This window comes from Streptomyces sp. NPDC107522 (genome assembly GCF_055657525.1).
The window spans coordinates 113,902-171,572 of record NZ_JBVKAU010000016.1 but is presented as its reverse complement, the minus strand read 5'-3'; the positions used below and the strand labels follow the sequence as shown (position 1 = coordinate 171,572).

The following is a 57,671-nucleotide window of genomic DNA, read 5'->3' as shown; positions in this document are numbered from 1 at the left end:
CGCCGAGCGTCGTCACTCCGCCGCGCAGCTGGATCCACATCGAGTACTCGGCGATGGCCTGCGCCTCGTCCGGCGTCAGGGCCTCGATCAGGTCGTCGAAGCGGTCGAAGGTGGCGGAGATCTGGTGCATGTCACCGCCGCCGCCCATGAACGCGACCTGGTCCTCGCGGTCGGAGACCGGCCTGAGCGCCCCGCGCATGGTGAAGCCCATCGCGAACATCTCGTGCCAGTGGGCGTTCACGAAGCCGGGCAGGATCATCATCCCGCTCGCGTCGAGCGTGCGCAGCCGGGACCTGACAGCCGCGTCGAGCCCGTCGACGGCCTGCCCGACCTCGGCGGCCGGGCCGACCGCGACGACCTTGTCGTCCACGATCAGGACGGCGCCGCGGGCGTGCACGGACTCCTCGGCGTCGGCGGTGTAGACCGTGCCGCCGGTGATCAGCCGGGCCGTCATCACGCCGCCCCCGGGTCCGTCGACGCCGACGCGGCCAGCGTCTCGAAGTGCGCGAGCCAGCCGTTCAGCGTGGGCGCGGCGACCAGGGCGTCGAACTCCACCGGGATGCGTGCCTTGCGCCAGCGGCTGACCAGCCGCATGATCTCCAGCGAACTCAGGCCGAGCAGCACCAGGTTGGCGTCCGGCTCGATCCGGCCGGGCTCCAGGCCCAGCACGGGCGCGACGATCGCGCGCAGCTCGCGTTCGGTCGGGAACACAGAGATGTCCACGTCAGCCTTCCTGCTCGGACGCGGCGTGTGCGGCCAGCGCCTTCTTGTCGACTTTGCCGAGAGGGGTCAGGGGGAGCTCGGGCACGTAGCGCACGAGGTCGGGCAGCTTGTAGTCGGCGACGCCCTGCGCGTGCACGGACTGCTTGAGGTCGGCGAGCGAGATCTCGGGGCCGTCGGCGACGAGGTAGGCGCAGATCCGCTCGCCCAGGAACGCGTCGGGCACGCCGATCACGGCCGCCGCGGCGACGGCGGGGTGGGCGAGCAGCAGGTCCTCGACCTCACCCGCGGCGATCTTGTCCCCGCCGCGGATGATCGTCTCCTTGATACGGCCCTCGATGACCAGGTCGCCGTCCTCGGTGAGCCGGGCCAGGTCACCGGTGCGGTAGAAGCCGTCCGCGGTGAACGCACGCCGGTTGTAGTCGGGCACCCGGTAGTAGCCGCGCAGCGTGTACGGGCCCCGGGTGATCAGCTCGCCGACCCCGCCCGGGGGCAGCGGTGTGCCGTCCTCGTCGACGACGAGCAGTTCGTCGGCGTCGGAGATCGGCTTGCCCTGCGTGGTGAGCACCGACTCGGCCGGGTCGTCCGGCCGGCTGAAGGTGAGCAGGCCCTCCGCCATGCCGAACACCTGCTGCAGCCGGGCGCCCAGCGTGGGTTCGATGCGCTCCGTGAACTCGCGCAGCATCCGCGCCCCGCCGACCTGCACCAGCCGCAGCGTGGACAGATCCTCGTCGGCCCACTCGGCCGCCTCCAGCCACAGCGTCATGATCGACGGGACCATCGCCGTGACGGTGACCCCGTGCCGCTCGATCAGCGGGAAGCAGTCCATCGGGTTGGGCGTGTCGGCGAGGACCACGGTGCCGCCGGTGTGGAAGGTGCCGACCACGCCGGGGCAGCCGAAGGCGAAGTTGAACTCGATGGGCAGGACGGCGAGATAGACGTCGTCCTCGGTGAGCTCGCACACCTGGGCCGCGCGGTCCGACATGTAGACGTAGTCGTCGTGGGTCCGCGGGATCAGCTTCGGCAGCGCCGTGGTCCCGCCGGACAGCAGGAAGAACGCCACGTCCGCCGGGTCGGGCTCGGGCAGCGGGCGCGGGTCGGCGACGGCCGACTCCAGCTCGGCGACCGAGACGAAGCCCTCGGTCTTGGCGCCCAGCACGAACAGGGACTCGAGCGTGCCGGTCCCGGACCGGACCTGCCGGGCCAGTTCGCGATGGTCGTAGCCGCGGTGCGTCTCGGGCACCAGGTAGCCGACCGCCCCGCTCAACTCGACGAGGTGGGCGATCTCGGTGGCGCGGTGCGCGGGCAGCGAGAAGACCAGCTTCGCGCCGAGCCGCATCAGGCCGAACGCGATCGCCACGAACTCCGGCACGTTCGGCAGCTGGACGACGATCCGGTCGCCGGAGCGCACGCCGTGCGCGGCGAACCCGGCCGCCAACCGGTCGGCCCAGCGGTCGAGTTCGGCGTAACCGATCCGCCGGTCGCCGTGGATCAGCGCGGTCCTGTCGCCGTACCGCTGCGCGGCCTTGCGCAGCACCGTGCCCATGGTCTCGCCGCGCCAGATGCCCTGCTCGCGGTAGCGGCGGGCGACCTCGTCCGGCCAGGGGGTGAATCCTTCGAGCATCTGCGCGCTCCTACTCCGACTCGGGGGTGGCCGGGGCCGCCTCGGTGATCCGTACGACGGCCGCGCCCGCCTCCATGCCGGTGCTCGCGCCGATCAGCAGGACGTGATCGCCGGGTCCGACCTGGCCGGTGCGCCAGATGTGCTCCAGGCCCAGGAAGAGGTCGGCGGCGCCGGTGTGCCCGATGGTGTTGACGTACTCCCAGACCGCCTTCTCCTCGGGGACGTCGAGCGGCAGCAGGAACATCGCCTCCAGGGCGGGCCGGCCGAAGCCGACGTGGCACACCTTCGCGATCTGATTCCAGGTCAGATCCGCCTGCTTCAGGGTGCGTTCGGCGACCTCCGCGACCCGGTCGCCGAAGTTCTTGATGGGCGGGGCCTGCCCGGCCGCCCACTGCTCACGGACCTTCTCGGCGCGTTCGGCGAAGTTCAGCCCGCGCCCCCGGGTGACACCCGGCGGGAACAGCTCCTCGCCCGCGCGGTGCAGGATCTCCATCGAGGAGTCGGACAGCGAGTCCAGGGCGAGCAGCTCGGCGAAGCCGGACCGGCGCGAGAGCACCACGGCCGAGCCGGCGTCGGCGAGCACGAACAGGCCCGAGGCGCGCCAGCGTTCGACGCCGGGGGTGGAGTAGTTGTCGCCGGTGGTGATCAGCGCGGCGTCGTGCGTCGGGTTGGCGACGAGGCGGTTGGCGGCCACGTCCAGCGAGGCCAGCATGCCGAGGCAGCCCTGCTTGACCTCGACGGCGGGCACCGGACGGTCGATGGTGTTGTTCAGGATGTAGTGCACCGCCGACCAGCCGTCGGGGCCCTGGTGGTGGGTGTAGCTGTGCAGCAGGATGCCGATGTCGTCCGGGCCGTGCCCCGAGCCGGCGAGCGCGGCCTTCGCCGCGTCGATCGCCATCCGCGGGGCGGGCGTGGAGTCGCTGACGGCGGCCGACCGCATGCCCGAGGCCTGGCGGGCCTCCTCGTCGTACAGCCCCTCCGCGACCGCACGCTCGGCCGGGAACAGGGGCGGCAGGTGGCTGCCGATCCCGGCGAGATACAGGTTCGCAGTCCTCATCGAGCCGACTCCTTCGTGTCCTGGTGCATGTCGTGGTGCACGTCCTCGGGAACGCGTGGGGGGAGGTGTGGGGGACGTGTCGTGCAGCTGTGCGGCGGACGGGCGGATGCCCTGGGCGCAAGCACAGCAGCGGGGCCGCACGGCCTCATGAGTGGGCGGTACTCAACCGGCACGGCGCCCGCGTCCCAGGGCGCGGCGGCCGTCGTGCGGTGGTGCACCCGGGCCGGACCGGATGCCGGGCCGACCAGGGCCCTGCCGTCGGTTTCCCGCCTGCCCGGCGAGGCCCGGCACGCGGGCTCGCCCGCACCGGACGCCGCCGGGCCCGCTCTCCGGGCTGACGACGGGACCGTGACGGCAGGGCCCAATTGAGTGGCGACTACTCGCGTCCCCGCCATGGCCCGAATGGTCTGCTGCTGCCTGCGCAACCGCCGCGTGCCATCCGCGCACGCGGCCAGGGCACACACGAGGGAGATCCCATATGTCGTGGGCGCGTCCGGAACCCGGCGACTGGTCCAGCCCCGCCGAACTGGCCGAACTGCAGCGGTCCCAGCTGCCGAGGGTCCTCGTGCAGGCACTGCGGTCGCCGTTCTACGCGGCCCGCTACAAGGAGCGCACCGCGCCGCGCACCGCGGACGACTTCGCCGGCGTCGAGCTGACGACCAAGCAGGACCTGCGCGACCAGTACCCGTTCGGGATGCTCGCGGTGGAGCGCGAGCAACTCGCCACCTACCACGAGTCCAGCGGTACGGCCGGCGATCCCACCGCCTCGTACTACACGGACGAGGACTGGACCGACCTCGCCGAGCGGTACGCCCGCAAGTGGGTCGGCATCCACCCGTCGGACACCTTCCTGGTGCGCACCCCTTACGGCCTGGTCATCACCGGGCACCTGGCGCAGGCCGCCGGCCGGCTGCGCGGCGCCACGGTCGTCCCCGGTGACGCCCGCTCGCTCGCCACGCCGCTGTCCCGCATGGTGCGCGTCCTGAAGTCCCTCGACGTGACGCTCACCTGGTGCAATCCGACCGAGATCACCATGCTGGCGGCCGCCGCGAAGGCGGCGGGCCTGCGCCCGGAGAAGGACTTCCCCGCCCTGCGCGCCATGTTCACCGCGGCGGAACCGCTGACCGAGGTGCGCCGGCGCCGGCTGAGCGAGATCTGGGGCGGCATTCCGATCGTCGAGGAGTACGGCTCCACGGAGACCGGCACCATCGCCGGGCAGTGCCCCGAGGGCCGGCTGCACCTGTGGGCCGACCGCGCGATCTTCGAGGTGTACGACCCGACGACGGGCGAGCTGTCGGAGGCGGGCCGCGGCCAGATGGTCGTGACCCCGCTGTACCGGGACGCGATGCCGCTGCTGCGCTACAACCTCGCCGACGAGGTCGAGGTGTCCACCGAGCCGTGCGCCTGCGGGTGGCTGCTGCCGACGGTCACGGTGCTCGGCCGGGCCGGCACCGAGTACGCCGTCGGCTCCGCCACCGTCACCCAACAGCGGCTGGAGGAGCTGGTGTTCTCCCTGCCCGCCGCCTACGAGGTGATGTTCTGGCGGGCCATGGCGCACCCCGACGTGCTGCGCCTGGAGTTCGAGGCCCCGGAGGCGACGCGGGAGCAGGCCGTCAAGGATCTCGGCGCCGCCATCGACCGCGAACTGGGCGTCCCGCACCGCATCACCGGGCTGCCCCTGGGGACCCTCGTCCCGACGACGGCCCTCACCGCCCAGCGCGACATCCTCAAGGCGCGCTATCTGTTCGCGGAGGGCGAGGACTGGGACAAGGCGGTCATGTACTTCTGACGCCCCGGTGGCCCCGGTCCTCCCTCGTTCTTCTCTCCCTTCTCTTCTCTTCCGTCCCCACGTCGTCCGAGGACGGCATCGAATCGTGAGCGGTGACTGTCATGAGTGAGCTGTCCCCCCTGCCCCCGAGCCCTTCGGAGCCGGTCGCGGTCATCGGCATCGGCTGCCGCTTCCCCGGCGGCGCCGACTCCCCGCAGGCACTGTGGGATCTGCTGATGGACGCGGTGAACGCGTCCGGACCGGTACCCGAGGACCGGTGGGCGCCGCAGCGCGCGCAGTCGCGGGAGAACGCGGCCGTGCTGACCCGCGTGACGCCGAACGGCTCGTTCCTCGACGACATCTCCGGCTTCGACGCCTCGTTCTTCGGCATCTCGGCGACCGAGGCGCGCCAGCTCGACCCGCAGCAGCGGATCGCGCTGGAGGTCGCCTGGGAGGCCCTCGAACACGCCGGCATCCCGGCCACCTCCCTCGCCGGCACCGACACCGGCGTGTTCATCGGCGTCGGCACCGACGACTACGGCCGGCGCCTCCTGGAGGACCTGCCCGGGGTCGAGGCGTGGACCGGCATCGGCTCCTCGCTGTGCGGCGTGCCCAACCGCATCTCCTACACCCTCGACCTGCGCGGCCCGTCCCTCGCCGTCGACACCGCCTGCTCGTCCTCGCTGGTCGCCGTGCACCAGGCGTGCGCGAGCCTGCGCAGCGGCGAGGTGCCGGTGGCGCTCGCGGGCGGCGTCATGCTGATGGCGGGTCCCGGTCTGACCACCGTCCTCGACCTGGCGGGCGCGATCTCGCCGGACGGCCGCTCCAAGGCGTTCGACGACGCGGCCGACGGCTACGGCCGAGGCGAGGGCTGCGGCATCGTCGTACTCAAGCGCCTCTCCGACGCCCGGCGGGACGGCGACCGCGTCCTCGCGCTGATCCGCGGCAGCGCCGTCCACCAGGACGGCCGCACCGACGGCATCATGGCGCCCAGCCCCACGGCGCAGGCGCATCTGCTGCGCAAGGCCTACGAAGCGGCGGGTGTCGCACCGCACGAGGTCGACTACGTGGAGGCGCACGGCACCGGCACCAGGGTCGGCGACCCCATCGAGGCGACCGCCCTCGCCGAGGTCGTCGGCGACCGCCCCGAGGGACGGCGGCCGTGCCTGATCGGGTCCGTGAAGACCAACATCGGGCACTGCGAGGCCGCCGCGGGCATCGCGGGGCTCATCAAGACCGCCCTCGCCATGGAGCACGGGGTCATCCCGCCGACCCTGTCCGTCGACGGTCCACGCACGGACATCCCCTGGGAGACCTCGGGGCTCAGCGTGGTCACCGAGGCCACGCCGTGGCCCGAGTCCGGCCGCCCGCGCCTTGCCGGCGTGGCGAGTTACGGATACGGCGGCACGATCGCGCATGTCGTGCTCGAGCAGGCCCCGCACACCGCCCGGCCGGAGGCTGCCGAGCCCGCCGCACCCCGGGCGACCCTCTATCCGCTGTCGTCGGCCACCGACCTCGGCATCGCCGGGCAGGCCGAGCGCCTCGCCGGGGCGCTGGACGGGCATGCCCTCGCCGACATCGGTCACACGCTCGCGCACCGCCGGGCCCACCTGGGTGCCCGCGCGGCCGTGGTCGCCGCCGGCCGGGACGAACTCGCCGAAGGGCTGGCCGCACTGGCCGAGGGGCAGTCCCACCCGAACGTCGTCACCGGCGAGACCTCGGGCCCGGAGCGGCACCCCGTGTGGGTGTTCTCCGGCCACGGTGCGCAGTGGGCGGGCATGGGGCAGGAACTCCTCGCCGAGGAGCCGGTGTTCGCCGCCGCCATCGACCGGCTCGGCCCGGTCTACGCCGAGGAGCTGGGCGTCACCCCGCGCGAGGTCCTCACCAGCGGCGACCTCGAATCGGTGGACATCATCCAGTCGATGCTGTTCGCCATGCAGATCGGTCTCGCGGAGGTGTGGCGCCACCACGGGGTCACCCCGGGCGCCGTCATCGGGCACTCCGTCGGCGAGATCGCCGCCGCGGTCACCGCGGGGGTGCTGAGCGAGGAGGACGGCGCGCGGCTGATCTGCCGCCGTTCCGTCCTGCTGCGCAAGGTGGCCGGCAAGGGCGCCATGATCATGGTGGACCGGCCGTTCGACGAGGTGCGCGAGCGCATAGGCGGCACCGAGGCCCTCTGCGCGGCCATCGCGGCCGCCCCGTCCTCCACGGTCGTCGCCGGTGACATCCCGGCCGTCGACGAGGCCGCCGAGCAGTGGGCCGAACTGGGCTGGACCGTCCGCCGGATCGACTCCGACGTGGCGTTCCACAGCCCGCACATGGACGAGGCCGCCGTCGACCTCGCCGCCGCCGTCGCCCACCTTCGGCCGCGCGCACCGCGGGTGCCGCTGTACCTCACCGCGGTCGACGACCCGCGCTCCGGCCGGCGCCAGGACGCCGGCTACTGGGCCGCCAACCTGCGCAATCCGGTGCGCTTCCACCAGGCGGTGCAGGCCGCCGTCGAGGACGGCCACCGGCTGTTCCTCGAGGTCTCCGCGCACCCGGTGGTCAGCCACTCGATCACCGAGGTCGTCGCGAACCTGCCGGGCGCCCTCGTCACGCCCAGCCTGCGCCGCCGCCGGCCCGAGAAGACCACGCTGCTGACCTCGCTGGCCGCACTGCACTGCAACGGCGTCCCGGTCGACTGGTCGGTGCTGCAGCCCGCCGGACGCCGTACCGACCTGCCGACGACGGCCTGGCAGCACGACCGCCACTGGGTCGAGGCCCGCGCGGGCGCCGAGTCGCCGGTGGACACGCTGCTCGGCACCGAGACCGCGGTGCACGGCTCGCGCACCCGCATCTGGCAGACCACGCTCGACCTGCGCACCCGCCCCTACCCGCGCCGGCACCCGGTCCTCGGCACGGAGATCGTGCCGGCCGCGGTCCTGATCAACACCTTCCTCACCGCGGGACGCACCGACGAACTGACCGATCTGCGGCTGCGCCAGCCGGTCGTGGTCCCCCTGACGGAGACGCGCGAGCTGCAGATCGTCCGCGACGACAACGGGCTGCGGCTCGTCTCGCGCCGGCTCGGCGCACCGGACACGGCGTGGGCCACGCACACCCTCGCGGCCGTCGGCGGCGGGGAGAGCGTCCGGCCCCTCGCCGCCACGGACGCGTCCGAGGTGCTCGATCCCGCCCACGTCGTCGACCGGCTCGCCGAACTCGGCGTCGCCGACATGGGATACCCCTGGACCATCGAGGAACTGCGCCGCGGCGAGGGCACCCTGACGGCCACGGCGAGCGCCCCACTGGACCGCAGCTGGGCGGCGATCCTGGACGCCGCGCTGTCCATGGCCTCGGTGATCTTCTCCGGCCCCGCCGTGCTGCGCATGCCCGCGCACATCGACCAGGTCACCCGCGTCGGCACGCCGCCGCGCCGGGCGGTCATCGCCGTACGGCTCGACGAGGACCGTCCCACGACCGTGCACGTCGACATCCGGGGCGAGGCGGACGGCGCCGAGTCCGTGCTGTCCCTGCGCGGTCTGCACTACGGCGAACTCGACGGTGACCTGACCGGCGAGGACCAGGCCGCAGGTGGCCGCTTCGAAGTGGCCTGGCAGCCCTTCCCGGTGGACACCGCCGCCCAGACCACGCTGACCGGCCGCACCGTGCTGGTGCTCGGACCGGACGACCTGGCCCGGTCCCTGGTGCCCGAGGCCGCGGCGCACGGCGCGACCGTGAGCGTCGACCGGGCGGCGCTCGCCGAAGCCGACCACGTCCTGTTCGCACCCGGGGTGCCGGACGGGGCCGGTGCGGCCCAACCGGCCGAGGTGGCCGTCGAGTTCGCCCGGCTCGTCGCCGACATCGCCGCACTGGCCGGCCGCAAGCCGCTGCTGTGGTGCCTGACCGGCGGAGTGCGCGAGGCGGCCGCCGCCGGGGCGCTCGTCCAGGCCCCGCTGTGGGGCATGGGCCGGGTCGCGGCGAGCGAACACCCCGAGTTCTGGGGCGGTGTCGTGGACTTCCCGGCGGGGCCGCTCGCCGAGTTGCCCGCCCGGCTGCTGTTCAACCTGCTGCACCTGCGGCCCGCCGAGCCCGTGGTCGCCGTGTCCGACGAGGGCGCCTCGGTGCCGCGGCTCGTCCCGGCCGAACTGGCCCCGGGCGGCGAGCCGTTCACCTGCCGCCCCGACGGCACGTACCTGATCACCGGCGGCCTCGGAGTGCTCGGTCTGGAACTCGCCGGGCATCTGGCGGAGCGCGGCGCACGCCGTATCGTCCTGCTGGGCCGCACCCCGGTGCCGCCGCGTTCCCGGTGGTCCGACGAGGACCCGCGGGTCGAGGCGCTGCGGCGACTGGAGGCGATGGGGGTCACCGTCCGCACGGTCGCGGCCGACATCACCGACCCGGCCGCGACGAAGGCGGCGCTCGACGCGCTCGAACTCCCGCCGGTCCGGGGCGTCGTCCACGCCGCGGGCACCGTGCACAGCGCGCTCATGCACCGGCTGGCGGCCGACGACCTGCGCGCGGTGATGCGCCCGAAGGTCGACGGCGCGCTGGTCCTGCACGAGCTGTTCCCGCCGGGGTCGACGGACTTCTTCGTCCTGTTCTCGTCCGCCGGCCCGCTGCTCGGACTGCCGGGACAGGGGGCGTACGCCGCCGCCAACACGTTCCTGGACGTGCTCGCCGCGCACCGGCGCGGCACAGGGCACCCCGAGTCGGTGTCCCTCGCCTGGACCAGCTGGCGCGGCCTGGGCATGGCGACCTCCGCCGAGGCGACCGATGTCGAACTCGCCGCCCGCGGCACCGCCGACATCGCCCCGGACCAGGCGCTGCGGGCCTTCGACCAGACGGTCGCGCACCCGACGGCCGCCGTGGTCGCCGTGCTCAGCCTGCTGCGCGGGCACACCGGTCCACGTCCCGCGCTGCTCGCCGAACTCGCCCGGGGCGACGCCGGGCAGCCGGCCGAGGTGCCCGACTGGGTGGGCCTCACCGGCGACGAGCTGGCCGCGTATCTGCTGGACGACGTGCGGGCCCGCGTCGCCTCCGTGCTCGGTGTCCAGCCGGCCGCCGTCGGCGTCCACCGCCCCCTCAGCGAGGCCGGCGTCGACTCCCTGCTCGCCGCCGCCGTCCGCGTCGCCCTCGAACGCGACCTCGGTGTCGCCCTGCCGGCGACCCTCCTGTGGAACTACCCCACGGTCAGTGAGATCGCGGGCTATCTGACCGCGGTCCTCACCGACGAGCACGCCGATCAGGAACAGCCCACGGCGTAGCCGCAGGGAGCCCTGACAGAGCACGGCGCCGAGCTGCCGCCGTCCTCGCCACCGAAGACCGGGTGCGGCCGGTCCGGGCGAGGACGGCGGCCGACGTGCGTCCGGGAGTGCCCCGTCGCGAGCTCGTCCGGGCGTGCGGGGGTCGGCGAATGATGACGGCGCGGCAGTGCGTGTCGGCGCAGGGGCCCGTCCGTGGCGTCGCGATCCGCTGGTCGGCGAGGGCATGCCACGGCGAGTTCGAGCACTCCCCCATGGAGTCGCCCCGGTGGCGCGGCGGGTGTCGTGGCGGCGTGCGGTTCCCCACCGGTGGCCTCGCGTGATGACCCTCGCGCGGGGGTGCACCGGGCATGCGGCCGGGCCGGTCCGCCGGTCGACGCGACGACACGAGGGCCGTCCGGTGTCCCGGCCGGACGGCCCTCGTGTCGTTGTCAGGCTCTTTCAGAGCGACGTCAGCATGGCCTCCGCGCCGTCCAGGGAGCGTTCGACCGTGAAGAGGAAGAACTCCGTCTCCTGCGCGGCGATGGCCTCGGGATCGGTGCTGCGGGTGCGGGCGGTGGTGCCCGCCGCGGCCAGGCCGGGCCGGGACTCGTCCTCGGCGAACACGGCCAGCGCACGGCCCATGTCGGCACGTGCCGTGGGGAAGTTGCCCCGGTCGTCCTCGACGGCGACCAGCGTGAAGGCGCTGTTGAACAGATATCGGTAGACCTCGGGCGCCTGCTCGCCGAACCCGGCCTTCATCAGCACCCGGATGCCCGTGTCGATGGTCGGCAGCGCGGACGGCACGTTCGGCCCCACGACACACAGGCGCCGGGCCACGCCGGGGTACTCGCGCAGCACGGTGCGCCCGTCGAACATCACGGAGCGGAACCAGTCGCGCCACGGCACGTCGTCACCGGGTACCGGTATCCGGGAGATCACCCGGTCGGTGACGCCCATGACCACGGCCTCGCGGTCCCCGACGTGATGGGCGACCACACCCGGCCAGACGTCCAGCTTGGTGGCGATCTGCCGGATGGACCAGCCGTCGAGGCCGCGCTCTGCGGTCAGCTCGACCGCGGCATCGATGATCTTGTCCGCCGTGATCGGCGGCAGGCCCGCCGACGCCCGTGACCGGCGGCGGGGTGCTGAGTCAGACATGACGAAACACCTAACACTGAAGGGCTGGTTGGTGCAGCGCGATGGCGCCCGGCGGCTCACTGGGCAGGATCAACCCTAACCTATTAGCCACTGTCTAAGAGTCTGGTGTACGCTCTTAGCCAGTGTCTAAGAGGGGCCTTCTGCCTCCTCGGGGCCGGACCGCCCGCGCACGCCCACGGCCGTCCTTCGCCCCTGTCCCGTTCCCGGTGCGGCCCCTTCCCCTCCTCGCCGATCCCGACCCGAGAGGCTCCACGCCATGCGCAAATGGATGCCGTTGCTGGCCGTGTGCCTAGGCACCTTCATGCTGCTCATCGACGTGACCATCGTGAGCGTCGCGCTGCCCCAGATGACCGACTCGCTGGACGCGTCCTTCTCCGCCCTGCAATGGGTCGTCGACGTCTACGTGCTGGTGCTCGCCGCCCTGCTGATGGCGCTCGGCTCGCTGTCGGACTTGACCGGAGCCCGGCGCGTCTACCTCGCCGGGCTCGCCGTCTTCGCGCTCGCCTCGCTCGCCTGCGGCCTGTCCACCAGCAGCGCGATGCTGATCGCCGCGCGCGGGGTCCAGGGCCTCGGCGCGGCCGCCATGTTCGCCACCAACACCGCACTCCTGGCGAGCAACTACCAGGGCCGCGACCGCGGCGTCGCGTTCGGCATGTGGGGCGCGGTCAACGGCGCGGCCGCGGCCGCCGGCCCGATCCTCGGCGGCCTGCTCACCGAACACCTCGACTGGCGCTGGATCTTCCTGGTCAACCTGCCCGTCGCCGCCGTCGCCCTGTTCATCGGCGCCAAGCACCTGGCCGGCTCGGCCACCCGCGTCGACCGCCGCATCGACCTGCCCGGCACGCTCGGCTTCACCCTGGCCGCCACCCTGCTCATCTTCGCCCTGATCCGCGCGGGCGAGGAGGGCTGGGGCGCGGGCAGCACCCTCGCCCTGTTCGGCGGTTCGGCGCTCGCGTTGGTCGCGTTCCTCCTCGTCGAGCGCGGACGGCGGGACCCGATGCTGGACCTCGGTCTGCTGCGTACGCCGTCCTTCGCCACCCTGATGACCGGTGCCGTCGTCTTCAGTGCCGCCGCCTTCGCCAACCTGGTCTTCGTGTCCGTGTGGGCGCAGTCGGTGCTCGACTTCAGTCCCGTCAAGGCCGGACTGATCCTCATGCCGTTCAGCGGCATGTCCTTCGTCGCCGCGGGGCTCGCGGGCCGCTTCCTGGCGAGCGTTCCCCCGCAGTACCCGATCGGCGGCGGTCTGCTCCTGATCGGTGCGGGCTCGTTCCTCGAGATGTTCCTCACCGGCACCTCCGGATGGACCGCACTGCTGGCCGGCTTCCTGGTGGCCGGCATCGGCGTCGGAATCGCCTCGCCGATCCTTGCCTCGGCCGCTCTGGCGGCGGCGCCCGCCGATCGCGCGGGCATGGCGGGCGGCGCCGCCAACACCTTCCGCCAGCTCGGCTTCGCGCTCGGCATCCCCGCCGTCGGCACGGTCGTGTCCGGGGTCATCGCCACCAAGCTGGCCGACAGCGGGTTGTTCACCGACTCCGACACCGCGGCCGAACTCGTCACCGGCGGGCAGTCCGCGGCCGCGCTCGCCCCGGTCGCCGAGGAGTCCCGCGGCGCCGCACAGCGGGTGATCGAGGACGCCTACGCCGCCGGCCTCGACCAGGTGTTCCTGATCGGCGGTCTGGTCGCCGTCGTCGCCGGTGTCCTGGTGCTGCTCGTGGTGCGCGGCTCCACCGTGCCGGAGGAATCCGGGCGCCCGCAGCGCACCGCGGATCTCACCACGGCACCGTGATTTTCGCTGACCGTCCGGAAATCAACTGAATAAGAGCGGGTGTGACGGGAGGGATTCGCGCCGGAAATCCGCTCCTCCGGATTCGCCTGTTGTTCGGAAGTCGACTTCTGAGTGACGAATCCTTCCCGCCTTCCGCGTTCCCCGTATGCGGGCCCCACAGTTGGTGTAAGTCTTCTGTGAACCGCTTGTGAAGTCGCCGAAAACGCGTATGAAGGGTGGGGGATGACTGGCGGGCGCGAGGGAGACGGTCTGAGAGCCGCTCGCATCAAGGCGGGAATGACTCAGGAAGAGGTGGCGCGCAGAGCCGGAATCAGTGTCAGAACCGTACGTCACATCGAGCGCGGCCAGGTACGCAATCCGCGTCACGATTCGCTCGACCGCGTGGCCCGGGTCGTCGGGTACGACCTCGCGGCCGCCCTCGGCTCCGGGGCCGCCGGCCCGGGAGCCGACCGGGCCGCGGCCCCGTGCGAGGTGCGCCTGCTGGGGCCGCTGACCGTCGTGCGCGCGGGGGCGCCGGTGGCGATGCCGCAGAAGCTGCGCACCCTGCTCGGCCTGCTGGCCGTCCAGGCCGACCAGGTCGTCCGGCACGAGGAGATCGCCGACGTGCTCTGGCCCGGCGACGCCCCGCGCGGATACGCCAGGCTCGTCCACACCTACGCGGCCCGACTGCGCCGGATCTTCGACACGGGGGCCGCCGGCCGGGGCGGCGGCGGGCGCCGGATCGGCACGGTCCGGGGCGGATACGTCTTCAACAGCGGCGGGGCAAGGCTGGATCTGCGGCAGTTCGAGGACCGCGTCTCGCGGGCCACGCAGGCGGCGGCGTCCGACCCGTCCGGCGCGCTCGACCTGTACGGCCAGGCGCTGCGCAGCAGGCAGGGCAGGGTCCTGCAGGACGTGCCGCAGTTGTGGCAGCATCCCGCGGCCGTCCGGATCGCGCAGCGCCACATCGACGTGACCATCGACGTCGCCGACCTGGCCCTGCGGCTGGACCGGCCCGGGTTCGCCGTCGAGCACCTCATGACGGCCGCGCACGAGGAGCCGCTGAACGAGTCGCTGCAGGCGCGGATGATGCTCGCGCTCGCCGGCTCCGGTCGCCGGGCCGCCGCCCTGCAGCTCTTCGAGGACCTGCGCGTACGGCTGCGCAGGGAACTCGGTGTCGAGCCCAGCGACGAGGTCTGGCAGGCGCGCCGGACCATCCTCGCCTCCGTCGCCCCCGAGCCGCCGATGTCACCACCACCGACCGGCGCCACCTCCCTCGTGACCGCACCCCGGCAGCCCGGGCCCGCCCCGCGCAGCAGGCCGGAGACACCCCAGCAGCCGGACGGCCGAGCCGGGTCGCGTCCGCATGCGCCGCGCCGGCCCGACGACGCCCGGGACCTACGGGACGCCCGGGACGAGCCACCGCACCAGCGCCCGGAGCCACCGGTCGAGGCGGCGCCGCCGCCGTACGGTGAACCGGAGACCCCACGGGAGCGGTCCCCCCGGCCCGACGCGGGTGCGCGGGCGTGGGGCGGGACGCCTGCGGGACCGGTGGCCCACAACGCCGTCCCGGCCATCGCGCCACCGGCCCAACTCCCGCCCGTCGCCCCGCCCTTCATCGGCCGGGCCGAGCAACTGGACGCGCTGGACGCCCTGCTGGCGTGCCGGTGCGCGCAGCACCCGTCGGTCGGGATCGGCGTCGTGCACGGTCCCCAGGACATCGGGAAGACCGCGCTGGCCGTCCGCTGGGCGCACCGGCGGCACGCGGAGTTCCCCGACGGCCAGCTCTACGCCGACCTGCGGGGCAGCACCGGCCGTCCGGTCCCGGTCGGCACGGTGCTCACCCGCTTTCTGCGCTCGCTCGGCGTGAGCGACGCCTGGCTGCCGGACACCTGCGAGGAGGCCTCCGCGCTGCTGCGCAGCCTCGTCGCCGGCCGCCGCTTCCTGTTGCTCCTGGACGACGCGGCGGACGCCGCACAGGTGCGCGCCCTGCTGCCGGGCTCTCCCGGCAACCTGGTCCTCGTCACCTCCAGGGCACCGCTCATGGACCTGGTGACCCGCGAGGGCGCCACGCCGATCCCCGTCGACGTGCTCTCCGCGGCAGAGTCGTACGCCCTGATCGAGGCCTGTCTGGGGGACGGGCGCACCGCCGCCGAACCGGGCGCCACGGCCGAACTGGCCGCGGTCTGCGGCCAGTTCCCGATGGCCCTGCGCACCGCCGCAGCCCGCCTCGCGGCCAACCCGCACCTGTCCATCCGCGTCGTCGTCGCGGAACTCACGCGGGCGGCATCCGAATCCCTTCGCCCCGTTCACCCGCCGCACGGAATTCACACATCCGTCACGCCGGAAAACACGAGCCAACCGCGGCGGGCCGTCCGCCGCAATGGCTGACACGGACGCTGACAGCCACACCCCAGGCTGACACCGCTGTCGGCCTTCCGCGGAACCTGCCAAATCGCCCCAGCTCAGCGCCGGGAATACCGGTGGAAGAACGCCGCACTGCCCTTTCGGACCCCCCGGAAAGGCCTTTCCCGGCGCTGAGTTCGGTTGCCGGGTCAGAACCGCGGTCCTAGGTTCACGCTTGCGGATCAGGGGTCCGCCGCCCGGCCCGTTGTGGCCCTCTTTGCTCATGCATCCTTACGCCTCCGCAGAGGGGCGATCTCCGGGGAATCCCACATATCTCCCCGGCAAACGAGCAGCAAGCCGTTCGGAGAGGATCGGAAATGGTGAAAATCACGGCCGAGGAGGCCCAGAAGTGGCTGATCGAGGAGATCGCACAGCGCCTGGGCGTTGACCCGTCCGAGGTCCCGCCGGACCAGTACTTCGACGAGCTCGACCTCGACAGCACCGCCGCCCTGATCATCGCGGGCGAGATGGAGAACTGGCTGGGCTTCGAGCTCGGTACCACAGCGCTCTGGTACCACCCGACCATCGAGGCCCTCGCGGCGCACATCGCCGAGGAGTCCGAACGGCGTACCGCCGCGGCGTGACACGGGTGGGCGCCGGGCCGGCCACCCCAGACCGTCCGCCCGGCGCCCATCCGGCCGTCGGCCGCTCCCGACCTCCCTGTTCGCCCCAGATCCAGAGAGACTCGCCGTGAACTCATCGCAGGAATCCGACCTCGACCGTCGGCTCGCCCGGGAACCCATCGCCATCGTCGGCCTCTCCGCGCTCTTCCCCAAGTCCAGCAATCTGCGGGAGTTCTGGTCGAACGTCGTATCGGCCGCCGACTGCATCGAGGACGTGCCCGCCGGCCACTGGGACGTCGACGAGCACTACGACCCGGACCCCACCGTGCCGGACAAGACGTACGCCAAGCGTGGCGGCTTCATCCCCGACACGCCCTTCAACCCGCTGGAGTTCGGGCTGCCGCCGAACACCCTGGAGGTCACGGACGTCCTCCAGCTGCTCAGCCTGGTCGTCACCCGCGATCTGCTGAAGGACGCCGGCGCCGACCAGGCCTGGTACGACAAGGCGCGCACCGGTGTCGTGCTCGGCATCACCGGCGCCAACCAGCTCACCCAGCCGCTCACCGCCCGGCTGCAGAGCGGCGTGCTCAAGGAGGTCGTCCGCAGCTGCGGACTGTCCCAGCGGGACGCGGAGGAGATCGTCGCCAAGTTCCGGCTGGCGTACGCCCCGTGGGAGGAGAACTCCTTCCCCGGCATGCTCGGCAACGTCGTCGCGGGCCGTATCGCCAACCGGTTCGACCTCGGCGGCATCAACATGACGATCGACGCGGCCTGCGCCAGCTCCCTGGGCGCGGTCCGCACGGCCGTGAGCGAGCTGACCGAGCGCCGCGCCGACACCATGCTGGTCGGCGGCTGCGACGCCGAGAACACGATCTTCATGTACCTGTGCTTCAGCAAGACACCGGCGCTGTCGAAGTCCGGCCACATCCGCCCGTTCGACAAGAACGCCGACGGCACGCTGATCGGTGAGGGCATCGGCATGCTCGCCCTGCGCCGCCTCGCCGACGCCGAGCGCGACGGCAACAAGATCTACGCCGTGCTGCGCGGCGTCGGCACCTCCAGCGACGGCCGCTTCAAGTCCATCTACGCCCCCCGCAAGGAGGGGCAGATGGTGGCGCTGCGCCGCGCCTACGAGGACGCCGACTGCTCGCCCGCGAGCATCGAGCTCTTCGAGGCGCACGGCACCGGCACGGCCGTCGGCGACGCCACCGAGCTCAGCGCCCTGTCCGCCGTGGTCTCCGAGGCCACCGACAGCCGGCAGTACGCCGCCCTGGGCAGCATCAAGTCGCAGATCGGACACACCAAGGCGGCGGCCGGAGCGGCCGGAATGATCAAGCTGTCGCTCGCCCTGCACCACAAGGTGCTGCCGCCCACCATCAATGTGGACGAGCCCAACCCCGCCATCGACTTCACCTCCGGCCCCGTCTACGTCAACACCGAGGCCCGGCCCTGGATCCGTACCCCGGAGCGGCCCAAGCGCCGTGCCGCGCTGTCCTCGTTCGGCTTCGGCGGCACCAACTTCCACGTGGTCCTGGAGGAGTACGACGACGGCGACGACCTCCGCGTCTCCCACCCGGTGGCGGGAGTGCACCTGTGGCACGCGCCCGACACCGAGCGGCTGACCGAGGCCCTCGCCTCGGGTGCGCCCGCGACCGGCGGCCCGGCCCCGTCCGGCCACGCCCGCGTGGCGCTCGTGGCACGCACCGGACGCGAGCTCGCCGACCTGCGCGAACTCGCGCTCGGCGAACTGCGCGCCCGGCCCGACGCCGAGGCCTGGTCCCACCCCAAGGGCGTGCACTTCCGCCGCAGCGCCGCGGCGGCCGGCAAGGTCGCCGCGCTGTTCGCCGGGCAGGGCAGCCAGTACGTCAATCCCGGCCGGGCCGCCGTCATGGCGCTGCCGCCGCTGCGGGCCGCCTTCGACGCCGCCAACCGCCACTTCGACGGTGCCGAGCCGCTGTCCCGTGTCGCCTTCCCGCCGCCCGTGTTCAGCGACGCCGAACGCACCGAGCAGGAGGCCGCCCTGCGGGCGACCGCGTACGCCCAGCCCGCCATCGGCGCGCTGTCGGCCGGTCAGTTCCGCTACCTCACCGAACTCGGCTTCCGGGCGGAGGGGTTCCTCGGCCACAGCTTCGGCGAACTGACCGCCCTGTGGGCTGCCGGCGCCCTCACCGACGAGGCCTTCTTCGCCCTGGCCCGGGCCCGCGGCAAGGCGATGGCGCCGCCGCAGGAGACCGGCTTCGACGCGGGCGCCATGGCCGCCGTCTCCGCCTCCGAGGAGCGGGTGACCGAGCTGCTCGCCGACCGCAGCGACGTGGTGATCTGCAACCGCAACGCGCCGGACCAGATCGTCGTCGGCGGCCCCACCGCGGAGATCGACCGCCTCGTCGCCGACGCCGCGGCGGCCGGCCTGCGCGCGAGCCGGCTGCCCGTCTCGGCCGCCTTCCACACGCCCTTCGTCGGCCACGCGGTGGACGCGTTCCGCGCCGACGTGGAGCGGTTCGAGGTCGGCGCCCCCGACGGGACGGTCTTCGCCAACACCCGGGGCGCGGCGTACGGCGACGACGCCGCCGCCAACCGCACCGTCCTCGCCGAACAGCTCATCAACCCCGTCGACTTCTCCACCCGGGTGGAGGAGATGTACGCGGCCGGGTACCGCGTGTTCGTCGAGTTCGGCCCCAAGAGCGTGCTCACCCAGCTCGTACGGCGCATCCTGGGCGACCGCGAGCACACCGTGATCGCCCTGGACGCCGGCCCCGGCCGGGACGCGGACGTCGCCCTGAAGCAGGCCGTCGCCCAGCTCGCGGTCCACGGACTGCCGCTCGCCACCGCCGACCGCTACGTCGAGCCCGTCGTGGAGGTGCCGCCCGCCAAGGGCATGTCGATCCTCCTCAACGGCATCAACTACGTCTCGCCGGAGCGCAGGGCGAAGTACCGGGACGCCATCGAGAACGGGTACCGGATCGCCGTACCGGCACTGCCCGGCGCCACCGGGGGAGCGGCGCAGGACCCGCCCGCCGGACCCGGCGCGGGATCTCCCGGAGCTCCCACGGCCCCGGCCCGCGTCCCGGCCACGGCCCCCGCGCCGCATCCATCGGCGGCTCCGCCACGGGCCACCGCGCCGGCCGCGGGCCCGAACGGCCCGGCGTCCGGCACGCGTTCCACCCCCGCTCCGGTCGCGGCCGGTGCCTCGTCCACGGCGGTGGCCGTGAGCAGGGCGAACCCCGCGGCCCCCGCAGCGGCCCCGGCCGCCGCGTCCGTCGCCACCGCGCCCGCTCCAAAGGCACCCGCCCCGACCCCCGCTCCTGCTCCCACCGTCATGGAGACAGCTCACGTGGACAGTGACCGCCTGGCCGATCTCGTGGCCGACCATCTCGCCCTGCACGACGACTATCTGAACAGCCAGCTGCAGAGCGCCGAGCGCCTCACCGGTCTGCTGGAGCGCGCCGCCGAGCAGGGCCGGCTCGGCCAGGTCCTCCCCGGGATCAACGCCGTCAAGGAGCACGGCCTGGACATCGGACGCAGCCACCTGCGGGCCAACGAGATCCTGCGCGACCTCGCCGGCCTGGAGCTGGGCACGGCCGCGCCCACCACGGCAGCCCGTCCGGCGCCCGCCCAGCCGGCACCGCAGATCGCCCCGCAGCCGGCGCTGCCGGCCCCGTCGGCCCCGGCCCCCGTGCCCGCCCCGGCCCCCGTCCTGGCGCCCGCTCCCCAGGCCCTGGCCACCGCCCCGGCTGTCGCACCCAGCCCACAGCCCCTGACCGTCACGGAAGCGGCCCCCACCCCGGAGCCGGCCGCGCCCTCCGCCGCCGCGGCGGGTGTCGACGCGGCGGGTGTCGAGGCGGCGCTGCTGGAGGTCGTCGGTCAGAAGACCGGTTACCCGGCGGACATGCTCGAGCTCGACATGGATGTCGAGGCGGACTTGGGGATCGACTCGATCAAGCGGGTCGAGATCATGGGTGTGATGCAGGAGCGGTTCGGTGGCGGGGTTGCCGCCGGTCCGGAGCAGCTTGCCGAGCTGCGTACGCTGCGGCACATCGTGGAGTTCATGGCGTCGTCCGCTCCGGCGGTCGCGTCCGCTCCTGTTGCCGCCCCTGCTGCTCCCGCTGTGGATGCGGCGGGTGTCGAGGCGGCTCTGCTGGAGGTCGTCGGTCAGAAGACCGGTTACCCGGCGGACATGCTCGAGCTCGACATGGATGTCGAGGCGGATCTGGGGATCGACTCGATCAAGCGGGTCGAGATCATGGGTGTGATGCAGGAGCGGTTCGGTGGCGGGGTTGCTGCCGGTCCGGAGCAGCTTGCCGAGCTGCGTACGCTGCGGCACATCGTGGAGTTCATGGCGTCGTCGGCTCCGGCGGCCGGTTCTGCCGCGCCGGCTGTCGCTGCTGCCGCCGCTTCTGCTGTGGATGCGGCGGGTGTCGAGGCGGCGCTGCTGGAGGTCGTCGGTCAGAAGACCGGTTACCCGGCGGACATGCTCGAGCTCGACATGGATGTCGAGGCGGACTTGGGGATCGACTCGATCAAGCGGGTCGAGATCATGGGTGTGATGCAGGAGCGGTTCGGTTCCGGCGTCGCCGCCGGTCCGGAGCAGCTCGCCGAACTGCGCACCCTGCGCCACATCGTCGAGTTCATGTCCGGCGCCTCCGGCTCCGGTGACACCGGCGCGCAGAGCCCGGCCCCGCAGGTCGCCGCCGAGCCCGCGCAGGACGACCGGCCGCGTGGCGGCATCGGCCGTGCGCAGGCCGCGCTCGTGGCGCTGCCCACTCCCGACCTGCTGGTCGACGCCTACCCCAAGGGTTCCGGCGCCCTGGTCGTGGACGACGGTTCCGAGGTGGCGCCCGCGCTGGTGGCGGGGCTCATCGAGGCGGGTCGGCATGTGCACGTGCTGCGGCTGCCCGGCGTGGCCCAGCGCATCACCGGCGTCAAGGACCACTCCCTGTCCGGGTGGGGCGTGACCGAGCTCGCGGAGCGGATGGAGCTCATCCTCGCCGACCGGATCAGCCTGGTGGTCGACCTCTCCGCCGCCCACCACGACGACTTCACCGACGGCACGCGCCGCCTCGCCCACACGCTGCTGGTGGCCAAGCACGCGGTCGAGGCGTTGACCGCCGCTGCCGGCGCCGGCCGCGCCGGATTCGTCACCGTCACCCGCCTCGACGGCGCCTTCGGCCTCGGCGGCGTCAGTGAGAACCTCGCCCCGGCCGCGGGCGCGGCGGGTCTGGTGAAGACCCTGGCCGTGGAAGCGCCGCGGCTGTTCTGCCGGGCCGTCGACCTGGCCCCGGCACTGACCCCGGAGACCGGCGCCGCCCTCGTCCTGAACGAGACGCAGGACGCCGTCACCGACCTCACCCAGGTCGGCCACGACGGCACCCGCCGCGTCGGGCTGGGCCTCGCCGAGCAGCCGCTGCATCCGGAGGCCGCGGACGCCCCGGCCCTCACCTCCGACGACCTTCTCGTCGTCACCGGCGGCGGACGCGGCATCACCGCCGCCTGCGTCACCGAACTGGCCGGGCGTCACCGGCCCGGGCTGCTCCTGCTCGGCCGTACCCCGCTGGAGGACGAGCCGGACTGGGCGGACGGCGTCGAGGACGGCGCGCTGAAGGCCGCGGCCGCCGCGCAGTTGAAGGCGGCGGGCGAGAAGCCCACCCCGAAGCGTGTCGACCAGCTCTTCCGCGCCGTGGTCGGCGCCCGGGAGATCCGCCGGACCATCGCCGGCATACGCGCCGCCGGCAGCACCGTCGAGTACCTGGCCGTCGACATCACCGACGCCGCCGCCACGGCCGCCGCGCTCGCCCCGTACAAGGAGCGCGTCACCGGCCTGGTGCACGGCGCCGGAGTCCTGGCCGACCAGCTCGTCGTCAACAAGAAGGCCTCCGAGATCGAGCGGGTCTTCGCACCCAAGCTGGCGGGTCTGCGCACGGTCGCCGGCGCTCTCGACGCCGACCGTCTGCGCCACGTGGTCCTGTTCTCGTCGGTCGCCGGGTTCTTCGGCAACCGCGGCCAGTCCGACTACGCGATGGCCAACGAGGTCCTCAACGCCTGGGCGTCCTCGTTCAAGCAGCGCCACCCCGCCGCCCGCGTCACCTCCCTCAACTGGGGCGCCTGGGACAGCGGCATGGTCTCCCCGGAGATCAAGGCCGTCTTCCAGGAGCGCGGCATCACCCTGATCCCGGTGGAGACCGGAGCCCGGCTGTTCACCGAGCAGTTCGCCGCCGAACGCGCCGCCGACGTGGTGACCGTCCTCGGCCCGACGACCCCCTTGTCGGAGCCGGAGCGGCCCGCCGCGACCGGCGCGGTCACCGTCGAGCGGGCGCTGGACACCCTGCCCGGCGACCCGGTCGTCGCCGACCATGTGATCGGCGATGCGCCGGTGCTGCCCGCGGTGGTCGCACTCGGCTGGGCGATCGGCGCGGTCGAGCGCAGCGGCGGCGCCGCCGTCCGGCAGGTCCGCGACTTCGCCGTCCACAAGGGCATCGTCTTCGACGGCACCCAGCCCGCCCGGCTCGCCCTGACCATGACCCCGGCCGGGGACACGGTCCAGGTCGCCATCCGCTCCACGGACGCCAAGGGCGCCGTACGCCCGCACTACGCGGCCGTGGTCGCCCCCGGCGCCGCACCGGCCGCCGGCACCGTCACCGGCCTGCCCGCCCTCGGCGGCGGACGGGACGCCGACGGCCTCTACGGCGACGGAACCCTCTTCCACGGCCCGGCCCTGCGCGGTGTGCGCCGGATCCTCGCCGAGGACGAGTCGCGGCTCGTCCTGCAGTGCGAGCTGGCCGAACTGCGGCCCGAGGGCGGCGCGTTCGGCGGCGCGGTGTTCGCACCCGGCACCGCGGACCTGCTGCTCCAGGCGGGCCTGGTCTGGGTGCGGCTGTTCCGCGGCAGCGCCTCGCTGCCCCTGTCGGTGGCCCGCGCCGACCTGCACCACCCGCTGCCCGACGGCGCGCCGTTCCTGATCGTCGTCGAACCCGGCGAGGGCAGCGGCTCCACCACCGTGTCGCTCACCATCACCGCCTGCGCTCCCGACGGAACGGTGCTGGCCCGGTTCGACGGTGTCCGCGTGGTCTCGGCCCCGCAGCTGGCGGCCAAGTTCGTCAGCGGCTGACTCCGCAGCGGCTGACTCCGCTTCGCCGCGGCACAGCCGCACACCGACACAGCCAGCGCAAGCGATCGGGTCGGCCCGGACGGTTCCTCACCATGCCGCCGTCCGGGCCGGCCGCCCGTCAGAAGGGACCCGAGAGCTCTCATGAGCAAGTACGCCATCATCGGCCTCTCCTGCCTGTTCCCAGGCGCGGAGACGCCCGCCGAGTTCTGGCAGAACCTCCGTTCCGGCGCGGACAGCCGCCGGGAAGGGGGCGAGGAGGTCTTCGGCCAGACGCCCGAGCCCCGCGACATGGACCCGGAGCACGAGATCTACTGCCGCCGGGGCGGCTTCATCACCGACTTCGACTTCGATCCCGACGGCTATCTGCTCGACCCCGCGCACCTCGCCGGACTCGACCGGATCTTCCACTGGTCCCTGCACGTGACCAGGGAGGCGCTGCGCGACAGCGGACACGCCGACCGCCCGGAGATCCTGGCCCGCACCGGCCTGATCCTGGGCAACTACTCGTTCCCGACGCCCACTTCGGCCGAGGTCAGCGTGCCGCTCGTCCAGGAGGCCGTCCTGGAGGGGCTGCGCCGGGCCGGGCATCCGCCGCTCGGCGCCCTCGCGCACGCCGGCGACCGCATCGACCGCGACCGGCTGAACGCCGAGGACCTGCGGGTCAGCGGCTCCCCGGCCGGCGTCGCCGCCGCGGCGCTCGGCCTCGGCGGTCCCCGCTACGCCCTCGACGCGGCCTGCTCGTCCGCCCTGTACGCGCTGAAGCTGGCCTGCGACCACCTCGCCGCCGGACAGGCCGACCTCGTCCTCGCCGGTGGCGTCTGCGCACCCGACCCCACGCTCATCCACCTGTCCTTCGGCGACCTGGGCGCCTACCCCCGTGACGGGTTCAGCCAGCCCTTCGACGCCCGCTCCGGCGGCATCGTCACCGGGCAGGGTGCCGGCATGGTCGCCGTGAAACGGCTCGCGGACGCCCTGCGCGACGGCGACCGCATCCACGCCGTCGTCGACGGCATCGGGCTCACCAACGACGGCAGCGGCCGTCACCTCCTCGTCCCCCAGGGCTCGGGCCAGCTCGGCTCGTACCGGCTCGCCTACGAGCAGGCCGGCGTCGAGCCCTCGGCCATCGACTACCTCGAGTGCCACGCCACCGGCACGCCCATCGGCGACGCCACCGAAGCCCAGTCCGTGGCCGACTTCTTCGGCGCGGCCGGCGGCGTTCCGCTGATCGGCTCCGTGAAGGGCAACGTCGGCCACCTGCTCACCGTGGCCGGCCTCAGCAGCATGCTCAAGGTCGTCCTGGCCATGGGCCACGGCCACATCCCTCCGACGACCGGCGTCGAACGCCCCATCAGCTCCAAGGACGGGCGGGTCGGCGAGGAGGCCCTCGTCCGCACCGGCCGCGCCTGGCCCAAGGGCGACGGGCCGCGCCGGGCCGCGGTCTCCGCGTTCGGCTTCGGCGGGACCAACGCGCATGTGGTGCTGTCCGAGCCGGACCCCGCGACCGCCGGTGCCCCGGACCCCGAGAAGCCCGTGCCCGCGCTCGACATCGTCGGCCTCGGCGCGCACTTCGGCTCCTTCGACTCCCTCGACGCCTACGAGCGTGCCGTGCACGCCGGCCAGGACGCCCTGGCCCCGCTGCCCGAGCGGCGCTGGCGGGGCCTCGACCAGACGCGCGGCGGATCCCTCGAACACGGCGCCGGGGTCTCGCCCGAGGCGCTGCCGCACGGCGCGTTCGTCGACGGGCTCGGCATCGACCCCATGGACCTGAAGATCCCGCCCGCCGATCTGCGCACCTACAACCTCCAGCACGCGCTGGCCATCAAGGTCGCCGACGAGGCGCTGCACGACGCCGGGTACAGCCGTGCCGTGGCCAAGGGCGAGACCGCGCCGCCGCCGCGCCGTATCGCCGTCGTCGTCGGCATGGAGACCGAGCCCACCACCCACCTGCGGATCACCCGGTACGGCCTCGGGGCCTTCGTGCGCCAGGAGTTCGCCCGCGCCGGAGTCCAGGTCGACGAGGCGGAGCTGGCCCGGCTGACGGCCGTCGGCCGGGACGCGGTGGTCGATCCCATCGTCGCCAACGAGGTGCTCAGCTACATCGGCAACGTGATGGCCAGCCGCATCTCGTCCCTGTGGAACCTGACCGGCCCCTCCTTCACGGTCTCCTCCGACGGTTCCGGCACCGCCGAGGCACTTGAGATCGCACGGCTGCTGCTGCTCGACCCGGGCATCGAGGCGGTCCTGGTCGGCGCCGTCGACCTGGCCGGTTCCGCCGAGAACCTGCTGCTGCGGCCCGACGTGGTCGCCGACGCCGGGCTCACCTTCGCGGAGGGTGGCCGGGGCCGCCGGATCGGCGAGGGCGCCGGAGCGGTCGTCGTCACCCGGCCCGGCGAGTCCTCCGTGCCGGTGTACGCACGACTGGACTCGGTCGCGATCCGGCACGCGGCGCCCGTGAACGGCCGGGTGCCCGAGGCGGACGCCGACACGTACGCGGCCTCGGCCGAGGCCGCGCTCACCGCGGCCGGCGTCACCGCCGGGGACATCGGCTACGTGGAGGCCCACGCGGGCGGCACACCGGCCCAGGACCAGGCGGAGATCGCGGGTCTCGCGAAGGTGTTCCCGGCGGAGAGCGGCCCTCAGGGGCCGGCCGGCCGCACCGGGCGGGTCGCGCTGGGCAGCGCCAAGGCGCAGATCGGCGACGCCGGCTGCGCGGCGACCATGGCCGGGCTGATCCGGACCGTGCTCTGCCTGCACCACGGCTATCTGCCCGGCACCAGCGGCTGGAGCCGTCCGGCCGCCGAACTCGCCGACGACTTCGCGGACTCGGCGCTGTACGTACCCGACGCGTCCCGCCCCTGGCTGCGCAGGGCGGCGGGATCCCGCCGGTACGCGGCCGTCGGCTTCATCGGCGGGTCGGGCGCGCACGGACATCTCGTGCTCTCCGCCGAGGCGACCCGCGGCACGGTCGTGCCCAGCGACTGGCAGCGGGCGGGCGGTCCCGTCGTACTCCCGCTGTCCGCGGACTCGTTCGACGGGCTGCTCGCCGGGATCGAACGGCACCGGGAGCTGCTCGCCCAGGACGCCGATCCGTACGCCCTGGCCCGGGAGGCGGCCGGGCAGCTGCGCGGCCGCCCGGCGCGCGCCGTGTTCGTCGGCCGCGACCGCGCCGAGCTGCGGACCCAACTCGACCTCGCCGCCCGGGACCTGCCCGGTGTGCACGCCTCCGGCGGGGAGTGGACCACACCCGCCGGCAGCTGCTTCACGGCGCGCCCGATCGGCCCCGGTGGCAAGGTCGCGCTGGTCTACCCGGGCGCGTTCAACTCGTATCCCGGACTGGGGCAGGACCTGTTCCGGGCCTTCCCGGGGCTGCTGGAGCGGTTCGAGGGCCAGGCCGAGGCGCCGGAGCGGCACCTGCGGGCCGCTGAGCTGTACCCGCGTACCCAAGCCGGGCTCGGGCGGCGGGAGTTGATGGCCTGGGAGGCCTCCCTCGGGGAGGACATCCCCTTCATGCTCGCCACCGGCACCAGCTTCGCGATCCTCTACACGGACCTGGTCCGTGACGTCCTCGGCATCGGCGCGCACGGCGGGTTCGGCTACAGCCTGGGCGAGTCGAGCATGCTGTTCGCCACGGGCGGCTGGCTGCCGGAGGGCCGGGACGACGCGCTGATCAGCACCACGCAGATCTTCAAGGACCGCCTGTGCGGCCCGCGCCGCACGGTCCGCGAGGCATGGAACCTGCCGGACGGGACGCCGGACGCCGACGTCTGGGCGAGCCATGTGCTGCTCACGGACGCGGAGTCGGTACGGGCCGTGCTGCCCCGCTACGACCGGGTCCACCTCACGCACGTCAACACCCCCGCCGAGCTGGTGATCGCCGGAGACCCGGCACAGTGCCGCGCCCTGATCAAGGAACTCGGCTGCCCCGCCGCGCGCTCGCCCGTCAACGCGGTCATGCACTGCCCGGTGGTGGACGCCGAGCTGGACGGCCTCGCGGGTCTGAACGACTACCCGACGGGCTCCTTCGGCGACCTCGAACTCCTCAGCGCCTACGACTACCAGGTGCTGCCCGCCCTGGACCGCAAGGAGATCGCCCGCCGCATCGCGCACACCCTGCGCTCCCCGATCGACTTCCCGCGGCTGGTACGCGGCGCCTACGAGCGGGGGTTCCGCTACTTCCTGGAGGTCGGCCCGAGCGCCACCTGCTCCCGCTGGATCCGCGAGACCCTCGGCGACACGCCGCACGTCGCGGTCCCGGTCGACCGGCGGGGCGTCACCGCCACCAAGTCCATCGCCGGGCTCGTCGCCCGACTGACGGCGCACGGCCTCGACCTCGAACTGAGCCCGCTCCTGGGCCCGGCCGCCGAACGCGTCCGGCCCCGCCCCACCCGCCCCGCCCGCTTCCGCGTGGGCGGCGCGGACCCGGCCCCGGCCCGGATCGCCCGCGAACTGGCCGGAACGTCCACAACGCCGGCCACGCCGACCGCGGGCACGGCCGGCACCTCGCCCCTCGGGACGGCGACGACTCCCGCCGCCGGGACGGTGCACGCGCGACCCGCGGCGACAGTGCCAGCAGCCGCGAGCGCCGGTGCCCTGGCGCCGACGGCCACGGCCACGGCCACGGCCTCGGCTCCGCCGGCGGGCCGGGTCACGGGAACGGCTGCCGCGGCGGGGACGATCGCGGCCGCGGGCCCGTCTGCCACAGCCGGGGCAACGGCCCTGCCCGCTTCGGGTTCGGCTGCCTCGGCCGTGGGTTCGGCCGCCGCGGCTGGTGCGACTGCCTTGCCTGCTTCGGGCTCCGCGGGAGCGGCTGCTTCGGCCGCCGTCGCGGGTGCCCCGTCCGGCGCGGGCCCGGCTGCCTCGGCCGCCGCAGCAGGCGCAACGGCCTTGCCCGCCTCGGGTTCCGGCCCGGCTGCCGCCTCGGCCCTGCCCACTCACCCCGCGAGCCGGGGCGCCGGAGGCGGTGTGCCGGGCGCGGGCCAGGGCCCCGGAACGCCCGCCGTGGGCTCCGGACCTGCCGCGGCCCCGTCCCCGTCAGGTGACGCCACCGCCCCGTCCGCCCCGGCTGCCGACGCCGGTGCCGGCTCCCCGAACGGGCCGAGCGGTACGGCGATGCCGGACAGCGCGCCCGTCGCCGCCACGCCGACCCCCGACCCCGTCCCGTCTGTTCCGCCGGAGGACTCAGCTCTCATGCCCGCAGACCCGACCCTCGCCGACGCCGAGGTCATCGCCTTCGACGGCACCCCGGTCCCGTACCTGCCCTGGGCACAGCCCGCACCGGCCGCCACGCCCGCCGCCGCGCCGTCTCCCGCTCCCGTGGCACCGGCGGCCCAGGCGCCGGCGCCCCCCGCCCCGGCCGGTCCCACCGCCCACGCGGACGGCGAGGTCTCGGCCGCCGTCGCCGCCGACCTCGTACGGGAGATGCGCCGGCAGATGGTCGCCACCCACTCGGTGGTGATGGAGACCCAGCACATCCTCCAGGCGGCCACGCTCAACCGCATGGAGGCCCTGCTGGACGGCACCGCCCAGCAGCCGGAGGCCGGCACGACCGGCCACGCGGAGCGCATCGCCCCGCCGGCCCCCGCCCCCCGGCCCGCTCTGCCCGCCGCGCCCCCGGCCCCCGCGGCCGCCCCGGCGCCGCCCGCCACCGCCCCGGCCCCGCAGCCGGCCGCGTCCACCGCCGACAGCGAGCAGGCCAAGGACGTCAAGGAAGGCATCATCTGGGACGAGGCCGACCTCCTGGAGTTCGCCGTCGGCTCCGTCGCCAAGGTCTTCGGACCGGAGTTCGGCGTGATCGACGGGTACGCCAAGCGGGTCCGGCTGCCCGCCCCGCCGTACCACTTCGTGACCCGGGTGACCGCGATCGAAGGGAAGACGGGGGAGTTCAAGCCCGCGACCATCACCACGGAGTACGACGTCCCCGAGGACGCCTGGTACGCCGTGGACGGGGGCGTCCCGCCCGCCGTGACCGTCGAGGCCGGCCAGTGCGACCTGCTGCTGGTCAGCTACCTCGGCATCGACTTCCGCAACAAGGGCGAGCGGGTCTACCGCCTGCTCGACAGCACCCTGATCTTCCGTGGCAACCTGCCCCGCGTCGGCCAGACCCTGCGCTACGACATCTCCATCGACCGCTTTGTGCACCAGGGCGACACCACGCTGTTCTTCTTCAGCTACAAGTGCTACGCCGACGGCGAGCTGATCCTCGAACTGCACGACGCCTGCGCCGGGTTCTTCAGCAAGCAGGAGCTCGACACCCCGCTCGGCATCGTGATGACCGAGAAGGAGAAGGCCGCCCGCGCCGCACTCCCCAGGGGCTGGTTCAAGCCGCTGGCGTACACCGAGAAGAACCACCTCACCCGCGAGGACCTCGACCTGCTCGCACAGGGCCGGCCCGGCGAGGTCTTCGGCCCGGACCACGCGCAGGACCCGGGCGTCAACCCGGCTCTGCGCCTCCCGGACGAGAAACTGCGGATGGTGGACGAGGTCGTCATCGACCGCAAGGGCGGCCCGCGCGGTCTCGGCACGCTCAGCGCGATCAAGAAACTCCAGCCCGACGCCTGGTACTTCACCTGCCACTTCCCGGACGACCACGTGCTGGCCGGCTCGCTGGTCGCCGAGGGCGCCGTCCAGCTGCTGCAGATCTACCTGATGCACCAGGGCATGCACCTGACCCTCCCCGACGCGCGCTTCCAGTGCGTCACGGACACCCCCATCGAGGTCCAGGTCCGCGGCCAGATCACCCAGGCCCACGAGGAGATCCGCTACGAGGTCGAGGTCATGGAGCTCACGCTCCTGCCGCGCGCCACGGTCATCGCCGACGTCCTCATCTACCTGGGCGACAAGCCCGTCATCCGGATGAAGAACCTCGGCCTCCAGGTGCGGGAGAAGGAGGGCTCGCCGTACCGTCCGGAGATCGGCGGCTTCCCGGAGTTCCTCGGCCGCCGCAACCGGTCCGGCGAACCCGCGATGATCAACGAGCTGCATCTGGCGCACGCCGCCAAGGGCCTGCTCGACATGGCGATGGGCCCGGAGTTCGAGGTCTACCGCGACTCCCGCGCCCCCTACATCCCCAACGGCGACTTCCAGTTCGTCGACCGCGTCATGTCCCTCAAGGGCACCCGGGGCGACCTGTCACCCGGCTCGGAGATGGTCACGGAGTACGACTCCCCGGCCGACGCCTGGTACTACGAGCAGAACTCCTTCCCGCACATGCCGAACGCCGTCTACATGGAGACCTCCCTCCAGGCGGCGATCTTCCTCGGCTACTACCTCGGCGCCACCCTGAAGAACCCCGAGGAGCAGTACTCGATCCGCAACCTCGACGGCCGCGCCACCCTGGTGAAGGACATCGACCTGCGCGGCAAGACCATCCGGCACCACTCCAAGCTGCTGATGACGAGCGCCGTCCAGGGCGCGGTCCTGCAGAACTTCAGCTACGAGCTCTCCGCCGACGGCGAGGTCTTCTACACCGGCGAGTCCCTGTTCGGCTACTTCAACGCGGCGGCCCTCGCCAACCAGGTCGGCCTCGACAACGGCCAGTACGTCGCCCCCTGGATCGAGACCGAGCGGCCGGACCCCGCCCGGGTCCGCCGGATCGAACTCCCCGAGGGCGCCCCGGCGTTCACCGACGAAAGCGGCGGTCATCTCCGGCTGCCCGGCGACAAGTTCGCGCTCGTGGACCACGTCGACCTGGTCACCGACGGCGGCCGGCACAGCCGCGGCTACCTGCACGGCCGGCGCGCGGTCCGCCCCGACGAGTGGTACTTCGACTGCCACTTCCACCGCGACCCCGTCATGCCCGGCTCGCTCGGCGTCGAGGCCGTCCTGCAGGCCATGCGCCTGTTCGTCCTGGAGCAGAACCTCGCCGACGGCATGGAGCGGCCCCGCTTCGCGATGGCCACCGAGGTGGAGACGGCCTGGAAGTACCGCGGCCAGATCCTGCGCCACGACAAGGAGCTCTTCTTCGACGTGCACATCAAGGAAGTCCGCCACGAGGAGGACCGCCTGCTGGTCGTCGCGGACGCCGACCTGTGGAAGCCGGGCCTGCGCATCTACGAACTGACCGACGTGGCCATCGAGGTCCGTTCCGCCGAAGCGTGACGGCCCGCCCGCACCCGCCGCTCAGCCAAGGAGCTTCGTTTCCCCATGGACATTCGCGACACCCCTCTCCGCTGGTACGGAGAGCGGTACCCCAGCACGGATCCCGCCGGGATCTACCACACGCTGGCCGACCTGGAGCAGCCCTGTTTCATCACCGTCACGCCCGAGGGCATCGGCGCGGTCTCCGGCGGTTTCGCCCTCGCCGAGGGTGACGGTCTGCCGCTGCTCGCCGCCGTCCGGCCGCTGCCCCCGGAGCGGCTGGGCTCGGCCGGCTTCCTCGCCGCGCACGGTGTGCGCCAGCCGTACATGGCCGGGGCCATGGCCGGCGGCATCGCCTCCGCCGACATGGTGATCGCCCTGGCCAGGGAGGGCTTCCTGGCGTCGTTCGGCGCCGCCGGGCTGCTGCCCGAGACCATCGAGCGGGCCATCGCCCGGTTCGCCGCCGAGATCCCCGGACTGCCCTACGCCGTCAACCTGATCCACAGCCCGAGCGAGGACCGGCTGGAGCGGGAGGCCGTCGAACTGTTCCTGCGGCACGGGGTGCGCTGCGTGGAGGCCTCCGCGTACATGGACCTCACACCGCACGTGGTGCGCTACCGGCTGGCCGGGCTGCGCCGGGAGGCGGACGGCCGGGTGGTCGCCGACAACCGGCTGATCGCCAAGATCTCCCGTCCGGAGACCGCCGAACGCTTCATGCGCCCCGCCCCGGCCACCGTGGTCAGCGCGCTCCTCGAGCAGGGCCTGATCACCTCCGAGCAGGCCGCGCTCGCCCACCACGTCCCGCTGGCCGACGACATCACCGTGGAGGCGGATTCCGGCGGCCACACCGACCGGCGCCCGCTGCCCGCGCTGCTGCCGACCATCCTGCGGCTGCGCGACGCCGTACAGCGCGAATTCCGTTACGCCGTGCCCGTCCGCGTCGGCGCGGGCGGCGGCCTCGGCACGCCGGTCGCGGTGGCGGCGGCGTTCGCGATGGGCGCCGCGTACGTGGTCACCGGCTCCGTCAACCAGTCCTGCCTGGAGTCCGGTGCCTCCGCCAAGTCCAAGGCGATGCTCGCCGAAGCGGGCATCGCCGACTGCGAGATGGCCCCGGCCGCCGACATGTTCGAGATGGGCGTCGAACTCCAGGTCCTGAAGAAGGGCACGCTCTTCCCGATGCGGGCCAAGCGTCTGTACGAGCTGTACCAGACGTACGACGGCCTGGAGACGATCCCGCCGGCCGACCGCGCCCGGCTGGAGCAGCAGATCTTCCGCCGCTCCCTGGAGGACGTCTGGCAGGAGTGCGTCACGTACTTCACCCGCCGCGACCCCGAGCAGCTCGAGCGCGCGGCCGGCAGCCCCAAGCGCCGGATGGCCCTGGTCTTCCGCTGGTACCTGGGCATGTCCTCGCGCTGGGCGGTCACCGGCGACGAGGGCCGCGCCATGGACTTCCAGGTCTGGTGCGGTCCGGCGATGGGCAGCTTCAACGACTGGGTGACCGGCAGCTATCTGAAGAGCCCGGGCAACCGCCGGGTCGCCGACGTGGCCCACCATCTGATGCGCGGCGCGGCCTTCCACACCCGGCTCGCCCAGCTGCGCACCGAGGGCGTCCACATCCCGCCGACCGCCGCGGACTACCGGCCCGTCCCGCTGGAGAGCCCGGCCCACGGATCCTCTGTGGGGCTGCGATGAGCGCACTGACCCCCGAGGAACTGGAGGAGCGGCTCGGCGACCCCGCCGACGACTCCAATCCGTACGGCTTCGCTGCGGCCGTCGCGCGCGACGAGCAGGACGCGTTCCCAGAGGCGCTCTGCGCGGAGCTGGTGCGGGCCGGCTTCCACCTCAACTACCTGCCCGCGGCATGGGGCGGCACCTTCGAGTCCTTCGACCGCAGCCTCACCCTGGTGCGCTCGGCCGCCCGCCGGGACGTCAACATCATGCCCGGCACGATGTTCAGCATCATCGCCGCGACCTGCCTCCAACTGCACGGCAGCGTCGAGCAGCAGCTGCGGGCGGCGGAGATCCTGCGCGCGGGCGGGGCCGTGGCGTTCGCGCTCACCGAGGCGGAGCACGGCAGCGATCTGCTCGCGGGCGAAGTACGGCTGAGCCCGGACGGCCTGCTGAACGGCGAGAAGTGGATGGTGGGCCTCGGCCTGCGCTGTGACGCCGTCTACGTGATCGCCCGCACCGGCGAACGGGGGCCCGGCGCCTTCTCGGCGGTCCTGCTGGAAACGGCGGGCGTCCCCGCGGACCGCCTGGGGCGGGTACCCGCGCCGCGCACCGCAGGGATGCGCGGCGCCGACCTGGCCACCTTGCGCTTCCACGACACCCCGGTGCCGGCCGGTGCGCTGGTCGGCAAGGAGGGCGAGGGACTGGAGGCCGCCGTCAAGGCCCAGCAGGCGGTGCGGCTGATGAGCATGGCCGGCAGCCTGGGCATCGCCGACACCGCCGTCCGTATCGCCCTGGACTTCGCCGCCGCCCGCCGCGTCGGCCGCACCCTGCTCACCGAATCCCCCCACCCGCGGCGCGAGCTGGCGGTCGCCGCGGCGGCGCTGCTGGCCATGGACGCGGTCGCGTTGAGCGCGGCGCGCGGGGTGCACGTGGTGCCGGAGGCGTTCAGCGTGTGGGCGCTGTCCGCCAAGCACGTGGTGGCCGAGGCCTCCGACGACCTGATCCGCCGCTGCGGCACGGTCCTCGCCACCCGCTCGGTGCTGCGGGAGGGCGCGCACGGCGCCGGGCTGTTCCAGAAGCTGCAGCGCGACTCGGCGGTGGTCCGCGTGATCGACGCCAGCACGCTCGCCAACCTCCGCTCCTACGCGGGCCAGCTGCCCCTCCTCACCGAGGGCACGAGCCGGCCGGACCCGGCGGCAGTGGAGACCGTCTTCACGCTGGACGCCGAGCTGCCGCCGTACGAACCTGCGCGGCTCGACATGCTCGCGCGCGGCTCGGACCCGATCCTCGCCGGGCTGCCGGAAGCGGCCGCCGCCCTGGCCGACGGTTTCGGCGAAGTGGGCGGCCCGGTACGGCAGTTGACGGACGCGGTGGCCGGGCTCGGGGACCTGACCCGGGCGGCGCAGCGGCGCGGGGCCGATCCGAACGCGCTGGTGGACGCCGCCGAGCGGTACGCCTGGCTGCACGCCGCCGCCTGCTGTCTGCACCTGTGGCACGCCAACCGCGACCGGTCCCTGTACGGCACCGAGCCCGGCTCCACCGGCTGGCTCGGCGCCGCCCTGGCCTATCTGCTCGCCCGCGCCGACGGAGTGGACCCGCGCCGCCACGGGGCCCTGCTCGCGCCCGCGCTGGACGCCGTCCTCGCGCTGCGGGACGGCAACCGGCTGTTCACCGCTTCGCCCGTACGGCTGGCCACCCCCCGTAAGGAGTCCTGAGATGTCCAAGTCCGATGTGACGGAGCTGGCCGCGCGGCTGGAGGAGTACCTCGGCGATCCGCACGACGCGGACAGCCGCATGCCCTTCGCCCAGATCCTCGACCACGACGTGCGCGGCGAGTACCCGTACCAGTTCGTCGCCCTGCTGCGCCGCTGGGGCCTGCACCTGCGCTGCCTGCCCGCCGAGTCCGGCGGACTCGCCGGCAACGTGGAGACCGGGATCAGCCTGATGCGGCTCGTCGCCCGCCGCGACCCGTCGACCGCCGTCGGCCTCGCCCTCAACAGCCTCGGTTTCATGCCCGCGTGGATCCTCGGCACGGACGAGCAGAAGCGCGCGCTGATCGACGACATGAAGCGCGGCAGCTCGGTGTCCTGGGGGCTGTCCGAGCGCGTCCACGGCAGCGACCTGGTCGCCAACGAGGTGCTCGCCGAGAAGACCGACGGCGGCTGGCTGCTGACCGGCGAGAAGTGGCCGATCGGCAATGCCACGGTCGCCGACAAGACGGTCGTCTTCGCCCGCACCGGCAAGCGGCCGGGCCCGGCGGCGTACTCCCTGTTCGTCCTCGACAAGTGGCAGGCCGAGGCGGGCACGGTGGAGGACCTGCCGTTCGAGGACCTGTACGGCACGCGCGCCCTCGACCTCAGCGGCGTACGCATGGACAGGGCGTTCGTCCCCGACTCGGCGATGATCGGGCGCGAGGGCCAGGGCCTGGAGATCGCCCTCAAGACCAGCCAGACCGCGCGCGTGGTGCTGATGCACCTGGCCCTGTCGGCCGTCGACACCAGCCTGCGCCTCGCTCTCGACTTCGCCGAGCGCCGGGTCCTGTTCGGCGACGCGATCAGCGATGTGCCCTACACGCGCCGTCAGTTGACGGAGGCGTTCGCCGACCTGATGCTCGCCGACGCGATGATCCTGGGTGCCGCCCGCGCCCTGCAGGCGGCCCCGGAGCAGATCAGCGTCTGGTCGTCGGTGGTCAAGTACCTGGTGCCGACCCTGCTGCAGAAGACGCAGGCGCAGCTGACCGTCGTCCTCGGCGCGCGCACCTTCCTGCGCGACCACCCGCACTACGGCATGCACCAGAAGATGGTGCGCGACATCCTGATCACGGACATCGCCGACGGCAACACCGTGGTGAACCTGCGCAACCTCGGCCACCAGCTCACCGGGCTGCTCGACAAGGCCGCCGAGGCCGACGAGGGGCTGCGCGAGGCCGCCGCCGAGCGCGCGGCCACGCTCTACGGCATGGACCGGGAGCTCCCGGTGTACGAGCCCGTGAAGCAGGAGCTGTTCAGCCGCGGTCTGGACGACGCCGTGCTGGCCGCGCCCGACGGACTGCGCCGGCTGCGCGCCCTCGCCGAGGAGGCGCAGGGCACCGAGGCCGAGCGGCTGCGGTGCGCGGCGGACCTCGCCGAGGAGCTGATCGGCAGGGCGGGCCCGATGCGGGAGCGCGCCGCCGGACTGAAGTCGGCCCTCGGCAAGGACTACCCGCAGTCGCCGGAACTGTTCGAACTGGCCAAGGAGTACTGCCTGGTGCATGCCGCCGCGGCCTGCGTGCTCACCTACGTCCACTCCCGCGAGGCCATGGACGCGCCGCTGCCGAGCGCCTCCCTGCTGCTGCTCCAGCTGGAGCGGGTCCGCAAGCAACTGCAGCCGCACGAGCTGGTCACCTCCCAAGCGGTGATCGACGAGGTCATGGAGGTGCTGCGCCATCTGCACCGGGACAACCGCCTGTTCTCGCACTGGCAGTTCCCGCTCGCCAAGCGCTCCACCGACGAGTCCGCCGCCCGCCGCTGACCGGGAGACGATCCGAGTGGACCGCCGTACCGCGTCACCCCGAGGGCCGCGTGCCAGTGACCCGGCGTACCTGTGGCTGCTGTCCGAAGAGGGCGTGGACGGCTTCGCCGCCGCGCTGGGCGGTACTCGGCTGCTCACCGGCGAGGAGCGCGACGGGCTCGACCGGCGGCTCGCGCCGGGCGCACGGCGCCGCTACCTCGGCGGGCGGCTGCTGTGCCGCTACGCCCTCTCGGCGCGCACGGGCCGGCCCCTGGACAGCTGGCGCTTCACACGCGGTGTCCACGGGCGGCCGGAACCCGAACCGGCCGACGGGGACGTGCGGTTCAACCTCTCCCACACCGACGGCCTCATCGCCTGCGTCGTCACCCAGGGTCGCGGCTGCGGGGTCGACGTCGGCCCCACTCCCGCCTCCGCGGAGCTGACCGCCCACCTCGGCCGGCGGCTGGGCCGCGCCGAGCGCGCCGCACTCGCCGAGGCCGCGCCCGGCGCGCGCGCCGCCCTGGCGAGCGAGCTGTGGGTGCTGAAGGAGGCGTACCTGAAGGCGCTGGGCACCGGACTCATCCGCGACCTGGACGGATTCACCTTCGTCCGGCGCCCGGGGGACCGCATCGCCGTACGGGACCCGCAGCAGCCGGACGCGGACACCCGCTGGTGGTTCGACCTGATCCACCCCGGCCCCCGGCACGTGCTCGCGGTGGCCACCGAGCACGGCGGGCCCGGAGCCCTGCGCCGCACCGACCTGTCAGACCTCTCGCTCACCGCCCTCTCCACCGCATGAAGGACATCACCATGACGCAACCCACCACCCCTCGTGTCGCCGTCGTCGGCGCCGGTGTCTCCGGCCTCTCCGCGGCCTACCACCTGCGCGAGCGCGCCCGCATCACGATCTACGAGCGGGAGGACCGCCTCGGCGGTCACGCCAACACCGTGGAGGTCGAGGACGACGGCCGGACCCTCGGCATCGACACGGCGTTCGTCGTCTTCAACCGGCCCGCCTACACCAACCTGTGCGAGTTCTTCGACGAGCTGGGCGTCGAGGCGGTCGAGCACCAGGGCGCCTTCAACTTCTTCGACCTGGACTCCGGCCTGGAGTACGGGACCAAGGAACTGGACCTGTCGGAGGAGGAGGTGGCCGCCCGCTACTCCGAGGAGTTCCTGACCATCTGGCGCGAGGCCCGCCGCTTCCACACCGAGGGCCGCAAGGACTTCGTCCGCAAGAAGGCCGACATCCCCCTCGGCGAGTACCTCGACCGCGGCGGCTACAGCCAGGCCTTTCGCAACTCCTATGTCATCCTGCTCTGCTCCGCCGTCTGGTCCATCCCGGCCGAGCTGATCTGGGAGATGCCGGCCAGCACCGCCATCGCCTTCTTCATGGGCCACGACGAGGGCGGCCTCGGCGGCCGCCAGGTGGACTGGCGCACGGTCGGCGGCGGCTCCATCTCCTACGTCCGCAAGGCGCTCGCCGCCATCGGCCCCGAGATCCACGTCGGCGAGCCCGTCACCGCCATCCACCAGGAGGCCGACGGCGTCACCGTCACGACCGCCCAGGGCAGCGAGCGCTACGACTACGTGGTGATCGGCGCCCACGCCGACGAGGCCCTGGCCATGCTCGACAACCCCACCGAGCGCCAGCGCGAGGTCCTCTCCAAGGTCCGCTACAACGCCTCGTCGGTCGTCCTGCACACCGACCCTTCGGTGATGCCCGCCGACCGCGAGCGCTGGGAGGCATGGAACTACGGCAAGGTCGAGGTCGACGGCGAGGACCGCACGTACGTCGCCTATTACATGAACAAGCTCCACGGATTCACCTCGGAGAAGGACTATTTCGTCACGCTCGACTACCCGCGCGACGTCGATCCGGAAACGGTCATCGCCGCTTTCCCCTACACGCACCCGGTGATCGACATTCACGTACGGGACATGCAGAAGGACATCTACGACGTCAACGTCGGAACCCGCGTGAAACTCTGCGGCGCCTACTTCCACGCCAAGCGGCACGGTGTGGACCAGATCGGCTCGCACGAGGCCGGCTATTCCTCAGGAATGGACGCGGCGCGGCAACTCATCGGCGAGCTCTGAGGATTCGAGAACGCAAAGCGCGCCCTCCGGTTGTACGGAGGGCGCGCTTTCGCGTGTCGGGATGCGGCGGTGTGAGCCTCAGGCCGAGGTGAATCCTGGGCCGGTGCGAGTCTCAGGAAGTGAGCACCTGACCACTGAGCAGTTCGGTCAGATACCCCAGGACCGAACGCGCCGACGGTTCCTCGGTGGTCTCGACGCTGCTCGCCGACGGGCGGCGCAGCCCGGTAGCGGGGGCCTCGGCGGCCGGATCGGTGAGTACGGGGGAGCAGGCGCCGATCTGTTCCAGGCGTGCCGTCAGCAGCGGGGTGTGGCCGGTCACCGCGGCCAGCCGGCGCCGGGCGTGCCGGTAGGCGCCGATCGCCTCGGGGCCGCGCCCGCAGCGGCACAGGGCCAGCATCAGCTGGTCGTGGAAGCGCTCGCGCATCGGGTAGGCGGCGGTGGCGTCCTGCAGTTCGGGGACGACGCGGTGGTGCCGCCCGGTGCGCAGCGCGCAGTCGAAGTAGATCTCCAGCGCGTCCTGACGCTCCCGGTCCAGACGGGCCGCCAGACGGGTGCAGACCGGGCCGTGGACGCCGCCCCCCAGAACGGTGCCGCGCCACAGCGCGAGGCCCTCGCGCAGCGACCCGTAGGTGCCCTCGGGATCGTGTGCCGTCGTACGGCGCGCCCGCGTCAGGGTTCTCGCGAAGCGCCCGGCGTCGGTCTCGTCCGCTCGGGCCTGAAGGGCGTATCCGGCCTCGCGGGCGACGAGGCGGGGGACGTCGCGGCGTTCCGGTTCCAGTTGCAGCAGGGATTTCCGTAACGCCGACACATGGGCGTTGAGGGTGTGGGTCGCCCCGCGCGGCGGCGTGCCGCCCCACAGTTCCCGGACCAGTTTTTCGCGGGGGACGGGGGAATTGGGCCGCGCGAGCAGGACGCCGAGCAGCAACCGCTGTTTCGGGGCGTTCAGTTGAACGCTCCGGTCTCGGGTCTCGTCGTACAGCTCGGGCGGGCCCAGAATCCGGAACTGCATCCCCTTGCCTCCCCGGGTGCGGTGGGCGCACGGCATTCGCCGTACTGAATTCCGCACACGAGAAGACCACGCGGAGAAAGGGGCGGGCCTGAGTCATGGGTACTCACCTTCGCGCCCCGCCGCGGGATACGCCGCACCGTACGGGCGGGCGGCTCCCCGAGGGACATGAGTACCCCTCACTCATGCTCGCCGGCTCGCTCCCGGCCAGTCTGATCGGACTCGGACTCGGACTCGGTCTCGGACTCGGTCTCGGCGGCGGGTGAGTCGTCGCCGTAGCGGACCACCGACTCGGCCTCCTGCGCGAGCCGGCGCAGTGCCATCAGGGCCGGCTCGAGAAGGAAGGTCAGCAGCACCGCCCGCTCCGCCTTCTCCAGCGGGTCCTTCAGGGCCTGGAGCTGGTCGAGATCGAGCCGTGCGGTCTGCGCCGCGAGTTCGGCGTAGGGGAGGAGGGTCCGCCAGTCGTAGTCCATGCCCAGCGAGCGCAGGGTCTCGAGCGTCTGGTCGATGACGTGCCGGGCCGGGTTGTACGGGGAGACCGGCCAGCCCATCGCGTCGATGAGGGCGCTCGCCTCGCGGCCGCCCTCGTCGGCGGAGCCCTCCGCCTCCGCCGTCTCCTTGGCGCTGCTGCCGGACGGCCAGATACCGAAGACGAGGCCGAGGACATGGTGGGTGTCGGTCTGGTTCTCGGAGATGGTGTCCAGGACGTGCTTGGCCGCCGCGACGGACAGGCCGCGCACTCCGACCAGGGCGCGGATGAGCCGCAGCCGCCTGAGGTGCGAGTCGTCGTACTCCGCCTGGGTCGCGGCCGTGGCGCGGCCCGGGGGCAGCAGGCCCTCCCGCAGGTAGTACTTGATCGTCGCGTTGGGCACCCCGCTGCGGCGGCTGAGTTCCGAAATTCTCACGCTTCCTCGCTCTCCCTCTGGCAATTGGGTAGCGTCACTGTCTAGTATAGATAGTGCCACTCACCAACTGTGGAGGCGAGACTACCGTGCCCACTCTTCCCTGGGTCACTCCGAACCCGGCCCGGCCCGACACCAGCGCCTTCGTCATGGCCTCCCGGCTCGAAGTGCGGTCGCTGAAGGACGTCCCCCGCTTCTTCCTGAAGTCCCTCTCCGCCTGGGGCCAGGTGCGCAAGGCCCCCGGAGCGCTCGGGGCATCCCTCGAGGCCCAGCTGTTCAAGGGGGTCTTCTTCACGCTGTCCGCCTGGGAGAGCCGGGACGCGCTCTACACCTACGCCAGGACGGAACCCCACAAGAGCGTCATGACCGGCCTGCGCTCCACCATGCGCGGCTCCACGTTCACCTTCTGGGAGGTGCCCGTCGAGCAGCTGCCGATCGACTGGAAGGACGCCAAGCGCCGCATCGACGAGCAGGCCCGCACCGACGCGGCGAGCGACCGCGGCGCCGCCCACTGAACGCCCGGTCCGAGGCCGCCCCCGCCCTCGGACCGGGTACCGGATTCCAAGGGGGCAACTGCCGTGGGAGCCGCCGGTGACCGGGGCTCCCGCGACTCCTGTGGGCCGGTACCCGGGGCTCCCGCGACTCCCACGGTGCCGCAGTGCGCCCCGTGCCGCCCGCGAGCCGGCCGGGAGTGTCGTGGAGCGTCATCGCGCCATGTCAGGCCGTGTCAGACGGCGAGCCCCGGCGGGCCCCTCGCGGCTACTGTTCCCGCCGAGGAAGCCGGTAGGCGGCTCCGTCCTCCGCCGGGCGAACCGGCGGCCCTCCCGCGCGCGCACTGCCGACGGGCCGACGCGCGGCCACACCACCCGGCCCGCGTACGCCGCCCACCCGCACTGACCGAACCCATCGGCCCGGTACTCGCAGTACCGGAGAAATCCGGAGAACCCAAGGTGACCACGGTCCACGAGACGCTCGCCACGGGCCAGACCGAAGTCGACGCCGTCGGCACGGCGACAGCCCTCCTCGACGCCTACCGGCCGGATACCGACCGCTTCCTGGCCTCGCCGACGCGCACGCTCCTCGCCCGCGGCGTACGCACCCAAGTGACCCATGACGAACGGCCGTTGACCGAACGCGTGCGGGAAGCGCTCACCACAGCGCGCGCCGCGGCCGAACCGGGCCCCGTGGTGGTCGGCGCGATCCCCTTCGACCACACCGGACCGGCCGCGCTCGTCGTACCCGCGGCGGTGCACCGGGCCCCGGCCCTGCGCGCCGACCCGCTGATCGCGTTCCCCCCGCCCCGGCCCGAGCCCGTCGCCTGGACCGTACGCCCCGTGCCCGCGCCCGAACGCTACGGGGCCGCCGTCGCGGCCGCGGTGCAGCGGATACGGGCGGGCGAGTTCGGCAAGGTGGTCCTCGCGCGGGCACTCGACCTCACCGGCGACCGGGCACCCGACATTCCCGCGATGCTGCAACGCCTGGCCCGCCGGGACGCCCGCGGTTACACCTTCGCCCTGCCCACCGGCACCGGCGGCACCCTGCTCGGCGCCAGCCCGGAACTCCTCGTCTCCCGGCGCGGAACCACCCTGGTGGCCAATCCGCTGGCCGGTTCCACGCCCCGCAGCGACGACCTCGCCGAGGACGTGCGGCGCGCCGCCGCACTGCTGGAGTCCCCCAAGGACCTGCACGAGCACGCCGTCGTCGTGGACGCCATGCGTGCCGCCCTCGCCCCGTACTGCTCCGAACTCCACGTCCCCGAACGTCCGTCGCTGGTGCAGACCGCCGCCATGTGGCATCTGTCGACCACCCTCACCGGCACCCTCGCCTTACCCTCCGTCTCCGCGCTGGACCTCGCCTGCGCCGTGCACCCCACGCCCGCCGTCTGCGGCGCTCCGACCGAGCTCGCCCGCCGGGTCATCGGCGAACTGGAACCCTTCGACCGGGGTCTGTACACCGGGATCGTCGGATGGGGCGACGCCGACGGCGACGGCGAATGGGTCGTCACCATCCGCTGCGCCGAGGCATCCGACCGCGGCCTCCGACTCTTCGCCGGAGCGGGCGTCGTGGCCTCGTCCGACCCCACCGCCGAGACCGCCGAGACCGCCGCCAAGTTCCGTACGTTCCTGGACGCCGTGGGGGCAGACCTGTGACCGCGAAAGCGTCCCCCGGCAGCCGCGTGGATTCCGAAGCGCCCGCCGAGGCCTGCCCGACCGAGCCCCCCGCCGGCACCGACGCCCCCACGCGGCCCCCCGAGTTCGCGGAGCGCTACCGTGCCGCCGGTTACTGGCGCGGCGAGACGTTCGGGCAGATGCTGCGTGCGCGGGCCGAGCGGCACCCGGATCGGATCGCCGTCGTCGACCCGGCCGGCCCGGGACGCCGCTGGAGCTACGCCGAACTGGACCGTCGTGCCGACCGGTTGGCGGCGGGCCTTCTCGCCGCCGGCATCGGCCGGGGCGACCGGGTCGTCGTCCAGTTGCCCAATGTCGCCGAGTTCTTCGAGACCGTCTTCGCCCTCTTCCGGATCGGCGCGCTGCCGGTCTTCGCCCTGCCCGCACACCGGGACACGGAGATCACCTACTTCTGCGCGTTCAGCGAGGCGGTCGCCTATGTCGTCGCCGACGTGCACGAGGGATACGACTACCGGGAGCTGGCCTCCCGGGTGAAGGCGAAGGTCCCCACGCTCCGCCATGTGTTCGTCGTCGGCGACTGCGCGGAGCACACCCCCCTCGCCGACGTCCCGCGCGAACCCGTACCGCACGACGGCCCCGACGCGGGCGACCTCGCCTTCCTGCAGCTGTCCGGCGGCAGCACCGGCGTACCGAAGCTGATCCCGCGCACCCACGACGACTATCTGTACTCGGTGCGTGCCTCCAACGAGATCTGCGCGGTCGACGAGCACAGCGTCCACCTCATCGTCCTGCCCGCCGCACACAACTTCCCGCTCAGCTCCCCCGGTTCACTCGGCACGCTGGCCGCGGGCGGACGCATCGTCCTGTGCCCGAGGCCCGATCCGGACACGGCGTTCGAGCTCATCGAACGGGAGGGCGTGACCCTCACCGGACTCGTCCCGCCGCTCGCCCTGGCATGGACCGAGGCGGCGGCCGGGGCCCCGTACGACCTGAGCAGCCTGCAACTGCTGCTGGTCGGCGGTGCCAAGCTCAGCGAGGCGGCCGCGCGCCGCGTCCGGCCCGCACTGGGCTGCACGCTGCAGCAGGTCTTCGGCATGGCCGAGGGCCTCGTGAACTACACGCGGCTCGACGACGCGGAGGAAACCGTCGTCACCACCCAGGGGCGCCCCATCTCCCCCGACGACGAGATCCGCATCGTCGACGACGAGGACCGCGACGTCGCCCCGGGAGAGACCGGACATCTCCTCACCCGGGGCCCGTACACCATCCGTGGCTACTGGCGAGCCCCGGAGCACAACGCGCGCTGCTTCACCGAGGACGGCTTCTACCGCACCGGCGACCTCGTCCGGATGACCGACAGCGGCCACCTCGTCGTCGAGGGCCGCGCCAAGGACCAGATCAACCGCGGCGGCGAGAAGATCGCGGCCGAGGAGGTCGAGAACATCATCCTCGGCCACCCCGCGGTGCACGACGTGTCCGTCGTCGCCGTACCCGACGACTACCTCGGCGAGCGCACCTGCGCCTACGTCATCCTGCGCCAGGGAGCCGAACTGCGTGCCGCCCCGCTCAGACGGTTCGTACGGGAACGGGGACTGGCCGCCTTCAAGGTGCCCGACCGGGTCGAGTTCGTCGACGCCTTCCCGCACACCGGCGTCGGCAAGGTCAGCAAGAAGGACCTCCGCGCGACCGCCGCCGACTCCGCAGCCGACCTCCCACGATGAGAGCGACCTCACCATGGCACTTCCCTCCATCGCGCCGTACACCATGCCGGCCGGCCCCGACCTGCCCCGCAACCGGGTCGACTGGACCGTGGACCCGGCCCGGGCGGTGCTGCTCGTCCACGATCTGCAGAACTACTTCCTGTCCGCGTTCGCACCCGGTGCGGCGCCGCTCACCGACCTCCTGGCCCGGACCGCCCGGCTGACGGGTGAGGCGCGCCGGCGCGGCATCCCGGTCGTCTACTCCGCCCAGCCCGGCGGCCAGAGCGCCGCGCTGCGAGGGCTGCAGCTGGACTTCTGGGGCCCCGGACTGCCCGACGACGCGCACGCCGCGGCCATCACCTCCGCGGTCGCGCCGCGGGACGGCGACACCGTCCTCACCAAGTGGAAGTACAGCGCGTTCGTCCGCACCGAACTGGCCGACGTCCTCGCGGAGCACGGCCGCGACCAGCTGATCATCACCGGCGTCTACGCGCACCTGGGGGTGAACATGACGGCCTGCGACGCCTGGATGCGGGACATCCAGGCCTTCGTCGTCGCGGACGCCGTCGCCGACTTCAGCGCCCGCGAGCACCTCGACGCACTGCGCTGGGCCGCGCGTTCCTGCGCGTTCGTGACCACCGCCGACGCCGTCTTCCAGGGGGACCGACCATGACGCTGACCGTGCAGCACATACGCGAGGACGTCGCGGACGTACTGGGGGAGGACCCCGCCGACATCCCCGACGACGAGAACCTGGTCGACTACGGCCTCGACTCGGTCCGGCTGATGAGCCTGGTCGAGCGGTGGCGGCGCGAACACGGCGCCGAGATCTCCTTCGTCGACCTCGCCGACCGGCCCGCCATCGAGGCCTGGGCACTGCTGCTGGGAGCCCGGCCATGACGACCGCGGCCGAGCGTGGTCTCCCGCTGACCGCCGCCCAGACCGGGATGTGGTACGCGCAGGCCCTCGACCCGGACAGCCCGGCGCTGAACACGGCCGAGTACCTGGAGATCCACGGTCCCGTACGGCCCGGGCTCTTCGCGCAGGCCCTGCACCGCACCGCCGAGGAGGCCGAGGCGCTGCGCATGCGGATCGCCGAAACCCCGGACGGGCCACGGCAGTTCCCCTGCCCGGTCCCCGCACCGGACCACGGGTTCCCCCTGCACACGGCCGATCTGCGCGACGCGCCCGACCCGGACGCCGCCGCCCGGGACTGGATGGACGGCGACGTCGCCCGGCCCTTCGACCTCACCGCCGGGCCGCTCTTCCAGCACGCGCTGCTGCGGGTCGGCGACGAGCGCTGGCTGTGGTACCAGCGCGTGCACCACCTGGTCATGGACGGCTTCGGCTACTCGCTGCTGGCCCGGCGCACCGCCGAGATCTACTCGGCGCTCGCGGCCGGACGACATCCCGGCGACAGCCCGTTCGGCCGCGTCGACGACCTGGTCGCCGACGACCTCGCCTACCGCGCATCCGAGCAGTACGAGATCGACCGCGCCCACTGGAGCGAGCTCCTCGCCGACCGGCCCGAGGCACCCACGCCGGCCGGGCGCACCGCGCTGCCCTCCCGCACCTTCCTGCGGTCCGGTGCCCGCGTCCCGGACGAGGTCACGGCGCGACTGCGCACACGTGCCGCCGAACTCCGGGCCACCTGGCCCGAGTTGATCGTCGCCGCGCAGGCCCTGTACGTCTCACGGGTCACGGCGCACACCGACGTCGTGCTGGGCATGCCGCTGATGGGCCGGCTGGGCACGGCGGCCCTGCGCGTGCCCGGCATGGTGATGAACGTCCTGCCGCTGCGGCTGGCGGTCCACCCCGCCACCACGCTCGCCGAGCTGACCCGGCAGGTCGTGCTGGCGGTGCGCGCCGCACGCCGCCACCAGCGCTACCGCTACGAGGACATCAGGCGCGACCTGGGCCTGCTCGGCGAGACCCGGCCGCTCGTCGGCCCGCTCATCAACGTCATGCCGTTCGACTACGACCTCACCTTCGCCGGCGCCCCCGCCGTCCCGCACAACCTGTCCGCGGGCCCCGTCGACGACCTCACCGTCAACGTCCACGACCGCACCGACGGCCGCGGCCTGCACATCGACCTCGACGCCAACCCGGCCCTCTACACCCACGACGACCTCACCGCCCACCAGGAGCGGTTCCTCGCCCTGCTCGCCCGGATCGCCGACTGCGACCCCACCGCCCCCCTCGCCGAACTCGGCATGGCCACCGACGCCGAACGGCACCAGGTGCTGGACGGGTTCAACGCCACGGAGCAAGACCTCCCGGCCACCACGCTCATCGGCCCCATCGAGGCCCAGGCCCGGCGCACCCCCGACGCACCCGCTCTCGTCCACGGACAACTGACCCTGACGTACGCGGAACTCAACGCGCGGGCCAACCGGCTGGCCCACCATCTGGCCGCCGGGAACGTGGGCCCCGGCACGCTCGTCGCCGTCGCCCTGCCGCGCTCCGTCCCGCTGATCGTCGCCCTGCTCGCCGTCCTCAAGGCGGGCGGCGCCTATCTGCCGCTCGAACCGGGCTATCCGGCCGAGCGGCTCGCTCACATGCTCGACGACGCCGACCCGGTCTGCGTCGTCACCGACGCGGCCACCGCCGGCCGGCTGCCGGCCACGGGACGTCCGTACGTCCTGCTGGACCGCACCGGCCCGGACGACCTGCCGTCGACCGACCCGCCCCGCGCGCTCACCCCGAGCCACCCCGCGTACGTCATCTACACCTCGGGCTCGACCGGCAGGCCCAAGGGCGTCGTCGTACCGCACTCGGCGATCGACAACCGGCTGCGCTGGATGCAGCACACCTATCCGCTGGCGCCCGGCGACCGGGTGCTGCAGAAGACACCGTCCGGATTCGACGTCTCCGTATGGGAGTTCTTCTGGGCCCTGCGCGAGGGCGCCACGCTCGTCCTCGCCGACCCCGAGGGGCACAAGGACCCGGCGTACCTGGCCCGGATCGTCCGCGAACAGGCCGTCACCGTCTGCCACTTCGTGCCCTCCATGCTCCAGGTGTTCCTGGCCGAACCGGAGGCGGCCGGGTGCACCGGGCTGCGGCACGTCTTCTGCAGCGGCGAGGCGCTGCCCCGCGAGACCGCGCACCACTTCCACCGCGTGCTGCCGTCCGTGCCGCTGCACAACCTCTACGGGCCGACCGAGGCCGCGGTCGACGTCAGCCACCACACCTGCGTACCCGGGGACACGGGTGCCGTACCGATCGGCCGTCCGGTGTGGAACACCCGCCTGTACGTCCTCGACGCGGCCCTCCAGCCGTGCCCGCCCGGCGTCGCGGGCGAGCTGTACCTCGCCGGCGTCCAGCTCGCCGACGGCTACCTGGGCCGCCCCGGCCTCACCGCGACCCGGTTCGTCGCCGACCCGTACGGCCGCGCCGGCTCCCGCATGTACCGCACCGGGGACCTGGCCCGCTGGACCCCCGACGGCGAGGTCGTCTACCTGGGCCGGACCGACCACCAGGTGAAACTGCGCGGGCAGCGCCTCGAACCCGGAGAGATCGAAGCCCACTTGACGGCCGTCGAGGGCGTCACCGGCGCCGCGGTGATCCTGCGCGAGGACCGCCCCGGCGACCAGCGGCTCGTCGCGTACGTCACCGGCGGCGTCCCCGCCCGGGACGAACTGCGCGACCGCCTCGCCGCCGTCCTGCCCGACTACATGGTCCCCTCGGCGTTCGTCACCCTCGACGCCTTCCCGCTCAGCCCCAACGGCAAGCTGGACCGGGCCGCCCTCCCGGCGCCCGCCGCCGCCGGCGCCGACGGGCGCGCCCCGCGCAACCCCACCGAGGAGACACTGACCCGCCTCTTCGCCGAGGTGCTCGGCGTCGACCGAGTCGGCGTCGACGACGGGTTCTTCGACCTGGGCGGCACGTCCCTGCTCGCCGCGCGCCTGATGGCCCGCATCCGCGACACCCTCGGGACGCCGACCCCGCTCGGCACGCTCTTCCGCGCGCCCACGCCCGCAGCGCTCGCCGACCGGCTGACGGACGGCGGCCCGGCCGACACCGCGCTGGACGTCCTGCTGCCGCTGCGCTCCTCGGGCGGTCGCACCCCACTGTTCGTGTTCCACCCGGCCGGCGGCATCAGCTGGTGCTACTCGGGCCTGCTCTCCCGCCTCGGCCCGGACCAGCCCGTCCACGGCCTGCAGGCCCGCGGACTCCTGACGGGCGAACCACTGCCCGCGACCATGGACGAGATGGCCGCCGACTACGTCGACCGGCTGCGCACCGTGCAGCCCCACGGCCCCTACCGGCTGCTGGGCTGGTCGGTCGGCGGCGTCATCGCCCACACCGTCGCCGTCCACCTCCAGCAGCACGGCGAGGCCGTCGAACTGCTGGCGCTGATGGATGCCTACCCCTCCGACCAGTGGCGTGACCTGGCCGGCCCCACCGAGGAGGACGCACTCAACGCCCTGCTCCGCATGGCCGGCCACGAGGGCGGCACCGGGCTGACCCGGGACGGCGTCCTGGAGCTGCTGCGCCGTGAGGGCAGCGCGCTCGCGGGATTGCCGGAGCGGGTCCTCGACGCCGTCGTCGGCATCGTCACCAACAACGCCCGCCTGATGCGCAGCCAGCAGCACCGGGTGTACGGCGGCGACCTCCTGTTCTTCACGGCCGCCGCGCCCCGCGCCGAACACTGGCTCACGCCCCGGGCCTGGGAGCCGTACGTCACCGGGGCGATCGACGAGCACCGGCTGGACTGCCTGCACCCGGAGATGACCCGGCCCGGCCCGCTCGACGACATCGCCGCCACACTCGCGGCCCGCCTGAAGGAACTCGACGGATGACCCACCCCTTCGACCCGACCGGCACCGACGACCCCACCCACCTCGTCCTGACCGACGCCACGGGCCGACGCTCCCTGTGGCCGACGTGGCTACGAATCCCACACGGCTGGACCACGGCCTTCGGGCCTGCCTCCCACGAGGCCTGTCTGACTCAGACCCTCACCGACTCCCACCCCACCACTTGCGACCTTGGAGGAACCACCATGTCCGGCACCCGCAACCCGATCGACCGTCGAGCCGTCCTCGGTGCGGCGATCGCCGCCGGCGGTGCGCTCGGCGCGGCGGGCACGGCGTCCGCCGCCACCCCCGACCGGGCGCGCATGCGCAGCTCGGCGTACACCGTGCAGTCCGCGGAACTCGCCCCGGGCCTCTACCAAGTGGCCCACTCCACGCGCAACGACGTGCTGTGGGTGACCAGTTCCATCGGCTACCCCCCGGTCACCCAATCCCGGCTGCTCAAGGTGGACCCGCGGTCGCTGAAGCTGCTGGCCTCCACCACGCCTCCCGTCACCGACGAGGCCACCGGCGCGCTGGAGGCCGTCTACGGCGTGGCCGTGGACGACGTGCACAACACCGTGTGGGTCACCGCCACGCTCAGCAACGCCCTCGCCGTGTACAGCCAGCGGACCGGCCGCCACCTGGCCACACTGCCCGGCGTGCGCCACCCGCGGGACGTCGCCGTCGACATCGCGCGCGGCCTCGTCTGGTGCAGCGCACTCGAGGAGGGCGGCATCGTCGCCTTCGACCTGCGCACGTACCAGGAGAAGAAGCGCGTCACCGTCGAGGGCGCCTGGCCGGCGGGCATAGCCGTCGACCCCTACACCGGCAACGTCTACGCCGCCGACCTGGCCAAGGGCCGCCTGATCGAGGTGACCGCGGGATCCGACCGACCGAGGATCCTCCCCGCCGGACAGGGCAGCATCGACGTGGCACTGGCCGCCGACGGCCGCACCGCCTACACCGCGAACCAGGCCGCCGGCTCCGTCTCCGTCGTCGACCTGGCCTCGGGCGAGGTCAGGAACGAGATCAAGACCGGCGCCGGCACCCTCGCCGTGGCGACCGACCTCTGCACCGGACGCGTCTTCGCCGCCAACAAGGACGCCGGCACCACCACCGTCGTGGACCCCCGCGCGGGAACCGTCCTCGCCGACCTCGCCACCGGCGCGAACACCGACCACGTGGTCCTCGCCCACGGCACCGCCTACGTCGTCGACAAGGCAGCAGCAGGCCCCGATTCCCTCGACTCGATCCACCGCATCAGCACCCCCCGCTGACCCACCCGACCCCACAAAGCCGGCGCCGCCCACAAACGGCGCCGGCCCCAAGCCGCAGCCCGCAGGGCACGACCGATGAGCGACGGGCCGCTGAACTTATCGCTATCCAGGCCGTGTTGGTTGCGCTCATCGCAGTCCTAGGCACGCCCGGTGGGTCCGTCGTCACAGGGTTCCTTCAACGCCGTCATGCCGATCGTGCTGCTGAGCTCGCCCGTCGTGATCGCCAGCTACAAGAGCAACGAACGGCCATTTGCGAGCTGGCGGAGGCGCTTGTGGAGCTACGTCGCCGGCAGATCTGGCGATGGTCCACCAGACGCGACTACGGGACCAATAACGACACGTACCGAGAGGCCAAGGACGCCTGCTTCGAGGCCCGCACGACAAGTAGGGCCTGCCTCCTTCGGCTCAGGCTCGCGGGCGTTCCGGAACCAGTCATACACCTGGCCGGTGAGGCTTTCGAAGCCTCCATTGTCATCGAAGAGGCTTCAGACGGTGACGAGTTGAGGGCGAGGGCGGAGGTGTCAAGGGTGGCCATGGACGCATTTGTGGCCGCCGCAGCCAGTCATTGCGCTGCTATGTAATCAGTCGACCCTGATGGGCAAATGGCCATTCACGGCAGACAGACCCCTCTTGCCCGACCGCCAGCCCTAGGGGAAAACGCGTATGGTCGAGGGCCTCGGCCCAGGGACGGCCCGGACCAGCGCCGCGCATCGCCGCTTCCGCCGTGTCTGGCAGGCTTACAGCTCGATACGGGCTTCAATGTCGCCCTGCCTGAGTACGACGTGTGCCGGCCTGAACGGCAGACTACGCAGAGTCGGCTCCATGACCTTGAAGAGAGCATCTGCATCCGGCCCGTAGGCATAGAGCACGGCCTCGCCCTGCCCGAACTCGTTGCCGTCGAACTCCCCGACACCGGCCTCCTCGGTCACTGCCATCAAGGCCTCCTCAGCCTCATAGATCTGCTCCCGCTGGTCGGCGTCACCAAAGCCGTCGGCGGCAAGGCGGAAGTAGGCGATGACGGCGTGCTCCTCGTCCCCATTACTCGGGGCGATGGGTGTCTCCATGCCGGCCACACTCTCACCTGGCTCTGACATCCCACCTGCCGGGCACATCATTTCCAAGAGTTAGGAAATGGCGATGACCGTCACCTGTGGGCAAGAGCGTCTACGACCTGCGCCACACCTGCCTGACCACCTGGCTCAACCACGGCATCCCACCCGCCCAGGTCGCCGAGTGGGCCGGCAACAGCATCCCCGTCCTGCTCGCCACCTACGCCCGCTGTATCACGGGCCAGCTGGCCGAGCTCCAGCAGCGCATCGAAGGCCCCCAGCGACTGCCCGCCGGGCCGGCCCCGAGCATGCCGGTGCCCAAGCCTGGTTCCACCCCGCACCGCGTCGGCGGGCCTGACCCAGATCCAGGGGACGCACGGACCTCCGCCTCCGGCACCGCCGTTCAGTCGGCGATGTCGACGCCGTATCCGCGTGCGAGGGCGTCGAGGCCGTGGTCGTAGCCCTGGCCGACGGCGCGTAGGCGCCATACAGGACCTCTGCGGTAGATCTCCGCGAGGAGCATGGTGCGTTCGGTGGTGGCGGCGTCCAGGGTGGCCCGGGCGAGCGGTGCCCCACTACTACCGGGGGCGGCACCGATCTGGATGGCACCGACCGTCCCGAAGGTGGCGGTGCCGTCGATGGCCGCGGCGACGACGACCTTGCGCGTCGCGGATGGCAGGGAGGCCAGGTTGAGGGCGATGGTCTGTTCGGCAGGCCCGCCGGTTAGCAGTCGCACGGTTCCGGCGGGGCTCTCGGGAGCGCCGTAGAAGATGAAGTCCTCGTCGAAGGTGACCTGTTCGTCCTCGTCGAGGAGAAAGGCGACTACGTCGATCTCGTAGCCGGACTGCGGGGCCCAGCCGGCGGTGACATACCACTCCGGCGCTGGTCTGCCGTGCGGCATGGGCAGATCGATGACACCCCCTCTCGGCATCACGTGCGGCTCCTGAGTCCGGAGCGTCGCCGCGACCGGGGCGGTGGCGGTCGGAGCGGAGAGCCAGTGGAGGTCGTGCACGGGGAGTTCGAGGGCGGCGATTCGGCTCATGCGTCGGTCACCCGCCCCTCCCTCCAGGAGTACGACGTCGGTGACACTGGCGGACAGGTTGACCGCCGCGGACCCGCCCAGCTCGACGATGCGGGTACGGGCCGCCGCGGCATCGGCATGGACCCCACCGAGCACCAGCACGCGACGCCCCGCCAGGGGCTTGTCCAACGTGCCGACGGAGGGCACCGGTCGACGCGGAGCGGGTACCCCCACACCGGGTGCGGCCGTGGGAAGAACTGCGGCTTCCGGGGCGGGTACGGCAGAGGTCGTGGCGGCCGCCAACTCCACGGGCCCGACGACGGGTTCTGCTTCCGGCTCGGCCGGCGGGGCGACAGCGACGGCCGTCGCCTCATGCGCTGTCCCCGGTAGTACGTCGGCCAGCAGCCGGAGGAAGGTGTGCTCGTCGATGACCGGTACGCCTTCGGCGAGTGCGCGTCGGGCCTTTGCCGAACCGGACGCCGGTTCATTGGTGACCAGCACGCTGGTGTGCCGGCTGACGGAGGTCATCATGTTCAGCCCGGCGGCGACCGCCCGCCCGACCAGCTCCGCCCGGGCATGGGCGGTCTCACCGGTGATCGCGACCTTCATCCCCTGCTGGAGCGGCCCGCCGGGAGTCAGCCGTCCCGGATTGCGGTAGGCGCAAGGAGTCTTTGGCGGCTTCGGCGTGAACTGAGACTCTGCCCGGGGTGGGCAGGTCACGAGCGGCAGGGGCAGATCGAGCCGCGCCGCCTCGCGCAGTGACGCCCGCAGGATCCCGGCCAGCACCCGGGTGTCGTCCAGCGCATCGTGCGCACGCTGCTGGGGGATGCCGTAATGGGCGGCTAGGGTGCCGAGCTTCATGTCGTCCGTCGGCGGATCCACCTGGCGATTCAGAGCCAGGGTGCACAGCCGCTGCGACACCGGCAGCCACATCCGCGCACGGGCGAACTCGTGGGCCAGGAAGTCGTAGTCGAACTGGGCGTTGTGGGCGACCAGGACCCGGTCCTGAAGCATCGCTCCGATCCGCCCGGCGACCTGATCGAACGTCGGCGCACCGTGCAGTCGCTCGACGGTCAGCCCGTGCACCTCCACCGGTCCCGGATCGCAGCCCGGATTGAGCAGCGTCGAGAACTCCGCGGTCTGCTCGCCGTCGGGACCGATCGTGATCACCGCGACGGAGAGCACGCGATCTCGCCGGGCTATGAGGCCCGATGTCTCCACATCGACCAAGGCCCAGTCGTGTGCGTAGTCGGCCATGTCGGGCACATCGAAGGAGGTGGAGACGAGACTCATGGCGGCAAGGATGATCTGATATCCAGCACCCATTCAACCTGTATGCCGATTTGCCCCCATCTATTCGGTTGAGGCGACGCGGTCGTCCTACGGCGACTGCAGAGAGACCGCACCGAAACTTCGGGAAGTTTTCGGGAAGAGCACCCGCCGAGGGCCGGACGAAATCGTCCCCAGCCGGACACCCGCCGACTGCGCCCGAGGGCCCACCGCCGGGCCCGATAAACGGCCTCTGACCAGCAAAAACGCCCTCCCGATGGGAGGGCGGAGCATGGGCGCCCCCGGCAGGACTCGAACCTGCGGCCAAGCGCTTAGAAGGCGCCTGCTCTATCCACTGAGCTACGGGGGCCGGTTGTGGTGGCCTCGGTCGTGGTGCCCGGGTGTGGGCTGGATCCGTGACGTTGCCGGGGACAAGGATAGGGCTCCCGCATCCATGTCCCTGTTGCTTCGCCTCCGTGGCTCGATGTGGAGGTTCGGTGAAGCGGTCCTGATAATCGCAGGCAGGTACGAATCGTGCACCGCTTTTGGCCTCTCGCGCACCGGGTGTTGTGCACTCGTTATGCCTGGACTGTGCCTGTGTCCCAGTCGCCCCTTCCGCCCCTTGTGTCCCGTCGGCGCGCAGACATGCTCATATGCTTCAGAATTCCCCTAAAATTGGGCATTCTTCGCATGTGGTGACCTTGGACGTACGGCCTCAGCTGCTCGACGCACTCTCCGCCCTGCGCGACTGTGTCGCCGCCGCACGCTTCCCGCTGCCCCTGGCGGGGGCCCCACGCGCGCGTGCCAACCGCGACGAACTGCTCGCGCAGCTCGACGACTATCTGGTGCCCCGCCTGAGAGAGCCCGAAGCGCCCTTGCTGGCCGTGGTGGGCGGATCCACCGGCGCCGGGAAGTCGACGCTCGTCAACTCCCTCGTGGGCAGACGCGTGACCGAGGCGGGCGTACTGCGGCCGACGACGCGGACCCCGGTACTCGTCTGCCATCCGGAGGACCATCACTGGTTCAGCGCGATGCGCGTACTGCCGGACCTCACGCGCGTGTGGGTGCCCGAGCACGATCCGGCCGAGGAACTGATGCTGCCCGGCGAGGACCCCGCGCGCGTGCTGCGGCTGGAGACCGCCGACACACTGCCGCCCGGCCTCGCCCTCCTCGACGCGCCCGACATCGACTCCCTGCTCGCCGACAACCGCGCCCTCGCCGCCGAACTGATCTGCGCGGCCGACATCTGGGTCATGGTCACGACGGCCGCCCGGTACGCCGACGCCGTCCCCTGGCACCTGCTGCGCACCGCCAAGGAGTACGACGCCACCCTCGTGACCGTCCTGGACAGGGTTCCCCACCAGGTCGTCTCCGAGGTGTCGCGGCAGTACGGGGCGCTCCTCACCAAGGCCGGCCTCGGCGACGTGCCCCGCTTCACCGTGCCCGAGCTGCCCGAGTCGGCCTGGGGCGGCGGGCTGCTCCCGGCCACGGCGGTCGCGCAGTTGCGCAGCTGGCTCGTCCACCAGGCGCAGGACCCGGCGGCACGCGAGCACGCCATGGCCCGTACGGCCAACGGCCTCCTCGACTCCCTCAAGGCCCGCCTGCCCGAACTCGCCGCCGCCTCCTCCTCCCAGTACGCCGCCGCGCTGCGGCTCACCGCCGCCGTCGACTCGGCGTACGACAGCGAGTACGCGCGCGTGCGGAGCCGCTTGCAGTCCGGCGCCGTGCTCGCCGGTGACGCCCTGAAGCGCTGGCGCGCCTTTCCGCTCGACTGCTCCGCCGGGGAGCTCCTCGACTCGCTGGTGGAGAGCCTGAGCACCCTTCTGCTGTGCGCCGTCACCGCCGCCGACGAGCGCGTCGACGACGCCTGGCGGCGCGAACCGGCCGCCGACGCACCCGAGCTGATGCCCCGTGACCCGAGGCCGGAGAGCGTCGAACACCGCATCGGCGTGGCCGTACGGCGATGGCGACGGGAACTCGAGGAGTACGCCGAGGACGAGGTGAACGACGTCGACCGCGGCGTCGTCCAGGATCCCGAGGTCGTCGCCGCCCTCGTGGCCACCGCGCTGCTCGGCGCCCGCCGGGCCCGGTCCGCGGGGGAGGGCCTCGCCGAGCGGATCGGGGCGCACGGGGCGCTGCGGCTGCGCGACCGGGCCGGGCGGCTGCTCGCCGAGCACCTGGACCGGGTGATGCACAACGAACGCGAGCGCAGGCTCGCACCGCTCGACGCCCTGGAGATCCATCCGGACCCCCAGGCCGAACTCATCGCCGCGCTGTCCGTACTGCAGAAGGAGAGGTGACCGGTGACCGCCGTCACTGACCAGAACCAAACGGAACAGGACCAGACGGAACACGTCGATCTCCCGGAAGACAGCGCCACCAATGACGACGACGAACGTGAGAACAACACCCCAGCCAACACCGCAACCAACACCCCTGCCGAAGCCCCTTCCGACAACGGCGTGCTCGTGAAGGGCGACCTGGCAGAAGAGAAGCCCGGCGAGCATGAGGGCTCCCCCAGGGCCGAAGAGGGAGAGTCGGGGGAGGGGGAGGACCGAAGGGAGCGGGAGGAACGGCCGAGCGAGGGGCACGCGCGCGTGCCGGACAGCGACGTGCCCACGCGCGGGGGCGCTCCTGGCTCCGGCGGTGCCCCCGGCTCGGGCCGTGCCCCCGGCTCGGGCGGCGCTGAGGGCGGGGCCCCTTCCCGTCGTACGGAGTCCTCGTCCCGTACCAAGTCCCCCTCGCGTACAAAGTCCCCCTCGCGCACGGACCGCACGGAGCCCTCCTCCCGTACGGACTCTCCCTCCGGCGCGGAATCCACGTCCGGCGCCGAATCCGGGACCCCCTGGGACGACGGGCTGATCGCGCGGCGGGTGAACGAGAACGCCGCCGCGGAGCAGCCCGTCGTCGTGGAGAGCCGGACCTCCGGCCGGCAGGTCGTGATGCCGCTCGCCTACGACGGGCCGCTGCGGTCCCGGCTCGACGCGCTGCGCGAACTGGTCGGGCTCTCGCGCACCCGCCTCGACAGCAAGACGCTCGCCGAGGCGGGCCGGGTGCTCGACGAGGCGGCGTCGCGGCGCAGGCTCTCCGGGCAGCACACCGTCGTCGCCATCGCGGGCGCCACGGGCAGCGGCAAGTCCCAGCTGTTCAACGCGCTCGCCGGGGTGACCATCTCGGAGACGGGCGTACGTCGGCCCACGACCGCCTCGCCCCTGGTGTGCAGCTGGAGCGACGGCGCGGTCGGGCTCATCGACCGGCTCGGCATCCCGCCGCGGCTGCGGCGGCGCCCGGCGCAGAGCGCGGCCGCGGACGGGCAGCTGCACGGGCTCGTGCTGGTCGACCTGCCCGACCACGATTCGGCGGCCGTGGCGCACCGCGAGCAGGTCGACCGCGTTCTGGCGCTGGTCGACGCGGTCATCTGGGTCGTCGACCCGGAGAAGTACGCCGACGCGGTGCTGCACGAGCGCTATCTGCGGCCCATGGCGGGACACGCCGAGATCATGTTCGTCGTCCTCAACCAGATCGACCGGCTGCCCGGCGAGGCCACCGACCAGGTCCTCGACGACCTGCGTCGGCTGCTCGACGAGGACGGCATCGCGCTCGGCGAGCACGGTGAACCGGGCGCGACGGTGCTGGCGCTGTCCGCGCTCACCGGGGAGGGCGTCGGCGACCTGCGCGAGGCGCTCGGCCAGTTCGTGGCGGAACGCGGGGCCGCGGCACGCCGGGTCGCGGCCGATGTGGAGGCTGCCGGATGGCGGCTGCGGCCCGTGTACGCCGCGCGCCGGCGGACCG

General features: G+C 72.9%; 31 protein-coding genes and 1 tRNA gene (2 of these 32 only partly in view). 22 read left to right on the top strand and 10 right to left on the bottom strand.

Translation table 11 applies throughout. The annotated features are described in order from the left end of the window. The 4 genes in view from ACZ7L6_RS35255 to ACZ7L6_RS35240 are tightly spaced (at most 10 nt apart) and all read right to left on the bottom strand, a layout consistent with a single transcriptional unit that may run on beyond the window. Positions 1-454 carry the start of an amidohydrolase family protein gene (locus ACZ7L6_RS35255; protein WP_471931130.1) on the bottom strand. It extends 1,031 nt beyond the left edge of the window, so only the first 454 of its 1,485 coding nucleotides appear in the window; it begins with the start codon at positions 452-454; the stop codon falls past the left edge of the window. After that, complete coding sequence (locus ACZ7L6_RS35250) at positions 454-723, bottom strand: phosphopantetheine-binding protein (RefSeq protein WP_471931128.1); 270 nt, start codon at positions 721-723, stop codon at positions 454-456. The genes ACZ7L6_RS35255 and ACZ7L6_RS35250 overlap by 1 nt, the downstream gene beginning before the upstream one ends. Before the next feature lies 1 nt (position 724). After that, positions 725-2,344: a (2,3-dihydroxybenzoyl)adenylate synthase gene (locus ACZ7L6_RS35245; RefSeq protein ID WP_471931126.1), complete on the bottom strand. Its 1,620-nt coding sequence runs from the start codon at positions 2,342-2,344 to the stop codon at positions 725-727. 10 nt (positions 2,345-2,354) lie between these two features. Next, positions 2,355-3,401, bottom strand: coding sequence for a ketoacyl-ACP synthase III family protein (locus tag ACZ7L6_RS35240; protein WP_471931124.1), 1,047 nt, complete (start codon positions 3,399-3,401; stop codon positions 2,355-2,357). 478 nt (positions 3,402-3,879) lie between these two features. Between ACZ7L6_RS35240 and ACZ7L6_RS35235 the strand changes: the two genes are divergently transcribed. Both ACZ7L6_RS35235 and ACZ7L6_RS35230 read left to right on the top strand, forming a co-directional pair. Further along, the gene (locus tag ACZ7L6_RS35235) at positions 3,880-5,190 is read left to right on the top strand and encodes a phenylacetate--CoA ligase family protein (protein WP_471931122.1); all 1,311 of its coding nucleotides are present in this window, start codon (positions 3,880-3,882) and stop codon (positions 5,188-5,190) included. A 101-nt stretch (positions 5,191-5,291) separates the two neighbouring features. Further along, a complete protein-coding gene (locus tag ACZ7L6_RS35230; RefSeq protein ID WP_471931120.1) occupies positions 5,292-10,418 on the top strand; it encodes a type I polyketide synthase in 5,127 nt (1,708 codons plus the stop codon). A 438-nt stretch (positions 10,419-10,856) separates the two neighbouring features. Here the strand turns inward: ACZ7L6_RS35230 and ACZ7L6_RS35225 are convergent, their stop codons facing one another. Next, complete coding sequence (locus tag ACZ7L6_RS35225; RefSeq protein ID WP_471931118.1) at positions 10,857-11,555, bottom strand: TetR/AcrR family transcriptional regulator; 699 nt, start codon at positions 11,553-11,555, stop codon at positions 10,857-10,859. Between the two features lie 256 nt (positions 11,556-11,811). On the opposite strand from ACZ7L6_RS35225, the gene ACZ7L6_RS35220 reads away from it, so the two are divergent. The 10 genes from ACZ7L6_RS35220 (at position 11,812) to ACZ7L6_RS35175 (ending at position 38,727) form a co-directional block, all read left to right on the top strand. Continuing rightward, complete coding sequence (locus ACZ7L6_RS35220) at positions 11,812-13,341, top strand: MFS transporter (protein WP_471931116.1); 1,530 nt, start codon at positions 11,812-11,814, stop codon at positions 13,339-13,341. A 222-nt stretch (positions 13,342-13,563) separates the two neighbouring features. Further along, on the top strand, positions 13,564-15,711 hold the full coding sequence (locus ACZ7L6_RS35215) for a BTAD domain-containing putative transcriptional regulator (protein ID WP_471931114.1): 2,148 nt from the start codon (positions 13,564-13,566) through the stop codon (positions 15,709-15,711). 332 nt (positions 15,712-16,043) lie between these two features. Continuing rightward, positions 16,044-16,310 (top strand): acyl carrier protein, encoded by a 267-nt coding sequence (locus tag ACZ7L6_RS35210; RefSeq protein ID WP_433040395.1) that lies wholly within the window; start codon positions 16,044-16,046, stop codon positions 16,308-16,310. Positions 16,311-16,416: 106 nt separating this feature from the next. Further along, positions 16,417-23,391 carry an SDR family NAD(P)-dependent oxidoreductase gene (locus tag ACZ7L6_RS35205; RefSeq protein ID WP_471931112.1) on the top strand — a complete coding sequence of 2,325 codons (6,975 nt, stop codon included), beginning with the start codon at positions 16,417-16,419 and terminating at the stop codon, positions 23,389-23,391. A 141-nt stretch (positions 23,392-23,532) separates the two neighbouring features. After that, complete coding sequence (locus tag ACZ7L6_RS35200; RefSeq protein ID WP_471931110.1) at positions 23,533-31,488, top strand: beta-ketoacyl synthase N-terminal-like domain-containing protein; 7,956 nt, start codon at positions 23,533-23,535, stop codon at positions 31,486-31,488. Between the two features lie 45 nt (positions 31,489-31,533). Next, a complete protein-coding gene (locus ACZ7L6_RS35195; protein WP_471931108.1) occupies positions 31,534-33,159 on the top strand; it encodes a PfaD family polyunsaturated fatty acid/polyketide biosynthesis protein in 1,626 nt (541 codons plus the stop codon). Continuing rightward, positions 33,156-34,853 carry an acyl-CoA dehydrogenase family protein gene (locus ACZ7L6_RS35190; RefSeq protein WP_471931106.1) on the top strand — a complete coding sequence of 566 codons (1,698 nt, stop codon included), beginning with the start codon at positions 33,156-33,158 and terminating at the stop codon, positions 34,851-34,853. The genes ACZ7L6_RS35195 and ACZ7L6_RS35190 overlap by 4 nt, the downstream gene beginning before the upstream one ends. 1 nt (position 34,854) lies before the next feature. Next, positions 34,855-36,648: an acyl-CoA dehydrogenase family protein gene (locus tag ACZ7L6_RS35185; RefSeq protein ID WP_471931104.1), complete on the top strand. Its 1,794-nt coding sequence runs from the start codon at positions 34,855-34,857 to the stop codon at positions 36,646-36,648. Positions 36,649-36,664: 16 nt separating this feature from the next. Next, positions 36,665-37,426: a 4'-phosphopantetheinyl transferase superfamily protein gene (locus ACZ7L6_RS35180; protein WP_471931102.1), complete on the top strand. Its 762-nt coding sequence runs from the start codon at positions 36,665-36,667 to the stop codon at positions 37,424-37,426. A gap of 11 nt (positions 37,427-37,437) precedes the next feature. After that, positions 37,438-38,727, top strand: coding sequence for an NAD(P)/FAD-dependent oxidoreductase (locus ACZ7L6_RS35175; RefSeq protein WP_471931100.1), 1,290 nt, complete (start codon positions 37,438-37,440; stop codon positions 38,725-38,727). A 112-nt stretch (positions 38,728-38,839) separates the two neighbouring features. Here ACZ7L6_RS35175 and ACZ7L6_RS35170 read toward each other — a convergent pair whose 3' ends face one another. Continuing rightward, positions 38,840-39,736: an AfsR/SARP family transcriptional regulator gene (locus ACZ7L6_RS35170; RefSeq protein WP_471931098.1), complete on the bottom strand. Its 897-nt coding sequence runs from the start codon at positions 39,734-39,736 to the stop codon at positions 38,840-38,842. Positions 39,737-39,912: 176 nt separating this feature from the next. Next, positions 39,913-40,638 (bottom strand): MerR family transcriptional regulator, encoded by a 726-nt coding sequence (locus ACZ7L6_RS35165; RefSeq protein WP_471931096.1) that lies wholly within the window; start codon positions 40,636-40,638, stop codon positions 39,913-39,915. Positions 40,639-40,724: 86 nt separating this feature from the next. Here ACZ7L6_RS35165 and ACZ7L6_RS35160 point away from each other — a divergent pair, with 86 nt between their 5' ends. The 7 genes from ACZ7L6_RS35160 (at position 40,725) to ACZ7L6_RS35130 (ending at position 50,540) form a co-directional block, all read left to right on the top strand. Continuing rightward, complete coding sequence (locus ACZ7L6_RS35160) at positions 40,725-41,150, top strand: DUF3291 domain-containing protein (RefSeq protein WP_471931094.1); 426 nt, start codon at positions 40,725-40,727, stop codon at positions 41,148-41,150. 435 nt (positions 41,151-41,585) lie between these two features. Beyond that, positions 41,586-42,785, top strand: a complete 1,200-nt coding sequence (gene dhbC / locus ACZ7L6_RS35155) for an isochorismate synthase DhbC (RefSeq protein ID WP_471931092.1) — start codon at positions 41,586-41,588, stop codon at positions 42,783-42,785. A gap of 26 nt (positions 42,786-42,811) precedes the next feature. After that, positions 42,812-44,485 (top strand): (2,3-dihydroxybenzoyl)adenylate synthase, encoded by a 1,674-nt coding sequence (locus ACZ7L6_RS35150; RefSeq protein WP_471931090.1) that lies wholly within the window; start codon positions 42,812-42,814, stop codon positions 44,483-44,485. A gap of 13 nt (positions 44,486-44,498) precedes the next feature. Beyond that, entirely contained in the window at positions 44,499-45,137 is a 639-nt protein-coding gene (locus tag ACZ7L6_RS35145) for an isochorismatase family protein (protein WP_471931088.1), read from the top strand. Beyond that, positions 45,134-45,364 carry a phosphopantetheine-binding protein gene (locus ACZ7L6_RS35140; protein WP_471931086.1) on the top strand — a complete coding sequence of 77 codons (231 nt, stop codon included), beginning with the start codon at positions 45,134-45,136 and terminating at the stop codon, positions 45,362-45,364. Before ACZ7L6_RS35145 ends, ACZ7L6_RS35140 begins: the two co-directional genes overlap by 4 nt. Further along, positions 45,361-49,266: an amino acid adenylation domain-containing protein gene (locus ACZ7L6_RS35135; RefSeq protein WP_471931084.1), complete on the top strand. Its 3,906-nt coding sequence runs from the start codon at positions 45,361-45,363 to the stop codon at positions 49,264-49,266. The genes ACZ7L6_RS35140 and ACZ7L6_RS35135 overlap by 4 nt, the downstream gene beginning before the upstream one ends. Then, positions 49,263-50,540: an MbtH family NRPS accessory protein gene (locus ACZ7L6_RS35130; protein ID WP_471931082.1), complete on the top strand. Its 1,278-nt coding sequence runs from the start codon at positions 49,263-49,265 to the stop codon at positions 50,538-50,540. The genes ACZ7L6_RS35135 and ACZ7L6_RS35130 overlap by 4 nt, the downstream gene beginning before the upstream one ends. Before the next feature lie 737 nt (positions 50,541-51,277). Here the strand turns inward: ACZ7L6_RS35130 and ACZ7L6_RS35125 are convergent. Beyond that, positions 51,278-51,604, bottom strand: a complete 327-nt coding sequence (locus tag ACZ7L6_RS35125) for a hypothetical protein (protein WP_471931080.1) — start codon at positions 51,602-51,604, stop codon at positions 51,278-51,280. 86 nt (positions 51,605-51,690) lie between these two features. Between ACZ7L6_RS35125 and ACZ7L6_RS35120 the strand changes: the two genes are divergently transcribed. Continuing rightward, complete coding sequence (locus tag ACZ7L6_RS35120; protein ID WP_471931078.1) at positions 51,691-52,050, top strand: hypothetical protein; 360 nt, start codon at positions 51,691-51,693, stop codon at positions 52,048-52,050. On the opposite strand, the gene ACZ7L6_RS35115 is transcribed toward ACZ7L6_RS35120, so the two are convergent. Next, positions 51,993-53,903: a TerD family protein gene (locus tag ACZ7L6_RS35115; RefSeq protein WP_471931076.1), complete on the bottom strand. Its 1,911-nt coding sequence runs from the start codon at positions 53,901-53,903 to the stop codon at positions 51,993-51,995. The genes ACZ7L6_RS35120 and ACZ7L6_RS35115 overlap by 58 nt on opposite strands. A gap of 273 nt (positions 53,904-54,176) precedes the next feature. Next, positions 54,177-54,249, bottom strand: a tRNA-Arg gene (locus tag ACZ7L6_RS35110). Between the two features lie 322 nt (positions 54,250-54,571). Between ACZ7L6_RS35110 and ACZ7L6_RS35105 the strand changes: the two genes are divergently transcribed. After that, on the top strand, positions 54,572-56,179 hold the full coding sequence (locus ACZ7L6_RS35105) for a dynamin family protein (RefSeq protein WP_471931074.1): 1,608 nt from the start codon (positions 54,572-54,574) through the stop codon (positions 56,177-56,179). Between the two features lie 3 nt (positions 56,180-56,182). Then, positions 56,183-57,671: the 5' portion of a YfjP family GTPase gene (locus ACZ7L6_RS35100; RefSeq protein ID WP_471931072.1), read on the top strand. 749 nt of this gene lie beyond the right edge of the window; the window shows 1,489 of its 2,238 coding nt (coding positions 1-1,489); the start codon lies at positions 56,183-56,185; its stop codon lies off the right edge, out of view.

What these genes read in the sequence shown, in the direction of transcription:
- ACZ7L6_RS35245 (WP_471931126.1), bottom strand. Translation starts at nt 2,344, where the DNA reads ATGCTCGAAGGATTCACCCCCTGGCCGGACGAGGTCGCCCGCCGCTAC.
- ACZ7L6_RS35240 (WP_471931124.1), bottom strand. Translation starts at nt 3,401, where the DNA reads ATGAGGACTGCGAACCTGTATCTCGCCGGGATCGGCAGCCACCTGCCG.
- ACZ7L6_RS35235 (WP_471931122.1), top strand. Translation starts at nt 3,880, where the DNA reads ATGTCGTGGGCGCGTCCGGAACCCGGCGACTGGTCCAGCCCCGCCGAA.
- ACZ7L6_RS35230 (WP_471931120.1), top strand. Translation starts at nt 5,292, where the DNA reads ATGAGTGAGCTGTCCCCCCTGCCCCCGAGCCCTTCGGAGCCGGTCGCG.
- ACZ7L6_RS35225 (WP_471931118.1), bottom strand. Translation starts at nt 11,555, where the DNA reads ATGTCTGACTCAGCACCCCGCCGCCGGTCACGGGCGTCGGCGGGCCTG.
- ACZ7L6_RS35220 (WP_471931116.1), top strand. Translation starts at nt 11,812, where the DNA reads ATGCGCAAATGGATGCCGTTGCTGGCCGTGTGCCTAGGCACCTTCATG.
- ACZ7L6_RS35215 (WP_471931114.1), top strand. Translation starts at nt 13,564, where the DNA reads ATGACTGGCGGGCGCGAGGGAGACGGTCTGAGAGCCGCTCGCATCAAG.
- ACZ7L6_RS35210 (WP_433040395.1), top strand. Translation starts at nt 16,044, where the DNA reads ATGGTGAAAATCACGGCCGAGGAGGCCCAGAAGTGGCTGATCGAGGAG.
- ACZ7L6_RS35200 (WP_471931110.1), top strand. Translation starts at nt 23,533, where the DNA reads ATGAGCAAGTACGCCATCATCGGCCTCTCCTGCCTGTTCCCAGGCGCG.
- ACZ7L6_RS35195 (WP_471931108.1), top strand. Translation starts at nt 31,534, where the DNA reads ATGGACATTCGCGACACCCCTCTCCGCTGGTACGGAGAGCGGTACCCC.
- ACZ7L6_RS35190 (WP_471931106.1), top strand. Translation starts at nt 33,156, where the DNA reads ATGAGCGCACTGACCCCCGAGGAACTGGAGGAGCGGCTCGGCGACCCC.
- ACZ7L6_RS35185 (WP_471931104.1), top strand. Translation starts at nt 34,855, where the DNA reads ATGTCCAAGTCCGATGTGACGGAGCTGGCCGCGCGGCTGGAGGAGTAC.
- ACZ7L6_RS35175 (WP_471931100.1), top strand. Translation starts at nt 37,438, where the DNA reads ATGACGCAACCCACCACCCCTCGTGTCGCCGTCGTCGGCGCCGGTGTC.
- ACZ7L6_RS35170 (WP_471931098.1), bottom strand. Translation starts at nt 39,736, where the DNA reads ATGCAGTTCCGGATTCTGGGCCCGCCCGAGCTGTACGACGAGACCCGA.
- ACZ7L6_RS35145 (WP_471931088.1), top strand. Translation starts at nt 44,499, where the DNA reads ATGGCACTTCCCTCCATCGCGCCGTACACCATGCCGGCCGGCCCCGAC.
- ACZ7L6_RS35140 (WP_471931086.1), top strand. Translation starts at nt 45,134, where the DNA reads ATGACGCTGACCGTGCAGCACATACGCGAGGACGTCGCGGACGTACTG.
- ACZ7L6_RS35135 (WP_471931084.1), top strand. Translation starts at nt 45,361, where the DNA reads ATGACGACCGCGGCCGAGCGTGGTCTCCCGCTGACCGCCGCCCAGACC.
- ACZ7L6_RS35130 (WP_471931082.1), top strand. Translation starts at nt 49,263, where the DNA reads ATGACCCACCCCTTCGACCCGACCGGCACCGACGACCCCACCCACCTC.
- ACZ7L6_RS35125 (WP_471931080.1), bottom strand. Translation starts at nt 51,604, where the DNA reads ATGGAGACACCCATCGCCCCGAGTAATGGGGACGAGGAGCACGCCGTC.
- ACZ7L6_RS35115 (WP_471931076.1), bottom strand. Translation starts at nt 53,903, where the DNA reads ATGAGTCTCGTCTCCACCTCCTTCGATGTGCCCGACATGGCCGACTAC.